The 53,066-nt window shown below is 34.2% G+C and carries 50 protein-coding genes, 1 other RNA gene and 1 riboswitch; of the genes, 18 read left to right on the top strand and 33 right to left on the bottom strand.

All coding sequences use genetic code 11. The features are described from left to right. The first annotated feature begins 108 nt into the window (after positions 1-108). Both CW357_RS12300 and CW357_RS12295 read left to right on the top strand, forming a co-directional pair. Positions 109-1,299 carry an IS256 family transposase gene (locus CW357_RS12300; protein WP_124218207.1) on the top strand — a complete coding sequence of 397 codons (1,191 nt, stop codon included), beginning with the start codon at positions 109-111 and terminating at the stop codon, positions 1,297-1,299. 282 nt (positions 1,300-1,581) lie between these two features. Next, positions 1,582-2,883 (top strand): helix-turn-helix domain-containing protein, encoded by a 1,302-nt coding sequence (locus tag CW357_RS12295; RefSeq protein ID WP_124218206.1) that lies wholly within the window; start codon positions 1,582-1,584, stop codon positions 2,881-2,883. Positions 2,884-2,964: 81 nt separating this feature from the next. Here the strand turns inward: CW357_RS12295 and CW357_RS12290 are convergent, their stop codons facing one another. Genes CW357_RS12290 through CW357_RS12285 form a run of 3 tightly spaced genes read right to left on the bottom strand, consistent with a single transcriptional unit; the run spans position 2,965 to position 6,029 of the window. Next, the gene (locus CW357_RS12290; protein WP_119415959.1) at positions 2,965-5,190 is read right to left on the bottom strand and encodes a sensor histidine kinase; all 2,226 of its coding nucleotides are present in this window, start codon (positions 5,188-5,190) and stop codon (positions 2,965-2,967) included. 1 nt (position 5,191) lies between these two features. After that, positions 5,192-5,356, bottom strand: a complete 165-nt coding sequence (locus CW357_RS18290; protein ID WP_158582358.1) for a hypothetical protein — start codon at positions 5,354-5,356, stop codon at positions 5,192-5,194. After that, complete coding sequence (locus CW357_RS12285; RefSeq protein WP_119415958.1) at positions 5,331-6,029, bottom strand: response regulator transcription factor; 699 nt, start codon at positions 6,027-6,029, stop codon at positions 5,331-5,333. The genes CW357_RS18290 and CW357_RS12285 overlap by 26 nt, the downstream gene beginning before the upstream one ends. Positions 6,030-6,355: 326 nt before the next feature. Here CW357_RS12285 and CW357_RS12280 point away from each other — a divergent pair, with 326 nt between their 5' ends. Continuing rightward, the gene (locus tag CW357_RS12280) at positions 6,356-6,586 is read left to right on the top strand and encodes a MerR family transcriptional regulator (RefSeq protein ID WP_119415957.1); all 231 of its coding nucleotides are present in this window, start codon (positions 6,356-6,358) and stop codon (positions 6,584-6,586) included. A gap of 170 nt (positions 6,587-6,756) precedes the next feature. Here CW357_RS12280 and CW357_RS12275 read toward each other — a convergent pair whose 3' ends face one another. After that, positions 6,757-7,743, bottom strand: coding sequence for a homoserine dehydrogenase (locus CW357_RS12275; RefSeq protein WP_124218205.1), 987 nt, complete (start codon positions 7,741-7,743; stop codon positions 6,757-6,759). Between the two features lie 341 nt (positions 7,744-8,084). Then, the gene (locus tag CW357_RS12270) at positions 8,085-9,380 is read right to left on the bottom strand and encodes an O-acetylhomoserine aminocarboxypropyltransferase/cysteine synthase family protein (protein ID WP_119415955.1); all 1,296 of its coding nucleotides are present in this window, start codon (positions 9,378-9,380) and stop codon (positions 8,085-8,087) included. Between the two features lie 135 nt (positions 9,381-9,515). Next, positions 9,516-9,631: riboswitch (SAM riboswitch) on the bottom strand. 287 nt (positions 9,632-9,918) lie between these two features. Here CW357_RS12270 and CW357_RS12265 point away from each other — a divergent pair. Together CW357_RS12265 and CW357_RS12260 are read left to right on the top strand one after the other, a co-directional pair. After that, positions 9,919-11,391, top strand: coding sequence for a DASS family sodium-coupled anion symporter (locus CW357_RS12265; RefSeq protein ID WP_119415964.1), 1,473 nt, complete (start codon positions 9,919-9,921; stop codon positions 11,389-11,391). Positions 11,392-11,511: 120 nt separating this feature from the next. Continuing rightward, on the top strand, positions 11,512-12,243 hold the full coding sequence (locus CW357_RS12260) for an NADPH-dependent oxidoreductase (RefSeq protein ID WP_124218204.1): 732 nt from the start codon (positions 11,512-11,514) through the stop codon (positions 12,241-12,243). Between the two features lie 79 nt (positions 12,244-12,322). Here the strand turns inward: CW357_RS12260 and CW357_RS12255 are convergent, their stop codons facing one another. Then, positions 12,323-14,008: a hypothetical protein gene (locus CW357_RS12255; RefSeq protein WP_119415953.1), complete on the bottom strand. Its 1,686-nt coding sequence runs from the start codon at positions 14,006-14,008 to the stop codon at positions 12,323-12,325. A 130-nt stretch (positions 14,009-14,138) separates the two neighbouring features. Here CW357_RS12255 and CW357_RS12250 point away from each other — a divergent pair, with 130 nt between their 5' ends. From CW357_RS12250 to CW357_RS12230, 5 genes are all read left to right on the top strand, one after another. Further along, a complete protein-coding gene (locus CW357_RS12250; protein ID WP_233548074.1) occupies positions 14,139-14,792 on the top strand; it encodes a lysoplasmalogenase in 654 nt (217 codons plus the stop codon). A gap of 32 nt (positions 14,793-14,824) precedes the next feature. Beyond that, on the top strand, positions 14,825-16,051 hold the full coding sequence (pepT, locus tag CW357_RS12245) for a peptidase T (protein ID WP_119415952.1): 1,227 nt from the start codon (positions 14,825-14,827) through the stop codon (positions 16,049-16,051). 407 nt (positions 16,052-16,458) lie between these two features. Next, on the top strand, positions 16,459-17,169 hold the full coding sequence (locus CW357_RS12240) for a hypothetical protein (protein WP_119415951.1): 711 nt from the start codon (positions 16,459-16,461) through the stop codon (positions 17,167-17,169). 168 nt (positions 17,170-17,337) lie between these two features. After that, on the top strand, positions 17,338-18,624 hold the full coding sequence (locus CW357_RS12235) for an Nramp family divalent metal transporter (protein ID WP_119415950.1): 1,287 nt from the start codon (positions 17,338-17,340) through the stop codon (positions 18,622-18,624). Positions 18,625-18,667: 43 nt separating this feature from the next. Then, complete coding sequence (locus CW357_RS12230; protein WP_119415949.1) at positions 18,668-18,877, top strand: hypothetical protein; 210 nt, start codon at positions 18,668-18,670, stop codon at positions 18,875-18,877. A gap of 62 nt (positions 18,878-18,939) precedes the next feature. Here CW357_RS12230 and CW357_RS12225 read toward each other — a convergent pair whose 3' ends face one another. The 3 genes from CW357_RS12225 to CW357_RS12215 are packed head-to-tail and all read right to left on the bottom strand — an operon-like array spanning position 18,940 to position 21,732. Beyond that, positions 18,940-19,905 (bottom strand): nucleoside hydrolase, encoded by a 966-nt coding sequence (locus tag CW357_RS12225; RefSeq protein WP_119415948.1) that lies wholly within the window; start codon positions 19,903-19,905, stop codon positions 18,940-18,942. Between the two features lie 24 nt (positions 19,906-19,929). After that, the gene (locus CW357_RS12220) at positions 19,930-20,607 is read right to left on the bottom strand and encodes a GNAT family N-acetyltransferase (protein WP_119415947.1); all 678 of its coding nucleotides are present in this window, start codon (positions 20,605-20,607) and stop codon (positions 19,930-19,932) included. A gap of 15 nt (positions 20,608-20,622) precedes the next feature. Then, a complete protein-coding gene (locus tag CW357_RS12215) occupies positions 20,623-21,732 on the bottom strand; it encodes a mandelate racemase/muconate lactonizing enzyme family protein (RefSeq protein ID WP_119415946.1) in 1,110 nt (369 codons plus the stop codon). A gap of 99 nt (positions 21,733-21,831) precedes the next feature. Between CW357_RS12215 and CW357_RS12210 the strand changes: the two genes are divergently transcribed. After that, positions 21,832-23,076 carry a hypothetical protein gene (locus CW357_RS12210; protein ID WP_119415945.1) on the top strand — a complete coding sequence of 415 codons (1,245 nt, stop codon included), beginning with the start codon at positions 21,832-21,834 and terminating at the stop codon, positions 23,074-23,076. A gap of 86 nt (positions 23,077-23,162) precedes the next feature. On the opposite strand, the gene CW357_RS12205 is transcribed toward CW357_RS12210, so the two are convergent. Together CW357_RS12205 and CW357_RS18745 are read right to left on the bottom strand one after the other, a co-directional pair. Then, entirely contained in the window at positions 23,163-24,275 is a 1,113-nt protein-coding gene (locus CW357_RS12205) for an amidohydrolase (RefSeq protein ID WP_119415944.1), read from the bottom strand. Between the two features lie 89 nt (positions 24,276-24,364). Further along, positions 24,365-24,499 carry a hypothetical protein gene (locus CW357_RS18745; protein WP_255416312.1) on the bottom strand — a complete coding sequence of 45 codons (135 nt, stop codon included), beginning with the start codon at positions 24,497-24,499 and terminating at the stop codon, positions 24,365-24,367. A gap of 138 nt (positions 24,500-24,637) precedes the next feature. Here CW357_RS18745 and CW357_RS12200 point away from each other — a divergent pair, with 138 nt between their 5' ends. After that, positions 24,638-24,892, top strand: a complete 255-nt coding sequence (locus tag CW357_RS12200) for a hypothetical protein (protein WP_119415942.1) — start codon at positions 24,638-24,640, stop codon at positions 24,890-24,892. 87 nt (positions 24,893-24,979) lie between these two features. Here the strand turns inward: CW357_RS12200 and mprF are convergent, their stop codons facing one another. The 4 genes from mprF to CW357_RS12180 form a co-directional block, all read right to left on the bottom strand. Beyond that, the gene (gene mprF, locus CW357_RS12195; RefSeq protein ID WP_124218203.1) at positions 24,980-27,559 is read right to left on the bottom strand and encodes a bifunctional lysylphosphatidylglycerol flippase/synthetase MprF; all 2,580 of its coding nucleotides are present in this window, start codon (positions 27,557-27,559) and stop codon (positions 24,980-24,982) included. 195 nt (positions 27,560-27,754) lie between these two features. After that, positions 27,755-28,549 (bottom strand): LysM peptidoglycan-binding and 3D domain-containing protein, encoded by a 795-nt coding sequence (locus CW357_RS12190; RefSeq protein WP_119415940.1) that lies wholly within the window; start codon positions 28,547-28,549, stop codon positions 27,755-27,757. Positions 28,550-29,081: 532 nt separating this feature from the next. Next, on the bottom strand, positions 29,082-29,450 hold the full coding sequence (locus tag CW357_RS12185; RefSeq protein WP_119415939.1) for a helix-turn-helix domain-containing protein: 369 nt from the start codon (positions 29,448-29,450) through the stop codon (positions 29,082-29,084). A gap of 459 nt (positions 29,451-29,909) precedes the next feature. Then, the gene (locus CW357_RS12180; protein WP_241155089.1) at positions 29,910-31,028 is read right to left on the bottom strand and encodes a sensor histidine kinase; all 1,119 of its coding nucleotides are present in this window, start codon (positions 31,026-31,028) and stop codon (positions 29,910-29,912) included. A gap of 163 nt (positions 31,029-31,191) precedes the next feature. On the opposite strand from CW357_RS12180, the gene CW357_RS12175 reads away from it, so the two are divergent. Continuing rightward, a complete protein-coding gene (locus tag CW357_RS12175; protein WP_124218202.1) occupies positions 31,192-31,992 on the top strand; it encodes an HAD family hydrolase in 801 nt (266 codons plus the stop codon). Between the two features lie 177 nt (positions 31,993-32,169). Then, positions 32,170-32,673, top strand: a complete 504-nt coding sequence (locus CW357_RS12170) for a ferritin (protein WP_124218201.1) — start codon at positions 32,170-32,172, stop codon at positions 32,671-32,673. A gap of 57 nt (positions 32,674-32,730) precedes the next feature. Here the strand turns inward: CW357_RS12170 and CW357_RS12165 are convergent, their stop codons facing one another. After that, on the bottom strand, positions 32,731-33,207 hold the full coding sequence (locus tag CW357_RS12165; protein WP_124218200.1) for a hypothetical protein: 477 nt from the start codon (positions 33,205-33,207) through the stop codon (positions 32,731-32,733). A 120-nt stretch (positions 33,208-33,327) separates the two neighbouring features. On the opposite strand from CW357_RS12165, the gene CW357_RS12160 reads away from it, so the two are divergent. Next, complete coding sequence (locus CW357_RS12160; protein ID WP_241155088.1) at positions 33,328-35,325, top strand: penicillin-binding protein PBP4(5); 1,998 nt, start codon at positions 33,328-33,330, stop codon at positions 35,323-35,325. A gap of 98 nt (positions 35,326-35,423) precedes the next feature. Here CW357_RS12160 and CW357_RS12155 read toward each other — a convergent pair whose 3' ends face one another. Then, a complete protein-coding gene (locus CW357_RS12155; RefSeq protein ID WP_124218199.1) occupies positions 35,424-35,861 on the bottom strand; it encodes a hypothetical protein in 438 nt (145 codons plus the stop codon). 252 nt (positions 35,862-36,113) lie between these two features. On the opposite strand from CW357_RS12155, the gene CW357_RS12150 reads away from it, so the two are divergent. Continuing rightward, positions 36,114-36,755 carry a YfbR-like 5'-deoxynucleotidase gene (locus CW357_RS12150; RefSeq protein WP_124218198.1) on the top strand — a complete coding sequence of 214 codons (642 nt, stop codon included), beginning with the start codon at positions 36,114-36,116 and terminating at the stop codon, positions 36,753-36,755. Between the two features lie 79 nt (positions 36,756-36,834). Here the strand turns inward: CW357_RS12150 and CW357_RS12145 are convergent, their stop codons facing one another. The 15 genes from CW357_RS12145 to CW357_RS12075 all read right to left on the bottom strand — a co-directional run bounded on the left by CW357_RS12145 (position 36,835) and on the right by CW357_RS12075 (position 50,096). Continuing rightward, positions 36,835-37,326 carry a flavin reductase family protein gene (locus tag CW357_RS12145; protein WP_124218197.1) on the bottom strand — a complete coding sequence of 164 codons (492 nt, stop codon included), beginning with the start codon at positions 37,324-37,326 and terminating at the stop codon, positions 36,835-36,837. A gap of 20 nt (positions 37,327-37,346) precedes the next feature. Next, positions 37,347-37,946 carry a nitroreductase family protein gene (locus CW357_RS12140; RefSeq protein ID WP_124218196.1) on the bottom strand — a complete coding sequence of 200 codons (600 nt, stop codon included), beginning with the start codon at positions 37,944-37,946 and terminating at the stop codon, positions 37,347-37,349. 183 nt (positions 37,947-38,129) lie between these two features. Then, on the bottom strand, positions 38,130-38,411 hold the full coding sequence (locus CW357_RS12135; RefSeq protein WP_124218195.1) for a glutaredoxin family protein: 282 nt from the start codon (positions 38,409-38,411) through the stop codon (positions 38,130-38,132). Positions 38,412-38,465: 54 nt separating this feature from the next. Continuing rightward, positions 38,466-38,984 carry a GNAT family N-acetyltransferase gene (locus tag CW357_RS12130; protein ID WP_124218194.1) on the bottom strand — a complete coding sequence of 173 codons (519 nt, stop codon included), beginning with the start codon at positions 38,982-38,984 and terminating at the stop codon, positions 38,466-38,468. A 39-nt stretch (positions 38,985-39,023) separates the two neighbouring features. Continuing rightward, positions 39,024-39,731, bottom strand: a complete 708-nt coding sequence (locus CW357_RS12125) for an amino acid ABC transporter permease (RefSeq protein ID WP_124218193.1) — start codon at positions 39,729-39,731, stop codon at positions 39,024-39,026. A gap of 14 nt (positions 39,732-39,745) precedes the next feature. After that, entirely contained in the window at positions 39,746-40,450 is a 705-nt protein-coding gene (locus CW357_RS12120; RefSeq protein WP_124218192.1) for an amino acid ABC transporter permease, read from the bottom strand. A gap of 34 nt (positions 40,451-40,484) precedes the next feature. Beyond that, positions 40,485-41,294 carry a transporter substrate-binding domain-containing protein gene (locus tag CW357_RS12115; protein WP_305794139.1) on the bottom strand — a complete coding sequence of 270 codons (810 nt, stop codon included), beginning with the start codon at positions 41,292-41,294 and terminating at the stop codon, positions 40,485-40,487. Positions 41,295-41,426: 132 nt separating this feature from the next. Further along, positions 41,427-42,179 (bottom strand): amino acid ABC transporter ATP-binding protein, encoded by a 753-nt coding sequence (locus CW357_RS12110; protein ID WP_124218190.1) that lies wholly within the window; start codon positions 42,177-42,179, stop codon positions 41,427-41,429. Positions 42,180-42,211: 32 nt separating this feature from the next. Next, a complete protein-coding gene (locus CW357_RS12105; protein ID WP_124218189.1) occupies positions 42,212-43,225 on the bottom strand; it encodes an LLM class flavin-dependent oxidoreductase in 1,014 nt (337 codons plus the stop codon). A 62-nt stretch (positions 43,226-43,287) separates the two neighbouring features. After that, complete coding sequence (locus CW357_RS12100) at positions 43,288-44,616, bottom strand: LLM class flavin-dependent oxidoreductase (protein ID WP_124218188.1); 1,329 nt, start codon at positions 44,614-44,616, stop codon at positions 43,288-43,290. Between the two features lie 150 nt (positions 44,617-44,766). After that, positions 44,767-45,645 (bottom strand): LysR family transcriptional regulator, encoded by an 879-nt coding sequence (locus CW357_RS12095; RefSeq protein ID WP_124218187.1) that lies wholly within the window; start codon positions 45,643-45,645, stop codon positions 44,767-44,769. A 278-nt stretch (positions 45,646-45,923) separates the two neighbouring features. After that, on the bottom strand, positions 45,924-47,246 hold the full coding sequence (locus tag CW357_RS12090; RefSeq protein WP_124218186.1) for a TIGR00366 family protein: 1,323 nt from the start codon (positions 47,244-47,246) through the stop codon (positions 45,924-45,926). A gap of 122 nt (positions 47,247-47,368) precedes the next feature. Beyond that, positions 47,369-48,553: an acetyl-CoA C-acetyltransferase gene (locus CW357_RS12085; RefSeq protein WP_124218185.1), complete on the bottom strand. Its 1,185-nt coding sequence runs from the start codon at positions 48,551-48,553 to the stop codon at positions 47,369-47,371. A 164-nt stretch (positions 48,554-48,717) separates the two neighbouring features. Continuing rightward, complete coding sequence (locus CW357_RS12080; protein WP_124218184.1) at positions 48,718-49,371, bottom strand: 3-oxoacid CoA-transferase subunit B; 654 nt, start codon at positions 49,369-49,371, stop codon at positions 48,718-48,720. 23 nt (positions 49,372-49,394) lie between these two features. Further along, complete coding sequence (locus tag CW357_RS12075; protein ID WP_124218183.1) at positions 49,395-50,096, bottom strand: CoA transferase subunit A; 702 nt, start codon at positions 50,094-50,096, stop codon at positions 49,395-49,397. A gap of 134 nt (positions 50,097-50,230) precedes the next feature. Here CW357_RS12075 and CW357_RS12070 point away from each other — a divergent pair, with 134 nt between their 5' ends. Next, entirely contained in the window at positions 50,231-51,130 is a 900-nt protein-coding gene (locus CW357_RS12070; RefSeq protein WP_124218182.1) for a LysR family transcriptional regulator, read from the top strand. A 122-nt stretch (positions 51,131-51,252) separates the two neighbouring features. Further along, positions 51,253-51,447: non-coding RNA, 6S RNA (gene ssrS, locus CW357_RS12065), on the top strand. A 249-nt stretch (positions 51,448-51,696) separates the two neighbouring features. On the opposite strand, the gene CW357_RS12060 is transcribed toward ssrS, so the two are convergent. Beyond that, positions 51,697-52,338 (bottom strand): PAQR family membrane homeostasis protein TrhA, encoded by a 642-nt coding sequence (locus CW357_RS12060; RefSeq protein WP_119415916.1) that lies wholly within the window; start codon positions 52,336-52,338, stop codon positions 51,697-51,699. Between the last annotated feature and the right edge of the window lie 728 nt (positions 52,339-53,066).

Genomic DNA, 53,066 nt, shown 5'->3' with positions numbered 1-53,066 from the left:
GAGAGTATAAAATATTTTGTGTAAATAGAAATTTTAATAGAAAAAGGAAGACCTTTTCTTGATAGAATAAAGTCACCACAACTCATCCAAAGAAAAGAGGTCTTCCCTATGAATCAGTTTACAACAGAAATCATCGATGCACTAGTAAAAAAACAAGATATTACCGAGGTTTTTCGTTCACATTTGGAAATGGCGATCAATTCGTTACTGGCGACAGAATTAACAGAGTTTTTAAATTATGAAAAATACGATCGTATAGGCTTTAACTCCGGCAATTCACGCAATGGAGTTTATTCACGCACACTTCATACAGAGTATGGTGACCTAACCATTCAAATTCCTCGTGATCGCAATGGGGAATTTAAACAACAGACAGTCCCACCATACAAACGCTCTAACGATACGCTAGAAGCAACGGTTATTCACCTATTTCAAAAAGGGATTACCATGTCTGAAATAGCAAATTTGATTGAAAAAATGTATGGGCATCACTATACACCCCAAACGATTTCAAACATGACAAAAGCCGTATCAGAAACAGTTGAGGCTTTCAATAAACGTCCGTTACACCATCGCTATGTTTGCGTATATTTAGATGCCACATATATTCCAGTTCGTCGTGATACAGTATCGAAGGAAGCTGTCTACATCGCAGTGGGGATTCGTGAAGATGGCTCAAAAGAAATATTAGCGTACACGATTGCCCCAACAGAATCAGCTTATAACTGGCATGAGCTATTAGAAGAGCTCAAAGAGCGCGGTGTAGAGGACGTTTTGTTATTCGTCTCAGATGGCTTAAAAGGCATGGCCGACACTGTGTTCAATGTGTTTCCAAAAGCAAAATATCAAGTGTGCCTTGTGCATGTTGGACGTAATATTTCTCACAAAGTACGTGTAGAGGACCGCCAAGCAATTTGTGAGGATTTTAAAACCCTTCACCAATCAGTGGATGCAGAGGCAGCTGAGCAGGCGCTCCATGCTTTTTGTGCTAAATGGGGCAAAATGTATAAAAAGGTCACACAATCATTGCTTGAAAACCCTTATTTGCTTACATTTTATCAGTTGCCTAAGGATATTTGGCCAAGTATTTACTCGACCAATTTAATCGAATCTCTTAATAAACAAATTAAGAAATACACAAAACGAAAAGAACAATTTCCGAATGAAGAATCGCTGGAACGCTTCTTAGTTACGCAATTTGAAGACTATAATCAACGATTCGCCACACGTTGCCACCGAGGCTTTAATAAAGCACGTGCAGCACTGGAAGAAATGTTTGAAAGCTTAAAAACGGAATAATTCGCAAGAGCGGAGCGCGGCGCACAATTTTGGTTTGTAGGAAAGTGCTAGCCCTTTCCTACAAACCAAAATCAAACCTTCGAACAAGTCTAATTGAATACCAAAGTGACGATCTACTTGAAAAGGTTGAAAAGTCATTTACACAAAATTATTGACACTCCCAGATAATTCACAAAAATGTAAATTTACTAAGTAAAATAAACCTTTCAGCCGATTACAATTAGTTTAGAATCATGAAATAATTCTAAAAAAGGACAGACGTTAAGAGGGTTAAATCTACTTATGAAAAACATTGGAAATATAATAAAAAAGGAACGCATTAAGCAAAAGATCACACAAAAGGAATTAGCCAAAGATATTTGTTCCACCTCTTACCTAAGTAAAATAGAAAGCGGTAAGCAAATTCCTCAAGATGAAGTGAAACATGCACTCATCAACCGTTTGCAAATCAACTTAGAACATTACATCGATATCGATGAGGAACAGTTTTTAAAGGAAAATTATCCATTAATAAAAAATGCAATTATGAACAATGACCAAATACAAATAAAAAAGCTACTAGATTATTTTAAATCCATGAATCTAGAATTTAGTAATATTGAAAACTTCTATACATTTAATTTGAGATTACTGCGACTGTATTTAATGATTGATGAACCTATGGAAATGGAAAATGCCGTTTCGTTACTCAATGCCTTTAAAACAATGGAAGAAAGTCTAAACGATCGGCAGAAATTTTTCTATTATGAAAACTATTCTCTATACTGCATTAATACAAAACAATATCAATCTGCATTATCATACCTTGAAAAGGCCGGATTATTAATTTCAAAAATCCAACTTTCCGTGGGAGAAAAAGCAGATTATTATTACTTTCTTAGTACTGTTTACCATAAACTTCATCGAACATTAAATGCGATTGAATATGCAGAACAAGCTCTGAAATTATTTACAGAACTAAAATATCCCCAACAAATGGTGAATTGTTATATACGAATAGGTCTATCACATATTCAAAATGGACATTATCATTACGCATTAGACATTTTCGATAACTGCTACAATATATGTGCTGAAAATAATCTAAAAAAGAACTATGGTGTTATCTATCAAAATCTAGGATATATTTATGCATTAGAAGGCGATTCAAGGGGTGCGATTTCTTATTATAGAAAAAGCTTAGCCGTCAAAAAATGTCCTCTTCGAATACTTATTACCATCCATTCCATGGTAAAGGAATATTCAAAACTTAACAGCACCACAAGTGTAGAAACGTGGTGTCATAAAGGCCTCAATCTTATCAAGGATCACAAGATTGAGAAAGAAGCACAAGAATACGTTTACCATTTTCACATTTATAAAATGCTCCATCAATTAAGTGATTTTGATGAAGCCCTTTTTGCAGAAGCAATTGATTTCTTTAATAATACTCAAAATTATAAAAATGTTCATAAATACGCCATTTTAGCTGGCTCATTATTAAGCAAACGAGAAGAATATAAAAAGGCTACTGAATATTATCAAAAAGCTACTGAAGCTATGTATGCGATGAAAAATATAAAAGCATGGGAAGATTTATCGTAAAATGAAGGGGCTTATCCATAATTGAATAGCCCCTACATTCGGTAATTTATAATAGAAAACTTAGCTACTGATAGCCCTCTTCTAACTAACTAATGGTACATTTACAACAACTTTAAACAAATCTCCGTCTACTGTAATCTCCATACTACCATGATGCAAATCTACGATTGATTGTGTGATAGCTAAACCTAAGCCTGAACCTTCAGTATGACGTGATGTATCAGCACGTTTAAAGCGCTCGTATAATTCCTCTACATTTTGATTGCCGAGTTCATATTTTGTAATGTTCTTGATGACAAATTGAGCATTTTGCTCAACTCTATCTAATGAAATATATACTCTTGTTCCTTCCATAGTATATTTCAAAGCATTAATAATGAGATTATCCAAAACTCTCCACCATTTTTGACCATCTACATAAGCCATCAATGGCTCATCAGTTATATGAACGCGAAATGTCATATCAGCTTTTTCCATATCCTCTTCTAATTCACCAAGTGCTTGTTGCAATAATTGATTTAAGTTTACTTTTTCCTTTTGTAATTCAAGATTACCAGATGCCATTTTCGATACTTCAAACAAATCTTCTATCAACGTTTTTAAGCGCTGCGATTTCTTATCTAAAATGGCAATATAACTATTACGCTCATCCTCCGTCAATTCAGGATTTTTTAACAAATCTGTATAGGTAATGATTGAGGTAAGAGGTGTTCTTAAATCATGACTAACATTTGTAATCAGTTCTGTTTTTAAACGTTCACTTTTCGCTTGCTCTGTTATAGAAGTTCGAACCCCTTCACGTAAACGATTTAAATGGCTTGCATGTTTACCAAAAGCGGATTTACCTCTAACTTTAATCTCACTATTTAGACGACCTTCAACCATTTCTTCTGTTTGCTTCATAATTTTGTTTAAATAACTTACTCTTCTTAAAAAGACAATCATAGCTGGTAAGGCAATCGTGAAGAATAATATGAGATAAAGCGGCATTAAATCAAATGCAGTCATTGCGCCAACAATTCCAACTCCCGATAAAAAAACAATTATTAATAGCGCAATCGCTTGTAAACCTATGCTCATCGATAAAAATAAATTTTTTAAATCATCTATGACATGTAGTGTAAAAGAACTTCGATATGCTTTTAATCGTTTTTCTTCTGTATTCATATCCTCGATTATTAGCAGCAATTGCATAACTACAAACCATACTAATAAATAAAAAATGATTGTACCCAATACGAATTCGATTAAGTTGGAAAGACTTCCCCCAAAAAGGGGTATATTAATAAAACGACTCAACAACCCGGATATTTCAATAATGATTACGTTTCCTGTGATAAATAAGCATAGCGCACGAACATCAATCGGCCATCTTCTTATCGTACGTAGTAAAAAATGGTTGCCGTTTTTTTCAACATGAAATGGTTTGATCCAAAACAATACGATAATCGATAGTAACCCTAAAACCCATATTATTCCTAATACTATTTGACGAAATTTAAAATTCTTATATTCCTGATACGAGCTTGAATTTAAAAACGCATTTTTATCAACATGAATTTCACCTAAATATTGATGAAAATTTCTTTGTGCAGTATTTGTAATATCATACGATATATCCGGAGAATCACTTTCTGCTGCATTCCAATTTTCATCATCAATAGAATCTTCAGTACTAATTGTTTCTGTTTTTAATATTTTCTTTTGTCCATCGTATTTTTTTATATATATAGCTGTATTCTTTAAGTTCCCAACACTAAAGGTGTCCCCTGTTGACACCTCTTTTAGTTTATAGGTGAAATAATCATATTGTTTTAAAAAATCTTGTTTCCGATTTTCTAAATCACTCACATACCTATCAATTTTCTTTTCTTTTATTTTAATAATTTTATCTCGGACATAATCATCATCTTCAAAGTTTTTTGTAATATCTTGAATCTTCTTATCCCTATCTTTGATTAATGCATTTTTTACTGAGGTAACCTTTGAATCTTTCGCTTCATCAATTTTATCTTGATATTGCTCGTTAATATTTGTAATTTGTTCACTTAAAGTGCCATTATAATTGCGATATTCCTCTATCTCTTTATCTGATACCTTAATATTACTTTTTGCCTCATCAGCATCTAAAGGATTTAATACGAGAGGGCCTAATTGGTCTGTAAAATTTTGATATTCAGATTGAAAAAATTCAGATTCAAAAAAGTTTTTCATCAAATATTGATGACCGTACTCTAATAGCGTATATACACTGATTAATATCATACAGATTAGAGAAAGTAAGACGGTATTTTGAAATTTTCTCATATTATACTCCTCCAATCACACGTGTAAGCTGCCCAAATGTTCTACTAAAGTTAAAATCGATGAAATGGAAAATAAACGTTAAACAATATAATAGACTACAAATTGCAATGACTAATGCAATAAGTGACCAAATGAGCGTACTATGCTTTTTCAATTTTGTAACCAATTCCCCATACCACCTTTAAATATCTCGGATTTTTAGGATCTACCTCGATTTTCTCTCTAATTTTACGGATATGTACCGCAACTATATTTTCAGCATTGTAAGCTGGCTCATTCCATACGCGTTCATAAATATCTGGAATAGAGAAAACCCGTCCGGCATTTGTTAACAATAATTCTGTAATGTTATATTCTATCTTCGTTAACTTTATCGGTTCACCATCTAATAAGACTTCTTTTGCATTAGTATCTAACGCCAAGCCTCCTACAATGACTTTTCCTTGCTGATCATTGTTGTAGGTTCCCAATTTAACATAACGTCGCAATTGCGACTTTACACGCGCTAAAAGTTCTAATGGATGGAAAGGCTTTGTTACATAGTCATCTGCTCCAACTGATAGTCCATGGATTTTGTCTGTATCTTCAACCTTGGCACTAAGCATAATGATTGGAATATTACGTTCTTCTCGTATCTTAAATGTTGTTTGAATTCCATCAAGTTTCGGCATCATAATATCTAAAATGATTAAATGTACTTCATGCTCCATTAATAATTCAAGTGCTTCTAAACCATTTGCTGCCTTTAATACGTTGTATCCGTCATTTTTCAAATAGATTTCAATACCATCCCGTATATCTTGGTCATCATCTGTTACTAAAATTGTATAAGGCTTCAAATTTAACACCTCATTCCGTTGTTTTTCTTTATAAAATTTATTTTACAAACTAAATCTTAAAAAGTAGTCATCATAAAAATGAAGAAATTCTTAAGATTTTATCTTCTGTTAAAAATGTTTGCATAGTACCTACTTTCAGAAAGGATTACAGCTGATTAGACAAATATGTATAGTACAAACTGAAACTGTACACTTGTAGTCCCTTTTCCTAAAATTAAATTTTAAATTTTTCCATAATTATTCTACCTTCTCCAATTTATCATATATTCAGAAAGTTGAGGTTACTATTTTCTTCTATTATAATAAGGCCAAGGGGGCCTAACATTATGTACAAAACGGTTGCAGAAACAGCAAAAGATATCTCTATGCCTGAATATCAAGTAATGCGTTATGTGTTGGAAGGCCGCATTCGTTCTGTTCATGATGGTGAACAGTTTTTAATCAGTAGTGATCAATTTGATCGTTACTTCGAGCAGCTTCAACAGATTAAGGAAGAAATTGAGATATGGAAAAATACGCCGATTCCTGAAGATATTGATATTAAAGACGAAGACTAATTTAATATAGGATTGGTTTATAATGACCTTTAAAATGAAAAGCCACGAAAATTTTACTGATTGTAAAATTTTCGTGGCTTTGTTATTGCTCAACCTCGTAGCCGTTATTCGCTATTCCCCACAATATATGTAGATTAGATTTATGAATAATGATACAACGAGTTAATAACTTAAATTGTAACTGTTGCTGGTGATTTCACTAACATGTCTGCATAATCTTCCACCATTACACTCGCTGTAGGGAACATACCTGCACCTGGACCTACAAGTGTAAGTGTACCAATATAGTTTGTATCAAACGCAACTGCATTATTAACACCTTCAATATTATATAACGGATGTTCTGGTCCTACTAATTGAAGTCCTACTGTTGCAATAATTTCACCAGTTGTCTCATCACGACGAACATCTCCAACATGTCTGTAACGCAAACCTTTTTCTTTTGCTTCCTCAACTTGTTCAGCTGTTATTTCCGTAATACCTACAATATCTACATCATCCCAATTAGGTTGTTCACCAAATGCTAATGCACTTAAAATCATAAGTTTGCGGAATGGATCTTGACCCGAGATATCATTATATGGGTCAGCTTCTGCATAGCCTAAACGTTGTGCATCTTGTAACGCTTCATCGAATGGTAATCCTTCACTGCGCATTTGAGTAAGGATATAGTTTGAAGTGCCGTTTAAAATCCCTTGAATATGACTTACTTCGTTCACCCGAAGGATATTTTGCATTGTCTTAATAACTGGTACTCCACCAGCTACAGTCGCTTCATAACCAACTTGAACGCCGTATTTTTTCGCTTTCTCTTGTAAAGCTAAACCGTATTTAGAAAACATTACTTTGTTCGCAGTAATAATATTGCATCCTTTTTCAATCGCCTTTGATAAATATCTATAAGCTGGCTCTTCTCCAACAATTGCCTCAAAAACCACTTCTAAATCTGGAATTGCTAAGATATCCTCAAATTTATCTGTTAATAATTCTTTTGGAGCATGTGAACGCGGCTTATTCACATTACTTACAAGAATTTTAACAATCTCAATATCTACTCCTAAAGTATCTTTGAATTGCTTTCGTTTTTCATTTACTATACGAAAAATACCTTGACCAACTGTACCGAAACCAAGAATCGCTACCTTCACTGTTGTCATATCATTCGCCTCCAAATTTCTCTTCTTTATATTGTGAAATACATATGTTCACTTCATACGCATTCAATTTGTGATTTATCTATCATTAACATGTGACCTATACATGTAAAGAAATCTTTAAATACTGAACTTAAAGTTGATTTTAGCTCACATACGGACAGATTACAAGAAAAATCTTTCTGAGAAGGACAATTGTTTTTTCTGAGAGGTCATGAAAACCGCTTACATCATTGATTTTATCGAATTTTTAGATTATTTTTAAAAAGCCAATTTATATAAGAGAAAAAGAGTGAACGTGTTTAACGCATCACTCTTTAAACTTTTGCTTCCCGAATCCAGTTTTATTTTGCCTCTTCAGGTTTACCGACTTTCGCAAATGCGGCCTCTAGTGCTTCTATTATATCTTCCGCAGCTTCTAAACCAATTGACAGACGAACTAATTCTTCCGGAACACCAGATTTTTTCAATTCTTCTGGACTTAATTGTTGGTGTGTTGTAGAAGCAGGATGAATGATTAGAGAACGAGCATCCCCAACATTCGCCACGTGGCAGAATAATTCAATGTTATCAATAAGCTGACGACCAGCACTTCGTCCACCTTTAATACCAAAAGTAAGGACAGATCCAAAACCATTTTTCAAGTATTTTTTAGCATTTGCAGCAAATTCGCTATCATCAAATCCATTGTAATGCACCCATTCTACTTGGTCATTTTGACGAAGATATTCTGCCACTTTTCTTGCATTTTCATTATGATATGGAACTCTTAAATGTAAAGTTTCTAATCCTTGGAGTAAATTAAACGCAGCGTCAGGGCTAAGTGTTGGTCCAAAATCTCGTAATAATTGAACGCGTAAACGAGTTGCAAATGCTGCATTTGCTGTATCAACACCGTAACGTAAACCATGATAAGATTCATCTGGCTCTGTATAATCAGGGAATTTACCACGTGTCCAATCAAATTTACCGGCATCTACTACTACCCCAGCAATAGTTGTACCATGACCGCCTATCCATTTTGTTGCAGAGTGAACAACAACATCTGCACCAAATTCAATTGGATTGCAACCTACAGGTGAAGCAAATGTATTATCAATGATTAATGGAATTTCATGTTTGTGTGCAATTTTTGCTAATGCTTCAATATCTACGATTGAAAGACTTGGGTTTCCAATGGTTTCAGCATAGATAGCTTTTGTATTATCTTGAATAGCTGCTTCAAACTCATCATTATTTTTTTCGTTGACAAATGTTGTTGTAATACCATAACGAGGTAACGTGTTCGCAAATAGATTATAAGTTCCTCCATAAATACTAGATGCGGATACAATATGATCACCTGCACGTGCGATGTTCAATATTGAAAATGCGATAGCTGCCATCCCTGAAGATAAAGCAACTGCTGCTGTACCTCCCTCAAGTAATGCAATTCGTTTTTCAAATACATCTACAGTAGGGTTCATAATACGAGAATAGATATTGCCTGGTTCTTCTAATGCAAATAATTTACGTGCATGTTCAGAATCTTTAAATTTATATGCAGTTGTTCGGTATACAGGTACTGCAATAGCTCCTGTTGTTGGATCTGGTGTTTGACCACCATGAACTGCTAAAGTCTCTTTACGTAATTCTGTCATTTTAAATTCCTCCTAAAAATTTTTTAGATGGAAAACGGAGGTGTGTTAAAGGGTTTTTATAAAGTCATTATTCCAATGCTTATAAAAAATAAAAACCCTTCTTCACGTAAGAAGAGGGTTGATTAGCATTTCCTCCCCTTATCTTTCAGACTCGCTTAGAATCTGTAGGAATTAGCACCGTAGCAAGTATTCATAAACTTACTGGTTGCTGGGCATCGCAGGGCCTATCCCTCCGCCGCTCTTGATAAAGGTTATTTTTTTATTCCATCTTGTTGAGGTAAGTATAGAAGATAAATAGAATAAAAGTCAACAACTTTCTGAATAATTAATCATTTTGAAAGGGATTTATTTCTTGTATTATATTTTTTGTAAGAATCACTAGTACAATATTTTCCTATCTTTTTAATCTTACTTCATAAGATAAACGTGTACTTTACAAATAAAGTATTTCATAAATTTTCCTTTTTTCGACATATATATGCACATTATATCAATAAGCACAGCCTTATAATGGAGATAAAGGAAATGAATGATAATTATGGAGGAAGTTAAAAAGAAAAAGAATTTAAAACCTCTATGGATAGGACTTGCTTTTGCTGTATTAATAATCATGACATTTTGGCCAAACAGCGGAAATTTACCCGTAGCTGGTCAAAGGAGTTTAGCAATTCTTGGATTTGCCGTTATTTTATGGGTTACAGAAGCTGTTTCTTATCCAGTAAGTGCAGCCATGATTATAGCAATTACTGGAATATCAATCGGATTAGCACCCACTCTTGAAGATCCTTCACTAGAGTATGGTACAGCTAATGCTTTGAAAATGGCTTTAGGTGGTTTTAGCAATTCTGCCGTCGCATTAGTGGCTGCTGCTCTTTTCTTAGCTGCTGCCATGCAAGCAACAAATTTACATAAGCGACTTGCCTTATGGATTTTATCCCTGGTCGGTACAAAAACTAAAAATATCGTATTTGGAGCAATCATCGTTTCGATTATATTAGCATTTTTCGTACCAAGTGCCACAGCTCGGGCAGGAGCAGTTGTGCCCATCTTACTAGGTATGGTCGCTGCATTCGGCCTACCAAAAGATAGTAAACTAGCTGCATTATTAGTCATAACTTCTGTACAAGCTGTATCTATTTGGAATGTTGGCATTAAGACAGCTGCTGCGCAAAATATGGTCGCATTGAGTTTTATCAATAAAGAATTTAATACGGATATTTCCTGGAGCCAATGGTTTATATACGCAGCACCATTCTCAATTATTATGTCCATCGTGCTATTCTTTGTAATGATTAATCTGATTAAACCTGAAACTCAAAAAATTGAAGGCGGCAAGGAATTGATTGAATCCCAGTTAAAAGAACTAGGACCTGTCAAATCCGCTGAAATTCGTCTAATTATTATTTCTTTAATTTTATTATTCTTCTGGGCTACTGAAGGAAAGCTACACCCATTTGATACGACAACTGTTACAATTATTGCTATCGCAGTATTATTAGCCCCCAAAATTGGTGTCTTTGATTGGAAACAAGTAGAAGGTCTTATTCCATGGGGTACTATTATTGTATTTGCAGTAGGTATCTCACTCGGTACAATATTACTTGATACACAAGGTGCTCAATGGCTTTCTACTAAAGTATTCGGTTCACTTGGCTTAGAACATATGCCAATTTTAGCAACAATTGCTTTAGTGTCATTATTTAATATTCTAATTCACCTTGGTTTCGCAAGTGCAACCAGTCTATCTTCAGCATTAATTCCAATTTTTATTGCACTAACAACAACTATTGATTTTAATATTAATAATGTAGGATTTGTAATCATCCAACAGTTTGTTATTAGTTTTGGCTTCTTACTACCTGTAAGTGCACCTCAAAATATGCTTGCTTACGGTACCGGAGCCTTTACTGTCAAAGATTTCTTAAAATCAGGTATCCCAATTACTATTGCAGGGTATTTGCTCATTTTAATATTTAGTGCAACCTACTGGAAATGGATTGGTTTGCTTTAAAACTTACAATTAGTGAAATGGCGAAGAGTATTAAAACCTCTTCGCCATTTGTTTCAGTAGTAACTTTCTATAAAATCCCGTATAGTGAAAATGATACCTACTATAAAGGAGTGACATTTAGTGGTCAAAGATCTATTACGTAGTCATACATCTGTAAGAAAATATACTGGTGAAAAAATCCCTAAAGAAGTCGTGTATGATTTAATCGAAACTGCTCAAATGGCAGCAACTTCACACTTTATCCAAGCTTATAGTGTTATCTGGGTAACGGATGAAGAGAAACAACAAAAACTTGGCGAACTATCAAACAATGCGTTTCAATTCCAAACAGCTGGCGCAGCTTTTCTATTTTGCGTAGATTTCAAACGTTTACAAATTGCTGGTAAAAAGCAAGGTGTTGAAATTGTAGCGGATTCGGCTGAAAATGTCCTTGCCGGTGTAGCAGATGTATCCTTATTTGCGCAAAACTTCGTTATTGCAGCAGAGGCAGAAGGTTATGGAATTTGCTATATTGGTGGGGCGCGAAATCAACCAGAAGCAATTAGCGAATTATTTAATTTACCAGACTATGTCTTCCCGTTATTTGCTATGACAATTGGTAAACCTACGAAACGTAACGAAACAAAACCACGTTTACCTTTAAATGCTATACTGCATGAAAATAATTATGATGTAGAAAAGTATGATCAACTATTAGATGAATATGACGCAACATTAGAAACATATTATGCAAGTCGTTCTTCTAACAAGAAGATGGCTAATTGGACAAAACAAATGGCTGATTTTCTTATCGAACAACGCCGTCCTTTTATCAAAGACTTCTTAGCTAAAAAAGGTTTTACTTGGAAATAGTATTCTTTTAAGAAAAAAAGGCCAATGGTAAGTATCCTTCCATTGGCCCTTTTTGACAACAAATTGTATCCTTGTAAATCTACTCTTCTATACCTTGAATCGTCATTTCTTTAACTGGTAAGAAAACATCTGTTGAATTTACATATTTTACTTCCACTTGGTCGCCCTCTTTTAAATATACTGCAAGAGGTGCTAATTCGGAGCTGACAATATAATTTTCTTTGTTATCTAATAAGAAAGAAATTGTCGTATAATCACCGTTTTTCTCTTTATAAACTCGGATTACTTTTCCTTTAGCTATTTTTTCTTCACTTGAAGAACTACTATTTAAAGAACTACTTCCCGAGCGATTAATCACTGTTTTATATTGTCTCAGCGCTTCGTTCGGTGTAGCTGCTGATACTGAAAGTTCTGGGTTTGCTGCTGATACAATGGAATAATTTTGTAAGAATCCATTGGAATCAAGTACTGGAACTAGCCAACTTGCTTCACCATAGAAATTGTAGATAATTGGCATAGAAGCTTGCCATTTTTTCTCGATGAATTTTTTCTCAATAATTTGAATTGCCCCTTGCGAATCCATATAGGCTTCATCTTTGTTACCTGAATAGTATGTTGCTTGACCTGTACGTGCATTTGTCAAAGAGTAGCCGAGCATTGAGTCCACGCCTTCTTTAGGACTAGTGAAATCTGTAAAGTAATACATGGTTCCATTTTCATCAAATACTGGACTAACATTAGCTTCAGTTCCTTCATCTGATGGGAGTTTTACATCCTTTTTACCAAATAAGCTATTCCAGTAACCATGCACATATTTACCAAAATACTCATTTTGTCTACTTACAGCTTCTGGAGAAATCGCACCGTCGATAAATTCAGGGACATCCTTTAATGCATAGGTTTGAGACTTGCCCGTTTTAGCATCAATCATCACAATTCCTTTAGGATCAAAACCATTACGACCTGATATAAACTCACCATAAGTACGGATATAAAATGGTTTACCATCGTCATTAACTTCTAATTGTGCGTCACCATAGAAGATTTCTTTAGTATTAGCTAAGCGCATATGACGTTCCACATTGTTATTTAAGTAAGCAGAAGTTGTGTAAACCATTGGAGATTTTACAAACTTAGGATTATCCGATGAGTTTGTTGCACTCATTGTTAAATATCCTGGAGATTCTTTTCCTTTCATCCATTTAAAGAAATCAGAGAATTCCACTGGAGCAATATAAACATATTCACCATTTACTTTTTGAATCTGCAGGTTACCTAGTTCATAGTAACTTGTATTCGGTACTTGGCTAAAGGCTTTTTTCATTTTGTTTCGTGCAAACTTTGGTGGAACACTTGCAGGTGTTTTTGTGTCATCGAATGCTTCAATCTCTACCTTTTTTGTCATCTCAGCAGATTGATATTTTTGGTTTGCATTGAAAAAAGGTGCTGAAATTAGGTATACAACAAATAGTAAGCTTGCAAAAGCAATAATCCCTTTTATTTTTCTTTCAAGCTGGTTTGATAATAATGCACCTATCAATGAAATAATAAATAGTACTGGCCATAAAATTGTCCAGTTTTGATCGATTTTTGTAACATAAAAAACAATTACTGTGATGATGAAGGCTAAAATAAAAATCGCAATTCCAAATTGCATCTTAAACTTTGTCTTAAACTCACCATCAGCAGTTCTACTAGTTATTGGCATGATTAGCACTGCTGCTATTACAGCAATAATGGCAGACATAAGTAAAGTAGTAGTCATAGTTATTCATCCTTTCTCATATTAAAATACGAATGACTTCATAGAAAGTTTCTTAGAAATTTCTTTGGAATTTTGTTTCGAATTATTTGAGGTATCAATATATAGAAAATCACGTAAAGGAGGTGGATTCATGACAAGGTTAAATCTTATTATACTTGTTATCTTCTTTTCTCTTATTTATATTTTCTTAATACCTGATGAACCATTCTTGTTGAAAATTACATTCAAAATCATACCGATGATCTTGATGATACTTTTCGTCTTTTTGAAGCGTAATTCGAACAACCCAGCATTTTCAAAGTGGCTTCTTTTTGGATTAATCTTTTGTATGCTTGGCGATGCCACATTACACTGGTTTTTACTGGGCCTATCCTGCTTTTTAGTCGGTCATATCTGCTACATTGTCGCATTTTTCAAGGTGAAAAAGAAAGCAATAAATGTATATATTGCTATTTTTTTATTGGCTTACGGTTTGATGATGGTAGCATGGATTGCGGGTAATTTATTTAAATCAGGGAATTATATACTTAGCGTAGCAGTTTGCTTCTATATTGCAGTCATTTTAACAATGGGCTGGTCCGCTATACAATCTTACTCACCATTACTTATAATTGGTGCTCTTTCCTTTATTTTCTCTGACTCTATATTAGCTATCAATAAGTTTATAACTGATATTCCTATGTCCCATGTCCTTATTATGACAAGTTACTATGGAGCCCAACTTTTATTCACTTTAAGCTTACTAAATTATTCCGTAGTCCGAAAGAAAGTGTTAGAATTATGACAATGCTTCAAATATAAGGAGGATTCAAACTAATGAAAGAAACAGTGATTGAACGATTAGTTCGCTATACAAAAATTGATACACAATCTAACGAAGATAGCCAAACGACACCTTCTACTGAAAAACAATGGGATTTACTCCATTTGTTAGAAAATGAATTAAAAGAAATTGGTATGCAGGAAATTTCTGTAGATGAAAATGGTTACTTATTTGCAACATTACCTTCAAATTCTGATAAAGAAATTCCAACAATCGGTTTCTTAGCTCATGTCGATACAGCGACCGACTATACAGGTACAAACGTTAATCCACAACGTCATGACAATTATGATGGTGGAGATATTCAACTAAATTCAGAAGTTGTATTATCACCTAAAAACTCACCTGAATTAGTAAACTATATTGGTCAAACATTGATCACTACAGATGGCACTACTTTACTTGGGGCTGATGATAAAGCAGGTATCGTAGAAATTATGACTGCAATGGAATACTTGATACAACATCCTGAAGTAAAACATGGTACCATTCGTGTAGGATTTACACCTGACGAAGAAATCGGACGCGGTCCTCATAAATTTGATGTAGAACGTTATAATGCAGATTATGCATATACAATGGATGGTGGCCCACTTGGAGAGCTTCAATATGAAAGCTTTAATGCCGCTGCTGCTAAAGTAACTACACGTGGTACAAATGTACATCCTGGTTCAGCAAAAGGGAAAATGGTCAATTCTATTACAATGGCTATCAAATTCCAAGAAATGATGCCAAAAGATACAATACCTGAAGCAACTGAAGATCATGAAGGTTTCATACATCTTATGAACTTCAATGGTACAGTTGAAAATACAACTCTTTCTTATATTATTCGTGATCATGACCGTGAAGCTTTCGAAGAAAAGAAAGCATTGATGAAAGAAGCCGAAAAAGCAGTCAAAGCTGAATACGGCGAAGATGCCATTACAGTAGATATCCACGATCAATACTATAATATGGCCGAAAAAATTCTACCTGTGAAAGAAATTGTTGACATAGCACAAAAGGCGATGGAAAATCTAGATATCAAACCTTTAATTTTACCTATTCGTGGTGGTACTGATGGATCTCAACTTTCATATATGGGACTACCAACTCCTAATATCTTCGCTGGTGGCGAAAATATGCATGGTAAATACGAATATGTTTCAGCTGAAACAATGGTGAAAGCAACTGAAGTCATTATAGAAATTGTTCAATTGTTTGAACAACAAGCTTAATTGCTGAATTCATAAGCTGATGATATTTAAAGAAAAGAAGAAACGACCATTCGGAAAACTACTCGAATCGTTGTTTCTTCTTTTCTTTTTAAAAATTATTTTCAAAAAGGATTAGATATCATATCAAGAAGGGATTTTGACAAAAGAAAAACGATAAGATGGATGAAATCTTATCGCCACAGTCTTGATACAAATTTCTAAACTTTTGAGGGGGGTTTAGAAATATGATGAATAGCTAATTTTTGGAGAAAAGTAGCTATACTTACCCTGCTCTACTTGCATTTGAAGAGGAGGTTTATTTTCTTTATATGACAATGATAATCATTATCATTTTTATTGTCAATACTTTTGAATATATTTTTAGAAAATTCCATAACTAATGTATAGTATGAATATGAGGTGATTTTATGGGTTCTTTATCAAAAGATCAATTACAAAAATTAAAGTCTTATAGTATTTATGTAGATGATTCAGTTCATACTATTTTTAACTTACAGCAGCTTCATAATGATGATTTTTTATGTGATTTTATAACACTGATTAAAGTAATTAGTAAAGTGGAGTCAGATGTAATTGCACTCTCCTATTTTACTCGTCGCTATGGAATGTTTATTTCAATGCAATTTTACATGTTAACAATGTATGACGAATTTTGGGATGGTGCTTTAAGTGATTTGAAATTCGGCATTAAAGAAGAATTTGGAAATAAGGCATTATGTACATTTACGAAATCATCAGATTGGCATTGGGTTGAAGAGGAAAACCGAGAATCTGCATTCAAAAAAATTTTAAAACAACAATGTTATGAAGTTTTTGTTCAACTTCGTAAAATAACTTCTGTATCCCCTAAAATGCTATGGGAAAATGTATTTGGTTATATGTTATGGCATTACCATGTTCTACTTTCAAATCCTGGGACTTATGAACAAGCTCAATTAGATATTGCATTGTTAGAAGATGATTCTCTATGGTCCCCTTTTGCTAAGTACTCTTACTTTAAAGAGTATACTGGGAAAGAACATCCTTCAAAATTGATCAATATTCCTGTACGAAAAACTTGTTGCTTTTCTAAGGATATTCCCGGTTGGATGCAATGTGGCTTTTGTCCATTAAAATAAAATTCCGATGTTCTCATCACCCAAAATATTATTAACTTAATAGTAAATCTAAAAATAATCCTAAATCCCCTTTACTTTTAAACTTAATAGCAGTACAATGTACACACAAAAACTTTCCTGAAGGAAACTTTATTTCTGGTATAACACTTTTGGGAATGGGGGAAAAACATGCTAAATAGTTTTCAAAAAGAAAAAAATAAAAACCATAATCAAATAACGGCTGAAAATGTTTTAAACGGTAAAGTACATGGTATTAAAAGTATACTTCCTTTCTTAGGTCCAGCATTTATAGCTGCTGTTGCTTATATAGACCCAGGAAACTTCGCAACGAATATTACAGCAGGTTCACAATATGGCTATTTACTATTATGGGTTATTGCTTTTTCAAACTTAATGGCTGTGCTTATCCAATCACTTTCTGCGAAATTAGGCATAGCAACGGGGAAAAATTTACCCGAAGTAGCGCGTGAAAACTTTTCTAAGAAAACGTCCATTCTATTATGGATTCAAGCTGAGTTAGTTATCATGGCAACAGATTTAGCAGAATTTATAGGCGCTGCACTTGGTATGTATTTATTGTTTGATATTCCAATGCTTCCTGCAGCGTTAATCACCGCTGTTGGATCGTTTGCTATCTTAGAACTTCAACGACGAGGTGTACGTGCATTTGAAGCTGGTATTTCGGCAATGGTAATGATGGTCGTGTTAGCCTTCGCATTCCAAACATTCCTTGCTCATCCTGATGCCGGAGCAATTGCTGCAGGATTTATCCCTAAATTTGAGGGTGTCAATTCGATCCTTTTAGCAACAGGTATTTTAGGTGCAACAGTTATGCCACACGCTATATATTTACATTCATCATTAACTCAACATCGCATAATAGGGCATAACGATGAAGAAAAACGGAAAATTTTCAAATTTGAATTTATCGATATCATAATTGCTATGGTAATTGCAGGGGCTATTAATATGAGTATGTTAATCATCGCAGCTGCTGTATTCCACTCAAAAGGGATGAATGTTGAAGATCTTGATGTAGCATTCAATGCACTTAGTGATATGATTAGTCCGATAGCTGCAGTCTCATTCGGGCTAGGATTACTAATTGCGGGGCTAGCAAGTTCATCGGTTGGTACATTATCCGGTGATGTTGTCATGCAAGGCTTTATAAACAAACATATTCCGATTTATTTGAGACGTGCCATTACCATGATTCCACCTATTTTAATCATCGCCTTTGGAGCTAACCCGACAAAAGCATTGGTATGGAGTCAAGTCATATTATCATTTGGGATTGCTTTTGCATTGATACCTCTTATTATGTTCACAAGTAATAAAAATATAATGGGCGGATTGGTCAACCACAAACTAACAACGATTTTAGGATGGATTGTAGCGGGGATTGTAGTAGCCTTAAACATCTATCTTCTCTATCAAACAGCTTTTGGCGCATAATATTCTTTGTATCGCTCACACTAACTTAAAGGAGAGTGATACCATGAAAAAAGATTCTTTGCCAAATGATAAAAAGAAATTCATCGATCTTCCTTACGAAGACAGACCGGATATGTTGGATTCTGAGTATATTAGTATTTATGATTTACACGAAGATGAGCAAACAGTTGATTCGTATCCACTAGAAGCTCAAAGAAAAGATTTAGAAAAAGAAAGTTTTGATGACAAATATAATGGAAAATGGACATCATAACAACAAAAGGGGCTCATCCAGCTAAATGGAGAGTCCCTTTTGTCTTAGTACTTAACATTAAACTATTCCTCTAAAAGCTGTTGTCCAATCGTCGTACATGCATCAAAAAACAGCTTGATATAACCTTCACGATTTACGCTATGTAACACTTTAGCATTTGGCTTCTTCCCTGTTTTATGTGTATAGTCAACTATTGTAGTCCCAGTAGTATAACGTCCTTCTAATTCAATTTCCACATAATAGTTGTCACCTTTAAATAACTCAGGTGCAACGATGGCAGCTACCGCACATACATCATGTACACGAATTTGTTCTTCAAAATGTGGTGCATAGAACGGTGTTTGTGATTGCGTAAATGTATAGAACTTCATCATGTCTGCTGCTTTTTCAGCAAATGGAGTACCTAATGTTCGAAGTTTAGCCATCTCTTTACGTGTAATATAGGCTTTATGTGTAACATCCAAACCACTCATCACAATAGGGACACCTGAGCGAAATACTATCTCTGCCGCATGTGGGTCTACATAGGCATTAAACTCTGCAGTTGTAGACATATTCCCCCCAACTGCTGCCCCTCCCATCCAAGAAATCACTTTAATCTTTGGTTTTACTTCAGGATGAGCAAGTAATAATGCACCTATGTTCGTTAAAGGCCCTGTAGCAATAATCGTAACGAGTTCATCACTAGCCATCAGTGTCTCATATATAGCCATAATGGCTGGACGCTTACTTTCTTTTAAAGTTGGTTCCGCCCATTTGACGTTACCTAAACCGCCTTCGCCATGCACATCTTCTGCTACTTCTAAAGTGCGGAAAATAGGATGGGCTAAACCACGTGCTACCTCAACATTTTGATTAATATAAGTTAAAAAGCTTAACGCATTATAGGTTGTCTTATCAGTAGATAAGTTTCCTGCTTCTGTTGTGACAAGTTTAATATCAAGTTCCGGACGTGAAAATGCTAATGCCAGCATCATTGCATCGTCAATGCCAGGGTCACAATCAATAATTACAGGTGTTTTGTTCAAAATTCTTCACCCCTTAATAAGGATTTACTTTTTATATGTTACATACCATTGATCTTTCATCTGAAACATATCTGTTCCCAAAAAGCCTTCTTTTAATAATTGTTGTTGTCCGGTAGTATCAGACATTAATAAAGCCCGTGATTCAGAAAAAGTTGGAGTTTCACCATTCAACTTTTTATAAAATATATAACGCAATTTGTCGCCATATTTTACTTTTAAACCTGCTATCATTAAACCTTGGGAAAATTTATCTTTTAAACTTGGGATATTCAATGGCTTTACTGTTGCACAAATATAATCGAATCGACTTAAATCTACTTGTTCCATAATGATTTGAGCCATCCTTTTTTGCAATCCATAACCACGATAACGTGGAGAAACATTTGAAATCTCTTGATAAAGTACTCTTGTAAGTTCTTCTTCTGGTATACTACAATCTCTACCTAAATGCTCTTCGTCAATCATTGGTTCAAGTAAAGCACGGAATGCAATTAGTTCGTCTTCTACATAAACACCAATCATTAAACCATGGTCGCTTAATATAAACTTAAATTCCTCTTCACTTAATGGTTGTAATGTATTCTTATCAGGTAATGCACCGATTACCTCCTCTTGTAACTTTGCAAGTTCGGATAAATTCTTTTCACTTAATATTTGAACGTAATAAGGTGTTTCACCAAGAAAACCATTTGCAATAGTCATAACTATAATTTCCTCCTAACGAACAATACATGATTTATGGCAAAGTTCTTGTATGATATCTTCATCTACATCTACTCCTAAGCCTGGTCGTTCGTTTAGGCAGATAAAAGGCACATCATAGTGTAGATTTCCAACATCTTTTGAGAATTTAAGAGGTCCAGTAAGTTCGACGCTTTTCATAATTTTTTTTGAAAAGGCTACATGAAAACCAGCTGCTGAACCAATAGAAGATTCCACCATAGACCCTACCTGGCATTCAATTCCTGCCATTTCGGCCATATTAGCTAATTTCATAGCAGGATAAATTCCACCACACTTCATGAGTTTTATATTCACTTTATCTGCTGCACGTTTTGCAATAATTTCACGCATTTCTTTTGTACCATGCAATCCTTCATCAATCATCAATGTCACATCAGTTTTTGATTTGACTTCAACCATTGCATCGATATCATCTGCATCTACTGGTTGCTCTAACCAATCTAGATTAACGTCGCGTAATGCGCGTAACCCTTTTAATGTTGTTGCTGCATTATGCCAACCTTGGTTAACATCTACACGAATGTCGATAGCATCCCCTACTTTTTCACGTACTGCTTGGATACGTTCTACATCCTTCATCACTTCTGTTCCGACCTTCATCTTAAATGAACGGTACCCCATTTCCACTCTTTCAGCTGCTTCGTTAGCCATTTTTTCAGGGGTTCCAATACTTAATACATGTGTAATAGGGAATTTTTCGTGATAACGACCACCAATGAGTTGGTAAACAGGAACATTTAATTTTTTACCTGCAATATCAAAACAAGCAATATCTATTGCTGCTTTTGCAGCAGGTACTTGATAAACCGTTTTATCCATTAACTCATGAATCTTTTCAAAGCTACAAGGATCTTGTCCAATTACGACTGGTGCAAGTTGATGTTTTAGAACCATATAAGTACTTTCCCATGTCTCGCCAGTTACATGTTCGTCAGGAACAGCTTCTCCATAACCAACGATTCCCTCATCTGTTGTCATTTTGACGATAATAGAAGGCATCGTATCGTATGTGTCATAGCTAATTATAAAAGGTTCGATTAATGGTAATTCAATAGCATAGATTTCTACCGATGATATTTTCATCTTTTTTCACTCTTTTCTTTACATTTAGAAATTCTCTTGATATAGTTGTCGTTAAATGGTCGCTAATAGCGATTAAAAAATAGTTAAGGAGTCGTCATAATGCCTACAAAAATTGCAGTCATTAGCTCTCTTGCTTTTAAGGATCGTTTAATAAGTATCTCACAAGAAGTTGAGAATATCCAATTAGAATTTTATATCTATAACACCCCAGATGAAACCCCAAAATTAATGAAAACGATTAAACCTTGTGATGTATTATTATTTTCCGGTACGCTGCCATATTTATACGCAAAACCACTATTAACGAACTGGCCGATACCATGGACATACTTAAAACAAGATGAATTTGCTATATCAACATCCATTTTATCCGTTTTAGCAAAACATCATATACAACTTTCTCAATTATCGATTGATGTTATTAACTCTAAGCACGTTAAAAATGTTTTGGATGATATAGAATACAATGGATCACAGCCATTTGTACAAGAAATTCACATTGAAGAACACTTTAATATGATCTATCAGCGGCATAGAAAACTATGGGATGAAGGCAAGATTAGATTTGTTATTACAAGTATTCATAGTATCTATGATGCACTGATTGCGGAAGGTATCCCTGCAATGCGTATGCATGATTCTAATAGTTCCATTATCCATCGTTTAGAAGAGACAAAAGTATTATCTAAAATGACTAAATCCGAGTCTGCAAAAGCAGTTGTTGGTATTCTAGAGTTTTCTGAATCAAATGAAGATGAGCAGCTTATATTACAAAAAGTTGTCACAGCTACACATGCATCCTATCAAAAAATGGACACTAATCATTTTGAATTATTCACCACTTTCGGTCACATTCAAAATGCTTTTCAACATAACTTATTAGAATCTACTTTTAACATAACACAGTACCCGATAAAGTTAACATTTGGTTATGGAGAATCTATATTAGAGGCACAAGAAAATGCAAAAAGGGCATTGGATTTTGCATTACCTAATGCCATCTACATTATGAGTGAAAACAAAGAACTACAAGGACCATTTCCAAACCAGCCTATAGTTCTTTCCTTACAAACAAAGGATCCATATGTGTTACAAATGGCAAAAGAAACAAAATTGAGTCCCCTCAATATTTCAAAAATCATGGCTTTTAGCGTTTCAAGACAATCTTTACAATTTACAGCAGTAGATTTAGCAAAATACTTACAAGTCACACGAAGATCTACAGAAAGAATATTAAAAAAGCTAGTTGAACACGGCTACGCAAAAGTAGTTGGCGAAGAAATGTCTTACCAACAAGGTAGACCTCGTGCTATATATGAACTTAATTTTTCTACTTATCACTAAATATTTTTAGAATTGAAAAAAGGGCTAAATCCATTTAATGGACAGCCCATTCTTCCTTATATAAAACTCAAACTCATTCACTTTTGCTAATCATCACTATGAGATTTAGGATTTTTAGCTAGTACAGCAGCTAATACTTTAGAAGCATCAAGCAAAGCTTCATGACTAAATGTCATTTTCGGATGGTGTAATCCTGGAGCTAAATTTGCACCAATTCCAATCATCGTAGCTTTTAGTTCTGGCTTTTTAACCGTATAGAAATGGAAATCATCACTTCCAGGCGTAATAACATGTGGTGCTAAATGATCTTTTCCTAAAGTTTCAATAATCGCTTCTTCCGCCATTTTAGCCGCTTCTTCTGAAACTTCAGCACCTGGTGTATAATCTACCCATTTCCAATTCATATCAATATTAAATTGTTTTTCAATCGCCTTTAAGCCTTCTTCAATTTTTCCTTGTATCACATCTAAAACACTATTTTTTTGTGCACGAATGTCCATTGTAAAGCTTGCTGTACCTGGAATAATATTCATACTTCCACCGTCTGCTACAATTTTCGTTAGCTTCGCAGAATGTGGTTCAAATGGTGATACATAGATACTTTTAATCATTTGTTGAATCGCTACAACAACATCAATCGAATTTTGGCCTTGATGAGGACGTGCACCATGCGCATCTGTACCATGAATCTCTCCCTCGAGGAAAATAGCTGATCCATGATGTATGGCGGGTGATACTTGTCCTAATTTAAGCTCTTCAATCGGACGTAAATGCACACCAAATAGATGAGATACACCATCTACTGCACCATGTTCGAATGCTGCAACCGCTCCATTTCCCATTTCTTCAGCAGGTTGGAAGATAAATCGTACCTTGTGCTGTAATGGTTGATCTTTTAAACGCAATAATGCCCCAAGTACCATAGACATATTACCATCATGTCCACATGAATGATTAGCTCTCCATTTTCCGTCTACTTCTTGCCACAGTGCATCGATATCAGCACGAACGGCTACAGTTTCTCTGCCTTCACCTATTTCAGCAACCAGACCTGGTACATCACCAAATAATCTATAGGAGATATGTAAGTTATCTAATATACTCGCAATTTTCTTTGTCGTTTCATGTTCTTTCCAACTAATCTCTGGATGTTCATGAAAATAATTAAACCAATTTAATATTTGTTCATCAATCGTCATTTTTTACACCTCATTTGTACCATATTACTTCAATTTATGTTTTTTTCCAAATACAAAAAAACACAGCCATTATTGGGCTGTATTTTTGTTTATAACTCTGTATAAAATCCTTCTGGATATTGTTCACTTTCATACGGTTGTTCCAATTCTTCACCAGTAAATTCACTTGAAGATAACTCATATTCTTCATCCAACAAATACGTTTCAAATTTCGAAGGTTTCATGGCAGCACTCCTTTTAATTGAATATTCTGATTATTTAATAATAATATATGATTATTAAAGATAATTCAACTAAATTGAAACTTTTTATTTATAACTGAGTATATATATTTAAAATCAAATTTTTAGGGGTGATTAATCATGCTATTTGTCGTTTTGATTGTAGCCATTGCTATTACAGGAGAAGTTATTAAGACAATTGTCCAGAACAAAAATAAACGCTTAGAAATTGAACACAAAATTTTAAAAGAGGAAATTAAATTAGAGGAAATCAAGCAAAAAAACTATATGTTAGAAACAGAGAAACTCCGTTTAGAGTTAAAACAGGTCCAAAATAATTCCCCCACTAAAGCTGAACTTTTAGGTTTTAAACAAATTGAACCTGACCGAGAGTGAGAACTGCTCCCCGCTTCCACTCATTTTAAATAAAATGAAAAGGACAAAGAGAGAACTTATTATGAATGCCTCTCTTTGTTGTTCCAACTAAGATTTCCTTGAATTTTTTGCTTCTGAAACTTTCTCCCTCATGGATGAATATTTATTATCTCCTATTAACATCATAATTTGTAAAATTGTAAATGGAAGTGAAGATTTTTTTCGATAAGCAAGATATTTTGGTTGCCATTCATTAGCAAACTTCTCTTTAAAATTTTGAACCCCTTGAAAATTATAATATTCTTGCCCATCGACTATTATTTGCGTTGCAATCTTTTCACTAATCCCTGCAAACTTGGAAACTCCTACATGTGATAGAGGTGTTATTCCTACATTTAAACGTTCAAACCCTCTAACTTCAGATGCTTGGATAATATTAAAGAATAAATAATCCATCGTATCATCTGATGAAAAATCTTTCTTACATCGAATTAGGTCAATTTTAACTGTACGTTCTTCATCATATAATGGAATCAAATTAGCAAAGGCAATAATTTCGAAATTATTATTTTTCAAAATAGCTAAAGGTGTAAATTGTAAATAATCTTTATCAAAATAACCGATTGAAAATCCTTTTTCTTTTCGATGGTCAAGCCATTCATCCGAAATACTTTGCAATTGGCTCATAATTTCAGCTGAGTATGGTGGTTGCATGATTTCACATGTGAATCCTTCTTTTAGAAGGTTCGAATTTACTCTCTTGTATTCTTCCATTACTTTTCTCGACTGTCTGAATTTCTTTAGATTGATATATCCTTCTTCACCCATCTTGAAAAAGCGATAACCATATCCGTGCAAGCATGAAACAAACTGGTCACTAATTTCATAGAAAATTGGTGTATATCCGTAATCATCTGCATACTTCATAAATTCCTCGATTGCTTTATTAAAATCCTCTTTCGCACCGACCAGATCACCTAAGACTACTAATTTATCGGCAATAATCTGATATGGGAATAGAACCGTCTTATTCTTATTCCAATAGATATATTTATCGTGAAGAAATATTAAATGGGATAACTCCTTTCCTCCATATTTATTTAGATGAAGGAAAATCTCCTCTTCATATGCTAATGAAGATATCTTTGTAAACTGAGTAATCTTACGTAGTGAAACTTCCAACACAACCACAAATGCAACGACAATAAGACCCATAAATGCACTTTTAAATAAATCACTCGAATCCGTAGTTAAAAATGGTCTTAGCTTCTCTGGAATAGTATACTTCATCGATGGATTTACAAAAAAGCCTATCAAGATATACAGCAATAAAATGACGAAGATGATTGCCGTATTTAAAATACTCCTCCCCCAAGTCACGACGTAACTTTCCCGATAAAATCGGCGGCGAGATAAATACAAAAGCCCTGCTACAAATAACATAAATAACGCTTGCTTGTACTGAACACCTTTAATAATAAAAAGTGCTGAAGCAAATAGTAAGACAAAAACTGTCATCCTATATGAATTTTTATCTTTATAAGATATTCCATTTGATAATGCAAGCAACACAAATCCCGTAGCAACCGCTAATTGATGTGAGATATTGATAATTGGAAATGCCATTAATTCTTTTGCATATTGAATACGTTCAATTGCACCAGGTGCGACGGAAGATAATAGAAGTATTAATCCTGCTAAGAACACAAGGGCAGTTGCTAAAATATGGCTCGTTTTTTCTAAAAAGAAACGAGGAATAGCATTCAATCCTACATTAAATTTCGCCCATAACTCGCGGATGAAAAGAGCGAGCCCTGCTAAAAAAGGGACCACATAATAACCAACCCTATAAAATAATAAAAGTACCAAAATAGACTCTTCAGGTATTTGTAAACTTTGTGCTCCCCATATAAATACCAAATCAAAAGAACCAAGACCTCCAGGAATCATACTAACAATTCCTGCACAAGAAGCAACGATAAAAATTGGAATTAGATTTTCGATACTGATTGATATATGGAGCGAATATACTAAAATCATCATAAATGTAAATGCGCCAAGCCATTCTAATATCGAAACACCTAATAATCCCAAATCACTTAACAAACGACGATTAGTAGTTGTTTTTCTAAACAATTGAATAAACGCCTTTACAATTAAAAACGGGACATACAAACCAATAACAACAGCTGCAACAACTAAAATCCGATGTTCTGCAAACATCGGAAAATCCCAGTAGAATATTGGCAAAACCCAAGTAAATAAAGAAATACCCGCTAGGTAAAATAATGTAACTGATGTGATGGTTTTAAAAAATGAAGCACTATCTACTTCTTCTTTTTTAAAATAGTGTGTACGTAGTAAGACTCCAATAAGTCCTCCAAACCCAATTAAATTTGAAAAAGAATTAATGATTAATGATTCCTTCATCAAGCGTCGTAAAGATCTTTTTAGCTTTAATTTTTTAATTATAAAATAATCGTAAAAAAACATTGGAAACACTAGCACTAATGAGAGTAAAGCAATTAATGCAACTGTTCTGACATCTAAGGATTCTAACTTATTTGCAATTTCTTTCCCATTCGCATTCCCTAAAATTTTACCAATTTCATGTATTGCAAAAATCATCAGCAAAATTGGTAAAATGACTTTTAACCATTGAAAAATCTTTGTTTTATTGATTTTCATCCATACATCCACCTAAATTTTATCTTCATACTCTCTACTATACATATAAGATACAATTTATGCAGTTCTTATTACTTCTAACTAGGAATTTTTATGATTAAGATCAATTTAAATAGAATCTTAAACATAAAAAATACGCCATTAATGTTAACTTCATTAATAGCGTATTTCGTATGATTCGTAAACTATTATCGATTAATTTAAAACTTTAATTGTTACTGTGCGTACTCCCCAGCTTTTTGCTTGACTGTTATTTGGCATTAGTAAGTCGATTTTATGACCTTTAATCGCTCCACCTGTATCTCCAGCAATAGCTGTACCGTATCCTTCAACCCATACTTTTGAGCCTAATGGAATAATTCTAGGATCTACCGCAATAACTTTCATGTTCGGATTAGCTTTTACATTAATCCCTGTTGCTGTTACACCTGAGCACCCTGCACAATATGGTGTATATGCTGTTGCTGTAACCGTCAATGTTTTACCAGCAGATTGTGGTGCCGCTTGGTTTGTAGATGTATTTGTTTTTGTCAGTTGTTGTTTAGATGTACTTTGTTTCTCTTCAGTTTGGGTATTAGCTGGTGTTTGTGTTTGCTTAGTCGAAACAGAAGCAACATTATTATTATTTGAATCTCCTGTTAAAACAAGCTTTTGACCTGTATAGATTAGATCACTATTAAGATTATTATAAGATTTTAAATCATGGACAGATATACCTGCTTTACTAGCAATCTTAAATAATGTATCGCCTTTATGAATTGTATATGTTTTAGCCTCTTGGCTAGTTTCTAGTTGTTGTGATGGAACAATTACATCTGAATTTAAATTGTTCATTTCTTTTAAATCTTCTACTGATACTTTTTCATCTTGAGAAATACCCCAAAGTGTATCTCCTTTTTCCACTTTGTAACTAGCAGCATCTGCTTGTGTTGATATTGCTGCAGTTCCAAGTGCGAAAACACCCGCTAGTGCAATTAAATATTTTTTCATCGTTTAAAAACGACCTCCTTTGTACTAACACGACTAACTTTACCATCGTCACATGTCATTATGATTTCTAATCGATGTATGCACTGTAACAATCGTGTTACATTCTTTGCCAATTTTCTGATATTTTATACATCATTATTGATATTTTTTTAGATTGAATTTTAATAGCTATTGATATGACTAGGTTCATCTTACATTGGAATTAATTTACAAAAGATTTTAATATTTCACCTTTTTTATACAAATAAAGAAATTGTTACACTTAAATTCCTCTATTTTTTATTTATAAAAAGGAAAATCAGCTGAATATAAGAGGGAAAACGACTTTTTCTACATTGAAATATTACAAATATAAATGAATAAAATGTAATTATTGTTTTATTGAGGAAATTTTTAAGAATGGAAACTAGTATTATCTTATTTCATACTGAAAAGATTATGGCGTAAAAACATGAAAAAGAGGTTAGGACTCTTGAGCCCCAACCTCTTTATAAGTTCTAAATTATGGATAATCCTTGATTTAAACCTTTCCCTATAACGAAACTTCTTTTTGCATCGCCTTTACCTCAGCTAACGTATAAAGTTCCCATAAGTCTTTTTTATCCAATTCATGTAATAATATATTCAAATCATTTAAAATAACATTTCTTTTTTTCGGAAACTCCTTTTCCCCTTTTAAAGGTGTCTCGTCAATCATATTTAATAGTAGCTCATCAGCAGAGACACGTAGAATTTTGCTTAATTTTACGATCCAGCTGGCAGAAGGAACGCTTTCACCCATCTCCCAACTCTTTATACGACTTGCTGATGTACCAATTGCCTTTCCTAATGACAGCATCGAATACCCATTTTGAATTCGTAATTCTTTTAGTTTTTCGCCAAAGTCTTGTGGATTAAACATTTGCCATCTCTCCCTTGTGTTAATCAGACTGATGTCAAGCGCTTACATTGTCTGAAATATTAGTATCAAAATAGTAACCTTTTTAAATTCTATTTTCTAAGTAAAGAAAGTATCACAACTTTGTAAAACTACCCCTTTTAATTTCTTTCCTCAATAACATTGATACTTAAGGAACTATTTAGTTTAAACGTGTAGTATCTTTCCCATTTGAATCAAATATCATCCTTTACTTAAAAGAACGGCTACTAAAAAGATAAAAATTATTCGTTGTATTAACATTTCGACGTTAATTAGTTGAATCCTTTTCTTTTTTTGAAAATTTTATCTTTATAAGGAAAATGAAGTGTGAAAAATTCTATTTATTAGACAAGCTTTCTATATATAAAACTTTATTTAAAACAAAAAAGAGTGTCCAAAATTTATTTGAACAACTCTTAATGTAAATCAAAAAACCATTCTTTAATCATGAGTAATAACTATTGGTACGATGATTCTTACCGTCGTACCATTATCTTCGCTTACTTCTAATTCGCCATTTACAAACTCAACACGTTCCTTCATACCATTTAAACCATTGCTCGACATTCTTTTAGAACTCTTGGATATCCCTATTCCATTGTCACTTATGATCATTTCTATAAAATCAGCACTTTGTAATATAGAAATTTTACACTCAGTAGCTTGGCTATGTCGTACTACATTATTGACAGCCTCTTTTAAACACATACTCAATGAATTACTTAGTAATTTTGGAATACGATCGTACTGTGGATTTCCTTCCACCTTTAACTGAATATTGGCTGCTATTAATATTTGCTGAACATGAGTTATTTCCTCTTGTAGTTTCACATTTTTCATATTAGATACCATCTCACGTACTTCTTTTAAAGCAATACTAGATGTTTGCCGTATATCATGCAATTCACTAATTGCAGCTTCTGGATCTTTTTTCACTAATCGAACAGCCAGATCACTTTTTAGCCCAATCATCGAAAGCTTCTGTCCTAATGTATCATGTAAATCTCTAGCAATTCTTTGTCTTTCTTCATATACACTTAGTTCTGAAATACGTGCATTTGCTGTTTCCAATGCCCCTTCAAGCTTTTTACTTTTACTTTCACTAAAAAGATAAAAAGGACCTAAAATGGCACTAAATAAGATGATAACAATTAAAGGGAGCTCTTGGATGAACAAATCTGTTTCAATGAAGAATCCTCCAATAACAGATCCTACTGTCATTGCAATATGAAGACCATACATTATATAAAATCCTACTGTATGGTGGATTTTCCCGATAGAGAATGCCGTAAAAAAGGAAAAATATATATATCCAAACAATACTGTCATGACAGCATTGATTACCATTCCAAACGCAATCCACATATATACAAGACCATTTGTTGCACTATAAGCAAAACGAAAACAGATTAAATACATGATTAAAACTGCAAGAGCAACTGACAGTGTAAGCTTTGATGCTGTATGAAAAATTAAATAAAATGGGATGAAACATAAGGCAACCCATGCTACCCAACTCATCACTGGATTTTTTGGAAAAACACTATACCATTTTGACACGTAAACTTTTCACCGCCTTTAACTGCCCTCATTATATCAAAGAATATGTATTATTATATGTATTGACCCTTTATCATAATAGATTGTTATGATATACCCTTTACATAATTATTATTTCCACTAAAATGGTTAATGGTAAAGATATAACATTGGAGATGGCGAGATGGATTCACAAGCAATTATTTTAGACCTAGATGGAACAACTTTGACAAGTAAAAAGACTGTCAATCCGTTATTAGTAGAATATTTACAAACACTTAGAAAACGTGGATTGCTTGTTCTTATTGCCACTGGGCGGACGATTTTTGAAATTCGAAAGATCCTTCCTAAGGAATTCAAAGTAGATGGAATTGTTGCATCGAATGGGATGAATATCTTTGATGCAACAAAGCAAATTATAAAAAAGGATATCCCTTCAAATACAGTTCAACAATTAATAAATCAATCGATTGAATTTGGAATTCATCATGAAATCTACCACCAAGATGGAACCGTTACTGCAATGAAAACACCTTTTCAATCGGAAACAACGAAGTTAAAATTACATAATTTTCGTAAATACATTAAATGGACATCATCTATTTATACCAACAATGTAGAAAAAATAGTATTCTTTGATGATCATACCGATCTTGTGGCAAACTGGTTTGAGAATTTAAAAGAAATGCAAAGGGATTTAGAATTTTCAGCAGCTCTATCATCTTCCCACTTAATAGATGTGAATGGAGCTGGAGCTAGTAAGGCAACTGGAACTACTTTACTTTTATCCAAATTAAACATTGCTTTTGAAAATGTTATGGCATTTGGCGATGGTGGTAACGATATTCCTCTCTTTAAAAAAGTAGGCAAAAGTATTGCCATGAGAAATGCCCGTAAAGAAGTTCAATTACATGCAGACGAAATTTCTAAATATACAAATGATGAGAATGGATTGTACCATCATCTCCATCAACTTTTCCATTAGACCATAATCGACAATATTATTTCTTGGGAAATGTTTTACGACAAAATTCCACCATATACGTAATGTGACAAATTAAGTAACACATTCTTTCATTTATGAATACTTCGCTTTTTCAGTTGTATACTAGAGGGAGAATTGGGATAGAAAACTTAATAGACATACTAGGGAGGACTGTTTATGTTATCTGAAACACTACACAATGCATTAAATGATCAAATGAACTTTGAATTCTATTCAGCTCATACTTATTTAGCTATGGCTGCTTATTGTACAAGTGAAAATTATGATGGATTTGCAAATTTCTTTTTAGTACAAGCTGAAGAAGAACGCTTCCATGCGATGAAATTTTATAACTTTATCAACGATTTAGGTTATCGTGCAACCATTCAAGGATTTGAAAGTCCAGAAAATAATTTCAGTTCTGTTTTAGAAGCATTTAAAACTGCACTCCTACATGAAAAAGAAGTTACTCGTCGAATTTATGAGTTATCTGATATCGCATTAGATGAACGTGAACATGCAACAATGGCATTCTTAAAATGGTTTATCGATGAACAAGTCGAAGAAGAGTCTACTTTAGATACAATTATTCATAAATTCGAACGTATTGAAAATGACTCAAACGCCATTTTCATGTTAGATGCAGAATTAGCAAGCCGTACCTTTACTGCTCCAGAATAATTGATTATTAAAAAAGCTAGAGAATGGACTATTCTCTAGCTTTTTATATTGATTAATCTATAAGTTTCCCAACAATTTCTGCGTATTTTCAGATTGCTCAAGTATTTTATTTTGTTCAGTCCAATAAATCATATATGTTTTTCCTTTTAATTCGAACAAAAATGGTTTTAGCTTAGTAGAAATTGAATCATCCTTGTTTTTTAAGCACAATATCTCAACAGAATATAATACTTTGCTATTTATCTTATAAGTAATAATGTAGTCTGCCTTGTCCTTAAACAATTTACGATCCGCTTTGTCTAATTTGTCGATATGACTTAGTGGATATTTTTCTTTATACTGAGCTGAGTCGTTCTTAGTTGAGAAAATAACTTTATCAATTCTTTGATCTTTTACTTCAATTTGGTTAACTTCATCTTGTTTATTTATGATTGTGTTAATCTGTTGCTTTTGTTCTTTTTCTTTATATGCTCCCCACCCAAAAACAATAAGGACTATTGCCATTAGGATGAGTCCAATTCTCATTTTTTTCATATTAAATCCTCTTTCTTTTACAACCTCAGATTCTAATATTTATTTTACCATCAATAGTTGTTTCTAATATACTTTTCTTCATACTTGCTTGATAATAACGGTAAGGAGGGGGAGTTTATCTTGAAAAGTAAACGATTACTAATCGGAATTATTATAGCTCTAATAGTCATTATTTGTGGGGGCGCATTTTATATGGCGCAACAAAAGGCTGAACAAAAGGCTGAAATTATGGTGGGGAAATTCACCAAAGTACTCATAGAGCAAAAATATGACCAACTGCCATCGCTAGTTTCCAATGATTCATTAAAAAAATACAATTACAACAAACAATCCTTGGTCGACAAATATACGAATATTTTCAATGGTATTGGCGCTGAAAAAATAAAAATTAGCAATATGACTATTTCTAAAATAAAAAATGGGCAATATCAATTTTCATACAAGCTTAACCTAACAACTTCTCTTGGAAAAATGCCCACCCTTTCGTATAAAGGAAAGGTCATTAAAGAAGGTAAGGATTATGCGATTGATTGGAATCCCAACTTAGTATTTCCTAGTATGGATGCAACAGATAAGATTTCTTTCTCTGAAGAAGATGCTATTCGTGGGAAAATTCTCGATAAAAGTGGGAACGAACTAGCAACGAATGCAGAATTTCGCCAAGCTGGAATTATACCAAAAGAACTTGGTAAAGGTGATAAAAAGGAAAAGAATATAAAAGCTATCGCCAAACAATTTGATATGACGGTGGAAGAAATTGAAGCAAAACTTAATCAAAGTTGGGTAAAGGAAGATTTGTTTGTTCCTTTAAAAGTAATCGATAACGAACAAGTAAAGAAAATAACAGCTGTTCAATATCAAGCAGTAGATATTCGTTACTATCCACTTGGTGAAGCTGCTTCAACAATGATTGGTTATACTGGAAAAGTAACTGCAGAAGATTTAAAAAAGGATGCTACACTATCTGCTGATGCTGTCATTGGAAAAAGTGGTTTAGAAAGAGCCTATGATAAACAATTACGCGGAAAAAATGGTGGCAAAATTTCTTTGATAAACAAAGACGGTAAAGTCAAAGAAGTATTATTAGAGGCCTACCGTGAGGATGGAAAAGATATTCAACTAACGATTGATACTAAAACTCAAAGAAAAGCATATGATGCACTAGAAAATGCAACTGGCGCTTCTGTCATTATGCAACCCAAAACAGGAGAGTTATTGGCGCTGGTAAGCAAACCATCTTATGACCCAAACAAAATGATTCGTGGTATTTCACAGAAAGATTATGATGCCTATATGAACGATGAACGAAAACCATTCGCTAATCGCTTTATGCAACGTTATGCACCGGGCTCAACACTAAAAACGGTCACTGCAAGCGTAGCACTTGATGCAGGTACACTAACAACAGATAAAACTCGTAAGATTAATGGACTGAAGTGGCAAAAAGATAAATCATGGGGCAACTATTATGTAACGCGTGTTTCCAATGTTCCGCAAGTCAATTTGGAAAAGGCATTTATCTATTCTGATAATATTTTCTTTGCTCAAACAGGACTTGATATGGGTGAAGATGTATTACGTAAAGGCTTCAATCAATTTATCTTTGGCGAAAAATTAGATTTACCATTTTCAATGGAACCAGCTCAAATTTCAAACAAAGACAAATTCCAATCACAAATCCTATTAGCTGATACATCTTATGGACAAGGGCAAGTTTTAATGTCCCCTATTCAACAAGCAGTAACATATAGCGCCTTTGCAAGTAATGGTAAAGTGGTTTATGCACATCTTTTAAAAGATGCCAAAATAAAAACAAAAGATGCTGTCAGCTCAAAATCAACTGAAATAGTTAAAAAAGCAATGATGCAAGTTATCCAAGATCCAAACGGAACTGCTCATAGTTTAAATGGTATCAGCCCTACTTTAGCTGCTAAAACAGGAACAGCTGAACTAAAACAAACCCAAGGGACGGAAGGTACAGAAAATAGCTTTGTCGTTGCATTCGATACAAAAAAAGGTCATGAATTTTTAGTATTATCCCTCGTGGAAGATCATAAAAAGGTAGGTAAAACGGCTACTGAGCTTGTAAAACCTGTTATTGAAGAATTAGAGAAATAACCGAAAAAGGATACTTAATGAAGATAAAAACGCATTAAGTATCCTTTTATTTTAGTTGTAACAAACCTCTTCTTGTTACAATCAAATATGTTCCTATATCACCAGATTGGCGGCTTGGTAACCATGAACCAAAGCATGATCAATAGTAACAAGGTGTATATATACACTGCTTTCGTTAATTTATTTATAAAGTATTCTTTGTTGTATTGTGGTGTGTTAAACGTTCTCATGGTTGGTTTGAACGCTCTCGCTAAAAATACAAGTGATGCGATTAGTAAGGCAAAGGTCATCACGATAAATGGTGAAGTAATCGAATAACCACTCTGCCATAAAATATATAGACCCGATAATATTAAAATATGACCGGAATGCTTTACAACTTGAATAGCAAGCGAGAATGTTGTGACATAGGCAGTCATTTCATCATGATTTTCTGAAATCCGCATTTTCTTTAGCATTGGAATGAGGACAAAAAACGGTCCAATAGATAATATAGCACTGATTACATGTATAAATAATACTGTTGAATAGAGCATTGATAAGCTTCCTTTTACGTATATTTCTTACTTAAACAATATAGGAAATACTATATACAAGCAATCGACAAATAAGTGAATTAGGATTTGTAAATCCAAAGTAAAGATTGCCTGTGTTCTTTGTAAAAAGGCAGTCCCAGAACAAATTGTATTATATAATACACGTATCAAGAAGATATTAGTGGACAGCCTAGTCACATTCTTGATAAAGTAGCATACAATAGATAAAAGTATTTAAAGGAGAGGATTTTTATAGGTATTCATAAATTTTTTACAAGTTTAAATGACTTAGAGCGTATTATTCGTTGCCCTGGTCGCTTCAAATTTGAAGAACATAATGTGGCAGCACACTCTTGGAAAGTCTCACAATACGCTATGTTTTTTGGAACAATTGAAGAAATGAACGGCTCGATTATTGATTGGAAATCGCTATACGAAAAAACGATTAACCATGATTTTGCAGAAGTATTTATCGGTGATATTAAAACTCCAGTAAAGCATGCATCACCTGAGCTAAAACAAATGATTTCTCATGTAGAAGAAAAAATGATGGAGAAATTCATTTTCAGCGAAATTCCTGAAGAATTTCAAGAAGTCTTCTTTGATCGTATGAAAGAAGGAAAAGACGCAACGATTGAAGGCCGATTATTAGAATTTGCAGATAAACTAGATTTATTTTATGAAGCATTTGCAGAGCTAAAACGAGGAAATTCCGACAAAGAGTTCGTCAGTATGTATCAAGAAGCATTAAAGAAATTACTTGTTATTCCGCTACCTTCGAGTGTGGATTACTTTAAAAACGCTATTTTAGCAGATGTCATAACTGAAAAAACACCAGTTGATATTACTGCATTGACTGAAGAAGTTTTAACTGAAGCTAAGCCTTCCAAATAAGGCAATGCTTTTTTATTTTACCCAAAAATAAACCACAAACAACCCAATCACTTCGTTGCTTGCAGTTTACCCTCCCCTTTTAAGTTGCTTGATAGAATGTTTTAGGAATTCCCCCCACACTCCTTTGATGATAAAGTAATGGTGCCTTATTAGCATTCACAATCCGATGAACTTGCCCTATCAAAATAACGTGATCCCCAGCCTCTATCTCTTGAACCGTTTCACATTCTAATACAGACGCTACATTTGCTAAAATTGGCAATTGACTTTCTGAACGTTGCCATTCACATTGTCCAAAGCGATCTACTTCCTTACTTGAAAAAAGAAAGCAAAGTTTTTCTTGATCACTTGCCAAAATATTCACTGCAAATTTCTTACTTTTAGTAAAATCAGATAAGGACTTTGATCTTTTATCAATCGACCAAAGAATTAACAATGGATCTAATGACACAGAAGCAAACGAATTAACTGTTAAACCAACTGGATTATTCTCTTGATCAACGGTGGTAACAACAGTTACACCTGTTGGATAATTTCCTAATGCTTTCTTAAAATCATCTTGTTGAGTCATTCAAAGATCTTCCCTTCTAATTACTTTGTGAAAATAACTCTTTCTTCAACTGGCTGAATCTCTTTTTCTTTTGGCAATGATGTCGGTGAGCCAAACGGTAACTCTGCAACAAGTTTCCAACCACTTTGTATTCCCCATTTCTGTTTTTGTACTGCTGATATTTCAGGATAATAATGTTGTAAACTCGCTCCAAATCCTTCATTTTCAAGTGTAGTCCAGACAAGATATTGAAGTATTCCAGTACCTTGCTGAGACCAATTCGTAAATTGCTCTGCTATATCAGCAAATTGGTTTTGAAAGGATTCAATCACTTTCTGATCCTCAAAAAATAGTATGGTACCATGTCCACTTGCAAAACCTTCAAAACGTTTTTTATTCCGTTGAAACCTTTCCTCCGTTAGTCCTTCTTTAATTTCATCAAAAGCTTGCTCCCAAAACAATTTATTTTGCTCCTCCAGCAAGACTACTATTCGCCCAGTTTGTGAATTAAAAGCTGTAGGCGCATTCTTTACTGCAATATGTAGCACCTCTTGTAATCGTTCATCAGAAATAATATATGCATCAGATAAACCATATATAGATCGTCTGCCCTCTACAGCCTCATAGAAATTCTTAGTCACACAAGTCACTCCTTATTTTCTTGATATGTGTACAATATTAGATTTAATCTTTCGCTAATAATACTTTTTATCAGATATGAAATAGTTACCGTTTAAAACACAGTTTTATAAAATTATAAATATTCCATTAATTTATCGTGCTATAAATACTGATTTCCCCTTCCAAAAATTCTAACTTAAACATCACACTTGTTGTTGGATAACTTTATTTACTTTCTTTAACGCTTCTTGTAAGTGTTCAATTCCCACTTCTGTTACACCTTGATATTGATTGTTGATTCCAAGTTCAACAACTGGAACATGGCGAACACCATATTTTATATCTAGAATGTCTCTGAATTCATCGTGATTCGTTACATCAATCACTCTGTAATCTAAATTTTGCTCTGTTAAATACTCTTTTACATCTTTGCAATAACTGCAGCCATCTTTTGCCCATACTACTATTGATAATTCTTGTGCCATTGAAATTTCCTCCATTCAAAATGTTTTTACTATCGAAAACAAACTTAGATAAGACTAGACACTTTCTATATCAAATCGATAACATTTGACTAAAAAGTCGTATTTTAAGAATTCTTTTTCTTGATCTCGTTTGAAACCTAATCCTTCGTATAAGCGAATTGCATCCGACATTTTATCTGTTGTATGCAAATACAGACTGTTAGCTCCTAGTTGTTTTGCATAGTCAATACTTTCTGCTAATAGTTTTCTCGCTATGCCCTTTCCTCTTGCTGACGGATGTACACCCAATAAGCGTACGATTGGTGCATGGATTTCTATTTCTGGTCGTCCATATGCCAATTCAGATGAAAGGAAAAGCTGTAAAGTCCCTAAAATTTCTTCACCACTTTTAGCTACTAACACTCGATCTAAATTTGGATTATCCAATGATTCTTTGATTTCGCCAATATATGTGTAGTAATCTTCTATATTCGTATAGCTATCTCTAAATTGTTCATAACTTGCAACTAGAACGTTGCGTGTAGCCTCTTTATCTTCTTCAGATAATAGACCAATTGTAATAACGTCCCCCATAAAACCTCTCCCTTTCGATATATATTGTTCTTATCAAACTCAAAACGCATTTCTACTATAAGATTTTGCCTTCTTTTCAATGAAATATAATAAAGCTTCAATGATCAAAGTAATTGCCCAATAAATGATACCTGCAGCTATAAAAGCCTCTAAGAATTTCAAATTCTTTGAAGCCACTATATTAGCAGCACCAGTAATTTCCTTTTGTGAAACGAGAAATGCAATGGACGTTGTATGCAAAAATCCAATAATAAGATTTGTTATATTTGGAACAGATTGAGCCAATGCCTGTGGTAATATAATCCTTTTTACAACCTGAAATGTATTCATCCCTATTGTATAAGCTGCTTCAATTTGACCTTTCGAAACACTTGAAATACCAGAACGAATAATTTCAGACAAGTAAGATCCCGCGGTCAGGGATAATGCTGTGATAACAAATAATACAATTGGAACATTATTGGATTGGTATGGTAAATTGAATACCTTGATGAGATAATCCAGGAGAATAGGAAATCCAAAATAAATCACCATAATATGCATAATTGCAGGTGTACCTCTAAAAAATGAGACATAGAAATTAGCAATTTGACTTAAAACCTTTATATTATATGCTCTTGTCAAAGCCACAGCTAAACCTATTAAAAACCCTATGACAATTGGTATAAATGTCAGGACTAAAGTTAAAGGAACTGCCTTTAGAATTTCCTTAAAGGCAACCCATATAAATGAAAAGTCAATAGCCATACTATTCCCCCTTATTAAATAGAAGAAATTCCATGAGGTTGATAGCGATTTAAATATCTCTCAGAAATTTTAAATACTTTTTCAAATATCAGCACGATTACGTAATATACAATCGATAATGATATATAAACCTCTAATGCATGGGCTGTCGAAGAGATTAGCGTTTCACCTCTACCCATCATATCCATCACGCCAATAGTGAAAGCTAACGAAGTATCCTTTAGAGAGCCAATAATTGAATTGGCCATGTTAGGAAATGCAATTCGAATAGCTTGTGGAAACACAATTCTAAAAAAACTTTGGAGAGGTTTCATACCAATTGAATAGGCTGCTTCAGTCTGTCCAATATCAATTGATTGTATTGCACTACGAAAAATCTCTGCAAAAATAGCACCGTGGCTTAGTGAATACGTAATGATTACAAAATAGAGTGCATCCATTCTAGTAATATCAATATTCCATATACTTAAAAGTGCTGGTAACCCATAGTAAACAAGAAAAAGTTGAATAAGAATGGGCGTCCCTCTTATGAATGAAATGTACAACGTAACAATTTGTCTTACTACTGGAATATGAAAAAGCTTTGGTAAAGCTACAATTATTCCTATGATTGTTCCAAAAATCATTGAGAAAAGTACGATTTCCAAAGTAACACCTAAGTATTTTATTAACGTAGGAAGGAACTCAATGATTAAGACAGGATCAAATGCTTTACCCATTCACTCGCCTCCCTTTAGAGCTTACTCTATGATTTTAAAAATCAACTGAATAGTCAGCACCAAGCCATTTTTTACTTAGCTTACTAACAACTCCCTCTTTTTTTAACTCTTTAAGAGCTTCATCGATTCGATTGGAAAGGGTTGTTTCATCTTTATTTAATAAGAAATATACTTTGGAATTTAATAATGCATCGCCAACAACCTTTTGTTGCGCATCTACATGCTTATTATTGAAATCTACTGCAAACGGAGTTGAAATAAGAGCATCAATTCTTCCCTTTTTCAATTGCTCATTGCTATCAGCTGAACTAGATCCATACACAATTTGTGCTCCTAAATTGTGCTTTTTATTGTAGTCCTCGATAAATACAGCAGAGTTACTCGTTGCTGTTACACTTACTTTTTTACCTTTTAAATCATTAATTGATTTAATATCATTGTTCCCCTCAAAAACAGTTACTTTTAGTGGGAATACATTATAAGGTTCTTTATTGAATAAGAACTTTTCCTGTCTTTCCTTATTAACTTCCATCTGATGTGCGATGAAATCAATTTTTTTTGTTTGTAAGCTTAGTAATAAATTTGAGAATTCCATCGTTTTGAACTTAAATTTATATTCTGGAAGTTTTTTATCAATTGCTCGTACAATTTCAACATCATAACCAGTCAACTTACCATTTTTATCGATAAAGCAAACATTTGGAAATTGTGTACCTGTTCCAATAACAATTGTTTGAACTTTGGAAGAACTCCCCTTTTCTTTTTCATCTGATTTTGCATGAGAGGAGCATGCCCCTAATAAAGCAAGTGACGATATCATGGCTGCAAACCACAGTTTTTTTATATGTTTCATTTGTTTCATCTCCTATCTCTATTATTTTTACTATTCTTATATGTTTACAATGATTTATTGCTGAAAAGTGCTACATTTATCCGTATAGAATAATCCTTGTAGTAGGGTTAATTTTTGAGAATTTTATATAGAATAATCTAATTCAGGTGTCATTCGTTTTAAGAACTGTCTAGTTCGTTCTTCTTTTTGTTCTGTAAAAATTTGTTGCGGAATCCCTTCTTCAATTACAACACCATTATCCATAAAAATAATTCTGTCAGATATCTCTCTAGCAAAATTCATCTCATGGGTCACAATAATCATTGTCTTTCCTTCTCGAGCAATTTTGGCAATAACCTCTAATACTTCCCCAACTAATTCAGGATCAAGTGCCGAAGTTGGTTCATCAAATAAAATAACTTCTGGATTCAAGGCAAGTGCTCTTGCAATTCCAACCCGTTGCTGTTGTCCACCCGACAGTTGACTGGGATAGGCATCAATTTTATTTTTTAGCCCGACTTTCTGCAAAACTTCAAGCGCCTTTTCTTTAGCTTCTTTGACGCTCTTTTTTTGCACTACAACAAGTCCTTCTATTACATTTTGTAATACAGTTTTATGTTGGAATAAATTATAAGATTGGAATACCATTGCAGACTTTTTTCTCAATTGATAGATATCTTTTTTGTTTACTTTGCGTGCATTTATTAACACATCATCAATCACGATTTGTCCTTCATCAGGACTCTCTAAATAGTTAAGGCATCTTAAAAGTGTTGTTTTCCCTGAACCACTTGGCCCTAAGATTGAGATAATTTCTCCTTTTTCAACATGTATATTGATTCCTTTTAGTACTTCATTATGCCCAAACTTCTTTTTTAGCCCTTCAATTTCGATCATAGTACCCCTCCTTTATCCAGATAACTTATTGACTAAAGCGAAATCGTTTCTTTAGTGGCAAACAATGAATTAGGGCTCAATAGCTCATAAGAAAAAATTCTTGCTTGGTCATCCTTAACTGGGGTGTGGATGATAAATTCATCTACTCCATATTGATGATGTAAGCGATTTAACTCTTCTTTCACTTCGGTCGGTGAACCTGCTATAAAATTAGCCTGATGTACTTTCACTTCATATTCTTCTCCAGACTCTTTACCAAACTTTTCTGCTGCTTCTTCATTTTGAAGTGTTAACACACGACCGCTTTTTAAATGAACTTTAACAAGCTGCTGTTGTTCAGCAAGGAGTTTCGCTTCTTCACTTGTAGGTGCTGCAATAGCTGAAACTGCTAAGATAAAACGCCCATCTTTATAGTTTTCTTTATACGCTTCAGCTGCTTCTGCTAGACTTCGATCATCGCTATTAAAGAAACTAGCAAACGAGAATGTAACGCCTAACTTATTAGCTAATCGAGCACTGTTCGGGCTAGCCCCTAATAATATTAACTCTTGTTGTACAGGTGGTTTAGGTATTGCTTTAATCCCAGCAAGTGGATGGTTAGCTGGTACTCTTTCTTGAAGGATTTGTTGAAGAAATGTTAGACGTTCTTCGAAATCCTCTCCCGTATTAACTGTGCCATATTGCAAGGCCTTTGTTGATAAAGGTAATCCACCTGGCCCTTTGCCAACACCTAAATCTACACGTCTTGGTTCTAATGTAGCTAACACTTGGAAAGCTTCAGCCACTTTATAGGGGCTATAATGTTGAAGCATTACGCCACCAGATCCAATGCGAATTGTATTTGTTTTTGCTAAAAGATAAGGGACTAGTATCTCAGGAGCAGACCCAAGTACATCTTCAGAGTTATGATGTTCAGACACCCAAAATCTTTCGTATCCCCACTTTTCAGCTTTCTGTGCTAATTGGACAGTTCTTTGCAGTATCTCATAATTCGATAGGTTTTCAATTACTGGACTTTGATCTAAAATGCCTATTTTGTATCCCATTCAGATTCCCTCCTTATTTATTATTATATTTATTTGTTAACTAGGTTTTATAGATAAAAATTTTACACCGTTTCCTTTATATAACGACTTTCTTTAAAAGGTAATCCCAAATTACCTCTTAGTGTATCAGCCTCATAATCTTCTCGATAGAGACCACGTTGTTGTAAAATTGGTACTACTTTATCTACAAAATCATCTAATGCACCAGGAAGTGAGGACCCAACAATAAAACCGTCTGCACCGCATCGTTCAAACCATTCTTGAACTAAATCAGCTATTTTTTCAGGTGTTCCGATAAAGTCTGTACGTGGTGTTGCTTCTCTTAACGCTACTTGGCGTAAGGTTAAATGTTGCTCTTTCGCCTCTTTTTTAATACGATCTGTATGGCTTCTAAAGCTATTTGCACCGATTTCACCTAGTTCTGGGAAAGGTTCATCTAAAGGATATTGTGTAAAATCATGATGATCGAAGTAACGGCCAAGGTATGCTAGTGCTCGATCAATTGACACCAAGTTCACTAATTCCTCGTATTTTTGCTCTGCCTCTTCATCCGTATCACCGATTATTGGTGCTATACCTGGTAAAATCACTAGTTCATCTGGATTACGCCCAAACTCTACTGCTTGTTTTTTTACATCTTCGTAAAAACTTTGCGCATCCTTTAATGTAGGGTGTCCAGTGAAAACTGCATCAGCATCTTTTGCAGCCAATCTCTTCCCAGCTACTGAAGATCCTGCTTGGAAAATAACTGGTTGCCCTTGCTTGGTGCGAGCAATATTTAATGGCCCTGCAACAGAGAAGAATTCACCTTTATGATTTAAAGTATGCAATTTTTTTGGATCAAAGAAGATATCGTTTTCTTTGTCTGCCACAAAAGCATCATCGTCCCATGAGTCCCATAGACCCTTCGCAACTTCCAAATATTCTTCAGCTATTTGATAGCGTTTTGCATGATTAGGATGTTGTTCCACTGTCTTATTATAATTTAAGGCTGTCTTTTCAAGCGGTGTTGTTACAACATTCCATCCTGCACGCCCTTGACTAATATGATCGAGAGAAGCAAACTGACGAGCAATTGTAAAAGGTTCACTATAGGAAGTAGATACTGTACCTACAAGACCAATTTTAGAAGTAACCGCCGCCAACGCTGATAAAATTGTGATAGACTCAAAACGATTTAAAAAATGTGGAATTGATTGTTCGTTTATATACAAACCATCCGCAATAAAGACCAAATCGAATTTGCCTTTCTCAGCTTTTAAAGCTTGTTGTTTATAAAAGTCTAAATTGACACTTGCATCGGTTGATACATTTGGATGTCTCCAACCCGAAATATTGCCACCTACACCATGAATGATTGCACCAAATTTAATTTTTCTTTGTTCAGCCATGCCAATCCCTCCATTTGTTCTTATAATACCTATTATTTTTATAAGAATTATAAGAAATTGTTATTGAAAATAATCCTAACATTTCTAAGGAAAGCTAACAAGGCTTTTTTTGATAGAAAAAATTTTTGATTGATAAAAATTTTCTATCATTTAGGTATAGAATTGTTTAACAGATTCTTCAATACTGCTTCTAAGCAAATTTACGGTATCATTTTCAACATACGACAAATAAACATTCTGCTTAATTTGAAGCAGATGCGTCGTATCAACTTCAAATAACTCCCCTTTCTCTAATTCCTCTTTTACACATAAGTATGGTAAAAAACCAATGCTTTGCTTATTTATGATTAATGACTTCGCTATTTCAAGGTGGTCTACTTTAAATTCAATGTTCGGCTCAATTTCTTCCACTTCAAATAATTTATAAATTAAATCCCAATCAAAAGCTCCACATTCAAAAAATACAATGGATTCCTTAGCCAATTCCTTAACTGTCACATTTTGTTTTTGTATAAATGGATGATCGGGATAAACAATCAGCCGAACCGAATTATCTAGTACTGGTTCCTGATTGATTCCCTCATCACGTATAGCTCTCATAAAAGCAAAATTTACTTGATGGTTTAATAATTTCGTAATCAATTCATCGTTTGTTGTTGCCGTAAATTTAAAATGTAGTTGTGGATGCTCCTTTTTCCACGAAGTTAACGCATGTGGAATAAAGTACTGAGATGTAATTACATTAGCACCAATGACAATTTCGTTTTGGGCACCCTGATGTTTTAGTTGACGTTTTCCTTCCCTTAATGTCTGTAAAATTTGCTGTGCATAAGGGATAAATTCCTTTCCCTGAGATGAAAGTACTAAATTTCTCCCTTGGCGAATAAATAATTCCGAATTTAATTCTCGTTCTAATGATTTAATTCGAGCTGTTACTGTAGGTTGAGATAAAAACAGTGCTTTTGAAGCTTTATGAATACTTTTTAGATGAACCACATACATAAACGCTTCTAAATTATCTATATTCATTTATAAATCCCCTTTCTTTTTAAACAAAAACCTTACTTATCAAATTCAACATAACGGCGTTAGCTTCCTTCTTGTAATATTCTAGGATTTTCAGCAATGTCATTACATAAGCTGCATTGCTCGTAATAATACGGACTAGTATACCGCATTCCACGTTAATGTGAACGAACATGAAAGACTCTGCGAATACCCACTTTGAGGAATGGTGGTTTAAAACTTTCGATATTTAAATTGGAAATTAATAAAGCACTGACTTTTTGGGTCAGTGCTTTTTTGTATTAGAAGAAATATAATCCTATCAAGAAAATAACGCCTGAATAAAGCAGTGCCGTTATACAGAAGCCCATAATATCTCGAGCTTTAAGTCCTGCAATTGCTAAAGCTGGTAATGCCCAGAAAGGTTGAACCATATTCATCCAAGCTTCTCCGTAGGCAATTGCCATTGTGGCTTTGCCTAAGTCAGCCCCCATTGCCTGTGCAGCTGGGATAACAAACGGTGCTTGTACTACCCAATGTCCACCACCTGATGGAACTGCTAAGTTAACAATCCCTGAACTAAAGAAAGTTAATATTGGGAATGTATCTTTATTTGATATATCAATAAATAAATGAGTAATGGCCCCTCCTAATCCTGATTGTTCCATCATCACTTGAATACCTGCATAAAATGGAAATTGCACTAAGATACCTGCTGTTCCTCCTATAGCTCCTTTAACTGCTCGCATATAGGACATTGGTGTTCCATGTAGAATAATACCAAGAATAAAGAAAATTAGGTTGACAACATTAACATTTACGTTAAAACCATTTTCTGTAAAATAATAAACAATATAGACTATCCCTAATAATCCAATTACATAAGCTAGTATTCTACTCTCTTCTAGCTTTTCAGCAATAGATGCATTAGATGGTAATTTTCTAGCTGTAGATGGTTCTTCTTTTAATAGTTCAGGGTCAATAGCTACTACTTCGTTTTCTGGCTTCATCATTAATTTAGTTAAAAATGGTAGAGTGATGAGTAATGCTACTGTTATAAAAATATTAAAAGGTGTTAACAGAGTTTGAGAAATCGGAACAAGTCCAGCTAGCTTCTCCATTGGATTTCCTGCTGTCGCAGCTGTCAATGGAACAGAGCCAGATAAACCACCATGCCACGTTAAGAAACCAATATATGCACTAGCAATCAATAATCGATAATCTACTTTTGGAATACGTCGTGCTACCTCACGTGCAAATAATGCACCTACAACTAATCCAAATCCCCAGTTAATAATACTGCATAAGGCAGACATGAACGTAACAAGCATTACCCCTTGTACAGGCGTTTTCGCAAGAGAAGCAATTTTTCCCATCCATTTTCGTAATAATGGTGAACTTGCTAATGCATGTCCAGTCACAAGTACTAATGCCATTTGCATTGAGAAAGCAAGAAGACCCCAGAAACCATCTCCCCACATTTGTACCATATCCATCGGTGAGCTTGGAGTAATGAAGACACCAAGGAAAAAGATAAGAATGGTTAAGATCATAGCAAAGACGAGTGGATCTGGTAAATAACGCTCCACCATTTTCGAGAAAAAGTTAGTAATAGATCCTACCATATTGTTCCTCCGTTCTGGAAAATCATTTATTTTTATGTGCTAATTTCTTGTATCCATGTTTTTGCTAAGCTGAACAATATTGTCCATAAACAAAATCATTTCACTGAGAATTCCCTCTCATGTTAATTCTCCATTTCAACAATCGTTGCAACTCCTTGGCCGCCCCCAATACATAATGTAGCTAATCCATAGTGAGAATTACGGCGTTGCATTTCATATAACAAAGTCACAAGTATACGTGCACCACTAGCACCAATTGGGTGGCCTAATGCAACTGCTCCACCATTGACATTCAAAATTTCTCTTGGAATTTTTAATTCTTGCCCTACTGCAAGTGATTGTGACGCAAATGCTTCGTTTGCTTCAACAAGATCTATTGCATCCATTGTTAATCCAGCTTTTTTTAGTGCTTTTTTCGTAGCAGGTACCGGCCCAATCCCCATAATTTTTGGATCTACACCTGCTGAACCATTACCACGAATTACCGCCATCGGTTTAATACCTAGTTCTTCTGCCTTCTCTCGACTCATTAGTACTAATGCGGCTGCGCCATCATTAATACCAGATGCATTACCTGCAGTTACAGTACCATCTTTTTTAAATGCTGGTTTTAATTTGGCAAGCTTTTCAGCAGTAACTCCTTCACGAGGAAATTCATCTGTGTCAAAAATAATTGGATCGCCCTTACGTTGAGGAATCTCAATCGGCACAATCTCAGCTTTGAATTTTCCAGCTTTAATGGCGCTCTCTGTTTTTTGTTGGCTCCAAGCAGCAAATTCATCTTGTTCTTCTCTACTAATATTGTATTTTTCTGCTATATTTTCAGCAGTGACCCCCATGTGATAAGAATTAATAGAACATTGCAGGCCATCTAAAATCATACTGTCATAAATTTTCCCATCTCCCATACGATACCCTGAACGGCCTTTTGTCAATAAGTAAGGTGCCATACTCATATTTTCCATGCCACCTGCTACTATAACCTCAGCATCTCCTGTTTGGATAGCTTGCGTAGCAAGATGTACAGCTTTCAATCCAGATCCACATAGTTTATTGATAGCCATAGCAGTTACTTCAATTGGTAATCCCGCCTTAAGTGCAGCTTGTCGGGCAGGTCCTTGACCAAGACCCGCTTGAAGAACATTCCCCATGATGACTTCATCTACTTGTTCCCCTTGAATCCCTGCACGATTTAGAGCTTCTCTAATGACAATTGCTCCTAATTCCGTAGCAGGTGTATTATGTAAAGCACCCATAAAACTACCAATTGGCGTTCTAACAGCACTTACAATAACAACATCGCGCATATGCCCATCTCCTTTATTCATTTATCTTGATTCACACTAAAATTGTAAATTTGTAAATATTAATAATGCTATTTTTCTAAAGTTATAATTGTCCTCTTCTAAAAAGAAAATCCACGAAAATTTTATCGAATAGCATTAATACCCCCTATTCCTATTATTGAAAATTATTGTGCAGAAATTAAATCAGGAGATATTATAAATGGAGCTTCTGTCTTTTCCTTTACTTCTTCAAGGGATGCTCCTTCTTGTATTTCGATTAGAAGCATTCCATTTGGGGTAAAGTCGAAAACTGCCAAATCAGTGATTAATCGTTGTACAACTTGCTTTCCAGTAAGAGGTAATGTACATTCTTTTTTTATTTTTGACTCACCATGCTTATTTACATGCTCCATTATGACAATTACCTTTTTGGCACCATTCACAAGGTCCATAGCTCCGCCCATACCTTTTACCATTTTTCCAGGAATCATCCAGTTAGCTAAATCCCCTTGTTCAGATACTTCCATACCCCCAAGAATCGCTAAGTCTATATGTCCTCCTCGAATCATGGCAAATGATTCCGCACTATCAAAAAAAGAAGCCCCCGGTACAGTTGTGACAGTTTCCTTGCCAGCATTAATTAAATCTGGATCTTCCATTCCTTCTAACGGATAAGGTCCAATACCTAATAGTCCATTTTCTGATTGAAGTAAAACGTTGAAATCAGTAGGAATTTCATTTGCAACAAGTGTAGGTATACCAATACCAAGATTAACATTCATGCCATCTTCAACTTCCATAACGGCTCTCTTCACAATTTTAAGATGTGTATCTTTCATTTTCGACACTCCATTCTATTAAATTAAGCTTTCACAACTGTGAGTTTCTCAATTCGTTTTTGATAATCCGTTCCAAGTAAAAGTCGTTGTACATAAATGCCTGGCAAATGAATTTCATCAGGATCTAATTCTCCTGGTTCAACAATTTCCTCTACTTCTGCAATCGTTATTTTCCCCGCCATAGCTGCAAGTGGATTAAAATTACGAGCTGTTTTTCGAAATACTAAGTTCCCAAGTGTATCTGCTTTCCAAGCCTTAATAAGTGCAAAATCCCCTACAATCCCATGTTCAAGTAGGTATGTCTTCCCATCAAAATCCTTTGTTTCTTTCCCTTCAGCAATTGGAGTACCGACACCAGTTGCTGTATAAAAGCCAGGAATCCCAGCACCACCAGCACGAATTCTTTCTGCTAGAGTACCTTGAGGGACTAACTCAACTTCTAATTCACCGCTTAAAAATTGCTGTTCAAATGTTTTATTTTCTCCTACGTATGAGGAAATCATTTTTTTAATTTGACGGTTAGCGAGTAATAATCCCAATCCCCAATCATCTACCCCGCAATTATTACTCACAATGGTCAAATCTTTTGTGCCTTTTTCTTTAAGCGCTTGTATAGAAAATTCAGGAATCCCTGAAAGACCGAAACCACCAACAATTAAAGTAGATCCATCTTCAATATCAGAAACCGCTTCCAAAAATGAATCCATCACTTTACTTTTCTTCATATAATTTACCCCTCTGCAGTGTTACTATTATTCTGATTTCTACATGATTTAGTTTACAATTTGTTTTTTTATAAGTAAAATTCATAAATAGAATAAATATCATGAATACAGTGAATAAATCGGAGGGACCAATAATGGATTTACGAGAGATACAGTTATTTATGAATGTAGCAGACCATCAAAGTTTTACAAAAGCAGCAGAGCAAACATACTTATCGCAGCCATCACTTAGTAAAGTTGTAAAAAAACTAGAAGAAGAGTTACAGGTAGAACTATTTGATCGCTCTACACGCCACCTCTGGCTAACAGATGCAGGCAAAATTGTATATCAACAAGGTCAAAAATCTCTAGAATCTCTCACAGAGCTAAAGATGCTATTAGATGAACTTAGAAATGTTAAAACTGGGAAAATAAAAATAGGTATACCGCCATTAGTAGGTACACTCGTTTTCCCTGATATGGCACTTAAGTTTCATGCAAAATATCCAAAAGTATGGCTTCAGCTTGTCGAATTAGGTGCCAAGAGGATTGTCCATCTTGTAGAAGACAGCGAGGTTGATTTAGCCATTTGTGTTCTACCAGTCGATGAAGAAAAACTAAACGTTTATCCCTTTATTTCAGATGAATTTGTAGTGTTTATTTATAATGACCATCCTCTAGCTAATAGAGAAAAATTGGCTATTAGTGAATTAAAAAATGAAAATTTTATCCTATTTTCAAATGATTTTACCTTACATGATTCGGTAATAAATGCTTGCAAAGAAAATGGATTTGACCCCAAGGTATCATATGAGACTTCTCAATGGGATTTAATCACAGAACTAATCTCAGCTAAAATGGGCATTGCCCTCTTGCCAAAGTCAATCTTTTATAAGCAAAACAATCCGAATGTTAAAATGATTCCTATTAAAGATTCCGTTTTTCACTGGAGACTTGCAATTATCACTAAAAAAGACACCTATCACTCTTTTGCAACAAGAGAACTACTAAAAATGCTAATAGGAAATCCAAATGAGGGAGCTTCTTTGAAATAAAGAATTGAGTGGGGTTTATAACATAATCATTGTATTCTTTTGTTTCAAATGTGGTATTTATTTCTGTAAATCTCCGAAGTGGTCTTTCTTGCAGATTCATCTCACCTGCTGTATTATAAGAATACAAGCTGCGTTGTACGTAATAATATTAAGTTTTAACCTTTGAGCTGTAATAGGGAGTTTAAATTGAGTACGGATTGGCATGCCGCATTCTTTGTTAATGCGGACAAACATGAAATATTCTGCAAACACCCACTTTGAGGAGTGGTGGTTTAAAACTTTCGATATTTTAAAATTACGGCAAAGGCGGCTTTACTAATATTAATATTTGATGTTCATAACATTTTTAGCACTTACCAATAGGTATGTGCTTTTTTAATGTGTGATTTTCATTTTTGTCAAATAGGTACATTTCTTTCACTTGAAACACTATCTATTAATATGTAAAAATAGCTAACCTTAATCTCTCTACAACATTTCACCATAAAACGAAAAAAATCGAAATTGCCTGATGCAATTTCGATTTTTTGATGAACTAAGACTAGTTCTGTCCCCGCCTCATACTATTATATAAAATAATAGACACTGGCAAACATTGCTGCACAACCTGCCATTACAAATACATGCCAGATTGCATGATTATATGGAATGCGTTTATTTTTATAAAAATAAGTACCTACCGAATAAATGACACCGCCAAGTAGCAATACTAGAAAACCTTTTAGCGTAATATGTGTGATTAGTGGTTTATATGCAAAAACGATAAGCCAGCCCATTCCTAAATAGACGATTAAAGATAAGGTTTTAAAACGATAAACAAAGAACATCTTCATGATGACGCCAATAATTGTTAATATCCACTCAATCCAGAAAATAACCCAGCCCGTTTTTCCACCCACTGCAACAAGTGCAATTGGAGTATATGTACCCGCTATTAAAAAGTAAATTGAACTATGATCCATCTTTTTAAAAAAGCTCTTATAAATAGGAACACTATGATAAAGTGTAGAACATAAGAACAATAACATCATTGATAAACCAAAAACAATATAACTAAACAATTCAATTTTCGAACCGTTCTCATTCGCCTTTTCAATAAGTAATATCAATCCTGGAATTGCTAACAAAAATGATACACCATGAGTTAATGCATTCCAAAATTCTTCCTTTTTACTGTAACCATTCTCTAGTATCACAGCTTGTGCCATTCTCATCACTTCTTTCTTTTCAATTATCCACTATTTTAGACAACCAATATAGTAGTGCTTGTCATATATATAATATGACAAATAACATGATAAAAATTATTTAGCATATAAAGTTTGTATAAGTGACGCTGCTATGCTCAGTCCTGTTGAATCATTTAAGTGAACTCCCCACCACTTAACAACTTTACGGGGTATTTGAAGTGGGGATTCTTGGGAAGTAGATACTTTTTTACTAGCTATCTATATTTCACAAGCGCCTTTAGGCTATCGCCTAACCAACATTCATCCTTTCCCAACTTATTGGGCTTCGCTCTTCACATTTCTTGAGAAAGGGCAATTCTGTCGGGATTGGTTAAATATTATAGATGGGGATTTTTTGCTCTGCTATACATACTAGATTTACATAAATTTTAACATTTAGATTCTTATTTCATAAAGAGGAACACTAAAAAGGACGCTCTATAAAATAGTTACATCGTCAAACCACTGAAATTTTATGCTAGAATTTATGCAACACGTATTATCTCCTATTTTAACTTTTGTTTTGGCAACTTTACTATAAAGATATTTGGAGCTTACGTGTATTTTTTTACCCTAAATTGTTCGACAACCCTCAACAATCAGTATAGAACCGGACTGTCACTACCAAATTGTTGGACATGCACGGGTACACAATCGAGTAGGAGGGAGTGATTAACTCCCGACCTCTCACACCACCGTACGTACGG

This window comes from Rummeliibacillus sp. TYF005, assembly GCF_003844195.1.
In the GTDB taxonomy this organism is placed as follows: Bacteria; Bacillota; Bacilli; order Bacillales_A; family Planococcaceae; genus Rummeliibacillus.
This window is presented reverse-complemented; position numbering and strand designations above follow the sequence as displayed.

Coding starts and splice junctions, on each gene's coding strand:
- CW357_RS12300 (WP_124218207.1), top strand. CDS start 109: ATGAATCAGTTTACAACAGAAATCATCGATGCACTAGTAAAAAAACAA.
- CW357_RS12295 (WP_124218206.1), top strand. CDS start 1,582: ATGAAAAACATTGGAAATATAATAAAAAAGGAACGCATTAAGCAAAAG.
- CW357_RS12290 (WP_119415959.1), bottom strand. CDS start 5,190: ATGAGAAAATTTCAAAATACCGTCTTACTTTCTCTAATCTGTATGATA.
- CW357_RS12280 (WP_119415957.1), top strand. CDS start 6,356: ATGTACAAAACGGTTGCAGAAACAGCAAAAGATATCTCTATGCCTGAA.
- CW357_RS12275 (WP_124218205.1), bottom strand. CDS start 7,743: ATGACAACAGTGAAGGTAGCGATTCTTGGTTTCGGTACAGTTGGTCAA.
- CW357_RS12270 (WP_119415955.1), bottom strand. CDS start 9,380: ATGACAGAATTACGTAAAGAGACTTTAGCAGTTCATGGTGGTCAAACA.
- CW357_RS12265 (WP_119415964.1), top strand. CDS start 9,919: ATGGAGGAAGTTAAAAAGAAAAAGAATTTAAAACCTCTATGGATAGGA.
- CW357_RS12255 (WP_119415953.1), bottom strand. CDS start 14,008: ATGACTACTACTTTACTTATGTCTGCCATTATTGCTGTAATAGCAGCA.
- CW357_RS12250 (WP_233548074.1), top strand. CDS start 14,139: ATGACAAGGTTAAATCTTATTATACTTGTTATCTTCTTTTCTCTTATT.
- pepT (WP_119415952.1), top strand. CDS start 14,825: ATGAAAGAAACAGTGATTGAACGATTAGTTCGCTATACAAAAATTGAT.
- CW357_RS12240 (WP_119415951.1), top strand. CDS start 16,459: ATGGGTTCTTTATCAAAAGATCAATTACAAAAATTAAAGTCTTATAGT.
- CW357_RS12235 (WP_119415950.1), top strand. CDS start 17,338: ATGCTAAATAGTTTTCAAAAAGAAAAAAATAAAAACCATAATCAAATA.
- CW357_RS12230 (WP_119415949.1), top strand. CDS start 18,668: ATGAAAAAAGATTCTTTGCCAAATGATAAAAAGAAATTCATCGATCTT.
- CW357_RS12220 (WP_119415947.1), bottom strand. CDS start 20,607: ATGACTATTGCAAATGGTTTTCTTGGTGAAACACCTTATTACGTTCAA.
- CW357_RS12215 (WP_119415946.1), bottom strand. CDS start 21,732: ATGAAAATATCATCGGTAGAAATCTATGCTATTGAATTACCATTAATC.
- CW357_RS12210 (WP_119415945.1), top strand. CDS start 21,832: ATGCCTACAAAAATTGCAGTCATTAGCTCTCTTGCTTTTAAGGATCGT.
- CW357_RS12205 (WP_119415944.1), bottom strand. CDS start 24,275: ATGACGATTGATGAACAAATATTAAATTGGTTTAATTATTTTCATGAA.
- CW357_RS18745 (WP_255416312.1), bottom strand. CDS start 24,499: ATGAAACCTTCGAAATTTGAAACGTATTTGTTGGATGAAGAATATGAG.
- CW357_RS12200 (WP_119415942.1), top strand. CDS start 24,638: ATGCTATTTGTCGTTTTGATTGTAGCCATTGCTATTACAGGAGAAGTT.
- mprF (WP_124218203.1), bottom strand. CDS start 27,559: ATGAAAATCAATAAAACAAAGATTTTTCAATGGTTAAAAGTCATTTTA.
- CW357_RS12190 (WP_119415940.1), bottom strand. CDS start 28,549: ATGAAAAAATATTTAATTGCACTAGCGGGTGTTTTCGCACTTGGAACT.
- CW357_RS12185 (WP_119415939.1), bottom strand. CDS start 29,450: ATGTTTAATCCACAAGACTTTGGCGAAAAACTAAAAGAATTACGAATT.
- CW357_RS12175 (WP_124218202.1), top strand. CDS start 31,192: ATGGATTCACAAGCAATTATTTTAGACCTAGATGGAACAACTTTGACA.
- CW357_RS12170 (WP_124218201.1), top strand. CDS start 32,170: ATGTTATCTGAAACACTACACAATGCATTAAATGATCAAATGAACTTT.
- CW357_RS12165 (WP_124218200.1), bottom strand. CDS start 33,207: ATGAAAAAAATGAGAATTGGACTCATCCTAATGGCAATAGTCCTTATT.
- CW357_RS12155 (WP_124218199.1), bottom strand. CDS start 35,861: ATGCTCTATTCAACAGTATTATTTATACATGTAATCAGTGCTATATTA.
- CW357_RS12145 (WP_124218197.1), bottom strand. CDS start 37,326: ATGACTCAACAAGATGATTTTAAGAAAGCATTAGGAAATTATCCAACA.
- CW357_RS12135 (WP_124218195.1), bottom strand. CDS start 38,411: ATGGCACAAGAATTATCAATAGTAGTATGGGCAAAAGATGGCTGCAGT.
- CW357_RS12130 (WP_124218194.1), bottom strand. CDS start 38,984: ATGGGGGACGTTATTACAATTGGTCTATTATCTGAAGAAGATAAAGAG.
- CW357_RS12125 (WP_124218193.1), bottom strand. CDS start 39,731: ATGGCTATTGACTTTTCATTTATATGGGTTGCCTTTAAGGAAATTCTA.
- CW357_RS12120 (WP_124218192.1), bottom strand. CDS start 40,450: ATGGGTAAAGCATTTGATCCTGTCTTAATCATTGAGTTCCTTCCTACG.
- CW357_RS12110 (WP_124218190.1), bottom strand. CDS start 42,179: ATGATCGAAATTGAAGGGCTAAAAAAGAAGTTTGGGCATAATGAAGTA.
- CW357_RS12105 (WP_124218189.1), bottom strand. CDS start 43,225: ATGGGATACAAAATAGGCATTTTAGATCAAAGTCCAGTAATTGAAAAC.
- CW357_RS12100 (WP_124218188.1), bottom strand. CDS start 44,616: ATGGCTGAACAAAGAAAAATTAAATTTGGTGCAATCATTCATGGTGTA.
- CW357_RS12095 (WP_124218187.1), bottom strand. CDS start 45,645: ATGAATATAGATAATTTAGAAGCGTTTATGTATGTGGTTCATCTAAAA.
- CW357_RS12090 (WP_124218186.1), bottom strand. CDS start 47,246: ATGGTAGGATCTATTACTAACTTTTTCTCGAAAATGGTGGAGCGTTAT.
- CW357_RS12085 (WP_124218185.1), bottom strand. CDS start 48,553: ATGCGCGATGTTGTTATTGTAAGTGCTGTTAGAACGCCAATTGGTAGT.
- CW357_RS12080 (WP_124218184.1), bottom strand. CDS start 49,371: ATGAAAGATACACATCTTAAAATTGTGAAGAGAGCCGTTATGGAAGTT.
- CW357_RS12075 (WP_124218183.1), bottom strand. CDS start 50,096: ATGAAGAAAAGTAAAGTGATGGATTCATTTTTGGAAGCGGTTTCTGAT.
- CW357_RS12070 (WP_124218182.1), top strand. CDS start 50,231: ATGGATTTACGAGAGATACAGTTATTTATGAATGTAGCAGACCATCAA.
- CW357_RS12060 (WP_119415916.1), bottom strand. CDS start 52,338: ATGGCACAAGCTGTGATACTAGAGAATGGTTACAGTAAAAAGGAAGAA.